Here is a 57,523-nt window from a genome sequence, read left to right as displayed (position 1 = left end):
GTGTGATCGAACGCCTCCAGCGTTTCCACCTCGATCTCCGCCACGATATCCCAGCGGCCGTTGGTGGTGTGCAGCGCGCGGATCTCGGGAAAGCCCTGCAGGCGGCGGATGACTTTTTCCGCGCCCTGCCCGGCCACTTCGATCATGGCAATGGCGCGAACACCATAAACGCCGGCACCCGCCTTCAGCGTCACCGTAAAGCCCTGGATGGTGCCGTCGGTCGTCAGCTTGTCGACGCGGGCCCGCACGGTCGCGCGCGAAATGCCGAGCAGCGTCGCCATCGACGAGACGGGCATGCGGCAGTCATCGCGCAGCAGCGATAACAGGCGGCGGTCGAGATCATCCATATCCGTTCCAATTTGTATAATTGAGATGTGCAAACTGCGCATTAAGCAGCGCATTTCTATCAGGATGCCGTCTATTTGTCACCGTCTCGCGGTGGCAGTATATTGCCTGCGCCGGTGAATCCTCCGGCTTCATTTGATTGACCATTCAAACGCGAAAGTGGCGCTTGTTGATGAACATGCTCAGCAACTTTGAGAACGACCCCAAACAGAAATTGATGATCGTCGGCGCCCCCATCGAGGAAGGTGCCGGTCGTCTCGGCGCCCTGATGGGCCCTGCAGCGCTGCGCACCGCCGGTCTTATCCGCACATTGGAAGAGATGGGCCATCCGGTCGACGATCACGGCGATCTTCGCCTGCCGCAGACGCTGCCGGCCGTTGCGCCGGTTGCGGGCCTTGCCCATCACATCGAAAAGATCGCCGCCTGGTCGCGCATGCTTTGCGTTGAAACCTATGAGGCGATGAAGGACGGCAGTTTCCCGGTCATTCTCGGCGGTGACCACTCGCTGTCCATGGGCTCGGTCGGCGGCATCGCCCGCTACTGCCAGGAAAACAACCGCGAACTCTTCGTGCTCTGGCTTGATGCCCATTCCGATTTCAACACCCCGGCAACCTCGCCGTCCGGCAACATGCACGGCATGTCGGCAGCGCTCCTGTGCAACGAGCCCGGCCTTGAAGGCGTGTTCGGCGACGAGCCACACGGCCTGATCAAGCCGGAAAACCTGCATCTCTTCGGCATCCGTTCCATCGACACGGTGGAGCGCAAGCTCCTGCGCGAACGCGGCATCGATGTCATCGACATGCGCCAGATCGATGAGTTCGGCGTGGCCAAGCTGATGCGCCGCATCATCGAGCGGGTGCAGAAGGCCAATGGCATCCTGCATGTCAGTTTTGACGTGGATTTCATCGATCCGTCGCTCGCCCCCGGCGTGGGCACGACGGTTCCAGGCGGCGCCACCTACCGCGAAGCCCATCTCGTGATGGAAATGCTGCATGATTCCGGCGTTGTCGGCTCGCTCGACATCGTTGAACTCAATCCGTTCCTCGATGATCGCGGCAAGAGCGCCATGCTGCTCGTCGATCTCGTTGCCAGCCTGTTCGGCCGGCAGATCTATGAACGGCCCGCCGTTTCGGACCAGAGCGCCACGGCTCTCAACACATAAGAAAACTGGCAAATAGGAGGATATTTTGCTGCAAACAGCCGCCCAACTGATTTCGACCGAGTCCCGTCTTGGCGCTCATAACTACAAGCCGCTTGATGTGGTTCTGTCGCGCGGCGAAGGCGTGCATGTCTGGGATATCGACGGGAACCGCTATCTCGACTGTCTTTCAGCCTATTCCGCCGTCAACCAGGGCCATTGCCACCCGAAAATCCTGGCAGCCATGACCGAACAGGCGTCAAAACTGACGCTGACCTCGCGCGCCTTCCGCAACGATCAGCTGGCCCTGTTCTACGAAGAACTGGCGACCCTCACCGGTTCGCACAAGATCCTGCCGATGAACAGCGGTGCCGAAGCTGTCGAGACCGCCATCAAGGCCGTGCGCAAATGGGGCTACGAGGTCAAGGGCGTGCCGGAGAATGCCGCCGAGATCATCGTCTGCTCGGATAATTTCCACGGCCGCACCATGGGGATCGTCGGGTTCAGCACGGACCCGTCCGCCCGCGAGAATTTCGGCCCGTTTGCGCCGGGCTTCAAGGTCGTTCCCTTCGGCGATATCGATGCCTTTGCAGCGGCATTGACGCCCAATACCGTGGCGTTCCTTGTCGAGCCCATCCAGGGCGAGGCTGGCGTGAAAATTCCGCCAAAGGGCTATTTCTCCAAGGTGCGCGCGCTCTGCACGCAGAACAACATCACACTGATCCTCGATGAAATCCAGACCGGCCTTGGCCGCACCGGCGCCCTTTTGGCAGAGGAACACGAGGCGATCGAGGCCGATGTGACGCTGATCGGCAAGGCGCTCTCAGGCGGCTTTTATCCCGTCTCGGCCGTGCTGTCGAACAGCGATGTGCTCGGGGTTCTGAAGCCCGGCCAGCATGGCAGCACGTTCGGCGGCAATCCGCTGGCCTGCGCCATTGCCCGTGCGGCGCTGCGTGTGCTGACCGAAGAAAACATGATCGAGAATTCGCGCGTTGAGGGCGAGTATTTCCTGCAGCAGCTCCGGGGCATCCGAAGCAACATCGTGCGCGAAGTACGCGGCCGCGGCCTGATGCTGGCCATCGAGCTGCATCCGGAAGCCGGCGGCGCCAACCGCTTCTGCTACGAGCTGAAGGAACGCGGCATCCTCGCCAAGGACACCCATGGCGATACGATCCGCATCGCGCCGCCACTGGTGATCAAGCGCGATCAGATCGATTGGGCGCTCGAACAGTTCGACGAGGTGCTGACCAGCATGAATTGAGGACGGCGGGGTTCAATACCCCCCTCTGTCCTGCCGGACATCTCCCCCACAAGGGGGGAGATCACATCGGCATTAATGGTTTTACGCAATTTTCAATGTTGAAGATTAACTGAAATAGCTGTGAAAGCTGATCTCCCCCCTTGTGGGGGAGATGGGCGGCAGCCCAGAGGGGGGGGGGGTGAATACTTACATCCTCACCCGCTCCGCCTTCGGATCATACATCGGCGTGAGCGATGCCAGCGCTTTCACCCGTTCTCCGGCGATCTCGATCTCATAGCTTGAGGACAGCACCTGTTCGGCGCTTTCGCCCTTGCAGGCGACATAACCAAGGCCGATCGCCCCGCCCAGATGGTGGCCGTAATTGCCCGAGGTGACCGTTCCGACGATTTCACCATCGCGCACGATGGCTTCATTGTGGAACAACAGCGGCTCGGGATCGGCAAGGCGGAATTGCACCAGCCTGCGGTCCAGTCCGCTTTCCTTCTTCTGCAACACCGCATCGCGCCCGATGAAGTCGCCCTTCGTGGTTTTGACGGCAAAACCGAGCCCTGCCTCCAGCACATGGTCTTCATCGGTGATATCATGGCCGAAATGCCGGAAGGCCTTTTCGATGCGGCAGGAATCCAGTGTGTGCAGGCCGCACAGTTTCAGGCCCAGCTCCTGACCGGCCTCCTCCAATGCCTCGAACACATGGGCGGTCTGATCCGACGAGACATAAAGCTCCCAGCCGAGTTCGCCGACATAGGTGACGCGGTGGGCGCGGGCAAGGCCCATGCCGATTTCGATCTCCCGCGCCGTGCCGAAGGGATGACCCGCATTGGAAAAATCGTTGGGGCTGATCTTTTCGATCACATCCCGGGATTTCGGCCCCATCAGGCACAGCACGGATTCCGCCGCAGTTACATCGGTGACGACGACAAATTCGTCCCTCAGATGCTTGCGCATCCAGGCGAGATCGCGCTGCAGGGTGGCGCCGGGGACAACGGCGAAGAACGCCGTTTCCGACAGCCGGGTGATGGTCAGGTCGCTTTCGATGCCGCCGCGATTGTTGAGCATCTGGGTGTAGACGATGCGGCCGGGTTCGACATCCAGCTGATTGGCGCAAAGTTTCTGCAGGAACGCCAGCGCATCGCGACCCTCGATGCGGATCTTGCCGAAGGAGGTCATATCGAACAGCCCGGCGCCACCCCGCACCGCCAGATGTTCGTCCCGCTGGTTGTCGAACCAGTTCTGCCGCTTCCAGGAATAGCGGTATTCGCGCTCCTGCCCGTCTTTGGCGAACCAGTTTGCCCGTTCCCATCCGGCCACTTCGCCGAAAACGGCACCGCGTGCCTTCAGATGTTCATGGATGGGCGAACGGCGGATATTGCGGGACGTTGCCATCTGCCGGTAGGGAAAATGATCGGCATAGAGCAGGCCAAGCGTCTCGGAGACGCGTTCTTTCAGATATCGCCGGTTTTTTTGGAACGGCTGGGCGCGGCGGATATCGACTTCCCACAGGTCGAACGGCGCTTCGCCATCGTGAATCCACTGGGCCAGCGCCATGCCGGCGCCGCCCGACGATACGATGCCGATGGAATTGTAGCCCGCCGCCACCCAGTATCCGCCCAGTTCCGGTGCTTCGCCGAGATAATAACGGTCGTCGGGCGTGAAACTCTCAGGCCCGTTGAAAAAAGTGTGAATGCCCGCCGTGCCGAGCATCGGCATGCGGTTGACGCCCATTTCGAGGATCGGTTCGAAATGTTCGAAATCCTCCGGCAGCTGGTCGAAGCAGAAATCTTCGGAAATGCCGTTCATGCCCCACGGCTTAGCCACGGGCTCGAAGGCGCCGAGCATCATTTTTCCGGCATCTTCCTTGTAATAGGCGCACTCATCCGGCACGCGCAGCACCGGCAGGCGTCCGAGCCCCTCAATGGCCTCGGTGACAAGATAGAAATGCTCGCAGGCATGCAGAGGCACCGTCACGCCCGACATCGACGCCAGATCGCGCGCCCACATGCCGGCGCAATTGATCACCACGTCAGTCTCGATCGTGCCCTGTTCCTCGCCCTTGGCCCAGGAAACGCCGGATACCCGGCCATTCTTTTTGTGGACGCCGGTGACTTTTACGTTCTCGAAAATCCTTGCGCCGCGCTGCCTCGCGCCCTTGGCCAGTGCCATGGCGATATTGGCTGGATCGCATTGCCCGTCCAGCGGCAGATGCACCGCCCCGACCACATCTGCAATATTAAGATGCGGATACATCTCCTTGACTTCACTCGGTGAAATCTCCCGCACATCAACATCGAAAGCGCGGGCCAGCGAAGCCTGGCGATAGATCTCGTGCTTGCGTTCTTCGGTCAGCGCCACGGTGATGGACCCCACCTGGCGCATGCCTGTGGCGACCTCCGTTTCCGCCTCCAGCTTGACGTAGAGATCGGCGGAGTATTTGGCGAGCCGCGTCATGTTCTGCGAGGCGCGCAGCTGGCCGATCAGCCCGGCCGCATGCCATGTGGTGCCCGAGGTCAGCTGCTTGCGCTCCAGGAGAACGATGTCGGTCCAGCCCAGTTTGGCAAGATGGTAGGCGACGGAACAGCCGGAAACACCGCCCCCGATGATGACGGCTCTGGCCTTGGCCGGAAGAGAACTCATGCGCGGATTCTTTCATTGTTGGGGTCCCAGAGCGGCTGATCCGGATGCACGGTGGCCTTGAAGCGTTCGCCGAAAATCTCGATCTCGATTTGTGTTCCAGGTTCAGTGAGTTCGGACTTGAGCATGCCGAGCGCGATGGATTTGTCGATCCGGTGCCCCCAGCCGCCCGACGTGGTTTCGCCAACAATGCTGCCCTTGTGCCAGAGCGTCGACATATAGGGCGCATCGCAATCCCCGGCGTCGACGGTCAGCGTGACGAAGCGCTTCTTCACGCCGTGCTGCCTTTCGCTTTCCAGTGCGGCTTTGCCAAGAAAATCAGGCTTTTCCCATTTGATGAAACGGTCGAGCCCGCTCTGCAACGGCGTATAGTCGGTGGACAGATCGCCCTTCCAGGCGCGGTAGCCTTTTTCCAGCCGCAGCGAGTCCAGCGCATACATGCCGAACGGTTTTAGCCCGTATGGCTGGCCCGCCTGCCAGACAGCATCGAAAATTGCCTGGGTATCGGCGATCTTGCTGTGGATTTCCCAGCCCAGTTCTCCGGCAAACGACACGCGCACGAGCTGGCAATAGCGTCCGGCGATCTGTGTCGTCTGGTGCGACAGCCAGGATTTGCCAAGGTCCGCATCGCAGATACCGGCAAAGAGATCGCGCGCCTTGGGGCCGGTGACGATCTGGCAGGAAAATTGCTCGGTGACATTGCTGATGCTGATGGCGCTGCCCCTGGGCAGATGTTTTTGCAGCCATTCCAGATCATGCCACTCGGCAACGCCCGCAGTGATGAGGAAAAACACGTCCTCATCAATGGCCATGATCGACATTTCGGTGACGACACGGCCCTTGGCATCGGCGAAATAGCCAAGGCCGATGCGGCCGGGTTTCGGCACCAGACCGGTGATCAGGCCAGCCAGCCAGTCGCGCGCGCCCGGCCCGCTCACCTTGAAGCGGGAAAAACCGGGAAGATCGAGAATGCCGACCGCGTCGCGCACCGCATGGCATTCCTCGCGGATGCGCCGTTGCCACGGCCCTTCCCGCGTGAATGTCTGTGTCGCCTCTTCCGAGGTATCGTCGCCCGGCTGCGCATACCAGTTTGCCCGCTCCCAGCCATTATAGGCACCGAACTGCGCGCCCAAACCGGTCACGCGCGCATGCAGCGGCGACAGCTTCTTGTTGCGTCCGGCAGACCACGTATGGCGCGGGAAATGAATGGCATATTCGTGGCCATAGACCTCCACACCCTTGGCAACGCTGTAGTCGTGGTCGGCAAAGGCGGTGAAGCGGCGCGGATCGCAGGACCACATGTCCCATTCTGTGGCACCTTCCGTGACCCATTCGGCCAGAACTTTTCCTGCCCCGCCTGCCTGCGCGATGCCGAAGGTGAACACACAGGCTTCGAACGCATTGGGTACGCCCGGCATCGGCCCGATCAGCGGATTGCCGTCGGGCGCATAGGGAATGGGGCCATTGATGATTTTCGACAGACCGGCCGTGCCAAGGATCGGCACGCGGGCGATCGCGTCGTTCAGATACCATTCGAGCCGTTCCAGATCGTCGGGAAACAGCTGGAAGGAGAAATCGTCCGGCATCGGATCGTCGGCCGTTGCCCAATGCGCCCGGCAATTGCGCTCATAGGGCCCGAGATTCATGCCGTTCTTTTCCTGCCGGAGATAATAAGACGAATCCACATCGCGCAGCAGCGGCAGCTTGTGGCCCTCTTGGCGGCTCCATGCGGCAATCTCGGGGATCTCGTCGAACAGCAGATATTGATGGCTCATGACCATCATCGGCACGGCGCGGCCGAACAGCCTGCCGATTTCCTGCGCCCGGTAACCGGCGGCATTGACCACATATTCGCAGCGGATCTCGCCCTGCGGCGTCGCGATCACCCATTCGTCGCCGTCGCGCCGGGCACCCGTCACCGGGCAGAAGCGGATGATTTTTGCACCCATGTCGCGCGCGCCCTTGGCCAGCGCCTGCGTCAGCTGGGCGGGATCGATATCGCCATCGTTCGGATCGTACAGGGCACCGGCGAGATCATGCGTCGCAATGAAGGGATAGCGGCCATTGATCTCATCGACGCCGAGCACATCGATATCCATGCCCTGATAGCGGCCCATGCTTTTCACGCGCTGGAACTCGCGCATGCGCTCCTTGCCATGGGCGAGCCGCAGCGAACCGGTGACATGGTAGTTCATGGGATAATCGACTTCCTGCGCCAGCCGCCGGTACAGCTCGGCGGAATAGCGCTGCATGTTCATCACCGACCACGAGGCGGAGAAGGTCGGCACATTGCCCGCCGCATGCCAGGTGGAGCCTGATGTCAGCTCGTTCTTCTCCAGAAGCACGCAATCGGTCCATCCGGCCTTGGCGAGATGATACAGCGATGAGACGCCGACCGCCCCGCCGCCGATGATGACGACCCGCGCCGACGTTGGAAATTCAGACATATACGGTCTCCCATGATCTCATGCTGTTTGGCTTACGCCCGTGCGATTTCATCGAGGTACCACTGGATGTACCGCAACTCGTTGTGTTCCATGGGCGCGATGGGCCCCGGCACGAAATAGTGCGAGCGCACGCCGCGCGCCGTGTGTTCGATGATCGTCTTGTCCTCGGCGGTGGTCACCTTCCAGAGCCATGTCAGCTTGTCCAGATCGTAATCCCGGCCCTCCTCGGCATCGCCGCGCACCAGCCAGATCAGCTCCATCTCGCAGGTATCAGACGTCTTCGGAATGAAACGATAAATCATGCCATGGTCGGGGTAGCAGACCAGAAAACTGGTACCGCCAAGGTGGATGGAGGTCACGCCGCCATCGAATTCGGTGAAACGCCCCATCAGCGGGCCAACCGGCGAGCCATCCTCGCTGCCGCTCGACACGCCGTCATAGAGCGCATAGCGGAACGTATGAATCGTTTCATGGCCCTGCGCGGAACTCTGCCAATGGTCACCCGTGGCGATATCGATGCCGAGCGCGCAGGTGCGCTGCTCCATCCGCGCATTCAGCTCGGTGATTTTTTCCAGCGGCTGCTCAAGCGCATGGGTCTGCGAATATTCCGGATGCGCCGGACCGCAGTGATAGCACTCGACATAATTTTCAACCGCCAGTTTCCAGTTGGCATCCACCGGATAGGTCTCGCGGTGCGCCACCTTGGCATCGGCCCAGCCATATTGGCCGCAGGTGGTGCGCAGCGACTGCTCGATAATGTCGAAATTCAGCGGTTCGTCGGCAAAGCAGATAAAAATCAACCCTTCGGCCACGCGCACATGCAGTTTTTTCAGGCCATGCGCACTGCGGTCGAAATCCCGCGGCATCAGCCGTGCGGCGCGCAGGCTGCCGTCATTCATATAGGTCCAGGCGTGATAGGGACAGACGAAGAAGCGGGCATTGCCCTTCTGCTGGGTGCAGACCTCGGCGCCGCGATGGCGGCAGACATTGAGAAACGCGTGGATCGAACCGTCTTCGGTGCGCGACACGATCACCGCTTCCGAATCGATCTTGAACAGCTCGAAATCGCCCGCATTGGGAATGATGCTGGCATGGCCGATGCAATGCCAATGGCGGCGGAACACACGTTCCATGTCCCGGGCATAGACATCCGGATCCATGTAGAAGGCGCGCGCCAGCCCATGACCGGGCCGGTATTCCGCAATCATGCGGTCGATCTTGTCGCCTGCCGGTGCAACGCCGGCCAATGCCTGTTCCGCGCCCATGTTAGCCTCGCTCGAAAAGAGTGTTCCCCGGACGCGCTCCCTTGTTTCCCGGATGCGTCGCAGATTAGAATGATTCCGCATTGGGCGCCGTTCAAGCGATGGTTGCTCATCAAGACATGAATTATTCTCAACAGTCTGTTTTACAGGATGCCGCCCGATGATGTCGAAGCCCAGAATACCGCCGCTCGGCTCATTGCGCGCGTTTGAAGCCTCGGCACGCCTCTTGAGCTTTCGCCTGGCAGGCGACGAGCTGGGCGTTACCCAATCGGCCATCAGCCACCGCATTTCCGAGCTGGAGGCGATTCTCGGGGTAAAGCTGTTCGAACGCCTGCCGCGCGGCGTGGCGCTGACCGATGCCGGCACGCTGTATTACCCCTATATGCGCGATGCCTTCGAAAAGATCGCTCGCGGCACGGCACTAATCAACCGGCTGGGCACGACGGACGATCTGGCGCTTGAAACCTATGCGACCTTCGCCATCCGCTGGCTCATTCCGCGCCTGACCGATTTCCGCAGGGTCAATCCGAACCTTGCCATCCGCATCGGCACCAGCCAGCTCGACTGGGAACTCAACATCGACAGTTCCGATATCGGCATCATCCATACCACCCGGCCGGAGCGGATGAACCTGCATTACCGGCTGCTTGTCAAAGCCGAGATGTTTCCGGTGTGCAGCGCGGCGGTTGCCGCGCGGATCGCGGGCAACACCGAGGCAAAGGCACTCAGCAAGGTGCCGCGCCTGGCGCTCTATACCGCACCCGAGGATTGGGGCACGTGGCTCGATGCAGCCGGCATTGCCGATAACGGCCAGGCGGTGACGCTGAAGTTCGACACCTATCTCGCCGCGCTGCAATCGGCTCTCGACGGCCAGGGGCTGGCCATCGCGCCGGGCTTTCTCGTCGCGGACGATCTGAAGGCGGGGCGTCTGGTGGCGCCGTTTGCGCTGAGGGTGCCACAGCCCGGTGCGTGGTACATGATCTGCCGCAAGGAGCGGGTCAATGAAACCCGCATCCGCCAGTTCGAGAAGTGGCTGGTGGAGCAGTTCGAGGCTGCATAAGCGTTATGCAAACCTACTTCCGCTTGATCCCGATTGATTTGCCAACCCGCGCCGGAATCCCAAGCTTTGCATGGGCATCCCGGTAAAACGCCAGCTTTGGCAGCACATCTTCCGGGAACGGCACAACCTTCGGGCCGTTCATATCCACGTGCAGTGACAGGACTTCCGAGGTCGCAGCGACCCAGCCATCGACGTGAATGATTTCATTATAGGTATGCAAACGCTTGCCGTCGAAATCGATCAGCTGGCTGGTAACCGTCACCAGATGGTCGAGATGGATCTCCTGCACGTAACAGATATGAACCTCAGCCGTGTAGATCGTCAGCCTGCGTTGCGCCGCATATGTCGGGCCAAACCCCAGTTCGGCGAGGAATTCGTCACCGCCCCGGTCGAACACCACATTGTAATAGGCCATGTTCAGATGGCCGTTATAATCGATCCACTCCTTTTCCATGGCGAGCGGAGCGGAGCGGTACAATTCACCTTCTGGCATGCTGATATTCCCCTCATTGGTAAAACCCGGCGGCATTTGAACCATGGCAGCTGCCCGTCCACTGTGTCAAAAACGACTGATAATGGCGGCACCCTATCGATTGGCGCCGGAGCGCAGGCTGCTCGGCGGCTTGCCCTCGAAGGTGCGGAACGTGCGGGCAAAGGCGGCGGCCGAGGAGAAACCCGTGCGCGCGGCGATATCGGCCAGCGGGGTTTTGGTATCGGTGATCAGCCGCCGCGCGATCTTCAGGCGCAGGCGCAGATAATAGCGGCCCGGTCCCTCGCCCACGGCTTTCGCAAAAATCTTTTCCAGGCTGCGCGCGCTCAGGCCGCAGCGTTTGGCGATCGCGCCGATGGTGAGCGGCGCATCGAGATTGCCCTCCATGAGCCGGATCGCGGTGGCGAGTTTCGGATGGACATCGTCAAGCCGCCCGAGCGAGACAAGCGGCTGCGCATCATTGGATGCATGGGCTTCGTCATAGATGAAGACGCTCGCCACATCGAGCGCCACGGACATGCCGCAGCGCGAGCGGATGAGATGCAGCATCAGGTCGAAGGTGGGCGATGCACCGCCCGTGGTGAACACCGGCCCGTCGATGACATAGCGGTCCGGCCGGATATCCGCCTCGGGAAATTCGGCGGTGAATTCCTCCATGTCCTCCCAGTGCGTCGTGGCACGGCGGCCGCGCAGCAGCCCTGCCCGGCCGAGCAGCCATGACCCCGCTTCGATGCCGCCGATCATCCGGTAGTGATGCATGGCGCGGCGCAGGCTGGCGGTAAAGGTGGTGCGCGAAATATCCGAGGTGCCGAACCCGCCGATCATCAGCAGCATGTCGGCTTTGTCAGCCGGATCGAACGCGCCGGAAACGGCAATCGGCAGGCTGCAGGTGGTGATCGCCGGGTTGCCGTCGAGCGAAACGATCCGCCATTTGAACAGGGTACTGCCGGAGACGCGGTTGGCAGCGCGCATCGGATCGATGGTTGATGCCACGCACATCAGCGACGCGCCGCTGAAGACGAGAACCGTCACCTCAAGCGTTTTGGCATCGGGCAAAAAGAGGGGCGACGTTTCGCTATTCATCAAGTTCAATTCGTATATTGCAAAGCATGCATTTGCAACAGCTGCATGATTTGCCCAACGAAAAAATGGGAGCAAAGCAATGGGACTCACCCCCAATCGCGACGTATTCATCACCTGTGCCGTCACCGGCGCGGGCGACACGACAGGCCGTTCCGACAAGGTTCCGGTCACCCCGCGGCAGATCGCCGACGAGTGCATTTCCGCCGCCAATGCCGGTGCCGCTGTGGCGCATATCCATGTGCGCGATCCGAAGACCGGCAAGGGATCGCGCGATGTCGCGCTCTATGCGGAAGTGGTCGAGCTGATCAAGGCATCCGGCGTCGACATGGTGCTGAACCTCACCGCCGGCATGGGCGGCGACCTGACGCTCGGCAGCACCGAACAGCCAATGCCACCCTCATCAGTTGGAACCGATATGGTCGGCGCCACCGAGCGGCTCGTGCATGTGGCCAAGCTGCGCCCGGAGATTTGCACGCTCGACTGCGGCACGATGAATTTCGGCGAAGGCGATTACGTCATGACCAATACGCCCGCCATGCTGAAAGACATGGCGGCGCAGATCAAGGCGCTGGGCGTGCGCCCGGAAGTCGAGATTTTCGATACCGGCCATCTGCTCCTCGCCAAATGGCTCTATGACCAGAAGCTTCTGGAAGACCCGGTCATGGTGCAGCTATGCATGGGCATTCCGTGGGGTGCGCCCGACGATATCAACACGCTTTTGGCGCTGACCAACAACCTGCCCGCCAACTGGACGTTTTCGGCCTTCTCCATCGGCCGCAACCAACTGCCCTATGCGGCCATGGCCATGCTGGCCGGCGGCAATATCCGCGTCGGCCTCGAAGACAATATCTGGCTCGACAAGGGCGTTCTTGCCACCAACGGCCAGTTGGTCGAACGGGCCGTGAAGGTCGCCGAAGGCATCGGCGCCCGCATTCTGGGACCGGACGAGGTTCGGGCCCGCATGAAACTGACAAAGGGCTGGTGAGATCATGAGCGTCATTCGCAAAGCGGCAGCCGTCGGCGGCGGCGTCATCGGTGCGGGCTGGGTTGCCCGTCTCATCCTCAACGGCATCGACGTATCGATCTTCGATCCGGACCCGGAGGCGGAGCGCAAGGTCAGCGAGGTGATGAAGAATTCACGCCGCGCCTACAAGACCATGGTGCCCGGCGGCCTGCCGCAGGAGGGCAAGCTGACCTTCGCCAAATCGATCGCCGAGGCCGTGGCCGGTGCCAATTTCATCCAGGAAAGCGTGCCGGAACGCCTCGATCTCAAACACAAGGTGCTGGCGGAGATCGACAAGCATGCGGCGGTCGATGCCATCATCGGCTCATCCACGTCAGGCATCCTGCCGTCGGATATGCAGACATCGATGCAGCATCCCGAGCGCCTTGTTGTCGGCCACCCCTACAACCCGGTCTATCTCCTGCCGCTGGTTGAAATCGTCGGCGGCAGGCTGACCTCGCCGGAAGCCATCGAAACCGCGCGGGAACTCTATGCTTCCATCGGCATGAAACCCGTCGTCATCCGCAAGGAAATCGAAGCCTTTGTCGGCGACCGCCTGCTCGAAGCCGTCTGGCGCGAAGCGCTGTGGCTGATCAAGGACGACATCACCACCGTCGAGGAACTCGACGATATCATGCGCTATTCCTTCGGCATCCGCTGGGCGCAGATGGGCATGTTCCAGGTTTACCGCGTGGCGGGCGGCGAAGCCGGCATGCGCCACTTCATGGCCCAGTTCGGACCCTGCCTGTCCTGGCCATGGACAAAGCTGATGGACGTGCCGGAACTCACCGATGAACTCGTCGACAAGATCGCCGCCCAGTCCGATGAACAGGCGCATGGCCTCTCCATCCGCGAACTGGAACGCATCCGCGACGATAACCTCGTGGCCATCATGGATGCCCTCTCCCGCCAGAACAAGGGCAAGGGCTGGGGTGCCGGTGCGCTCTACAAGGATTACACCAAGCAACTGTCCAAGCTGGCCAAGAAGCCTGCGGTCTCCAAGGCGGCTGAAAAGGCAAAATCCACCAAACCCAGGAAGAAGGCTTAAATCATGGATTTCGGTCTTTCGGAGGAGCAAAGGCTGATTGTCGAAACGACACGCGCCTTTGTCGAAAACGAGCTTTACCCGCATGAGGCGGAAGTGGAGCGCACTGGTGTCCTGCGCAAGGAGCTTGCGGACGAGCTGAAACAGAAGGCGATAGCAGCCGGTCTTTATGCGGCGAACATGCCGGAATCCGTCGGCGGCGCCGGTCTCGATACCGTGACATGGCTGCTCTACGAAAAGGAGCTTGGCCGCGCCAATTATGCGCTGCACTGGTCCTGCGTCGGCCGTCCCTCGAACATCCTGCTCGCCGGTACCGACGCGCAGAAGGAAAAATACCTCTATCCCTGCATTCGCGGCGAAAAGTCCGATTGCCTTGCCATGACGGAACCGGGCGCCGGTTCCGATCTGCGCGGCATGAAGGCGACGGCGGTGGAAAAGGGCGGTGACTGGGTCGTCAACGGCACCAAGCATTTCATCAGCCACGCGCTGGAAGCGGATTTCGTCATCCTCTTCGTGGCCTCCGGCGAGGAAGACACGCCGCGCGGCAAGAAAAAGAAAATCACCGCCTTCTTCGTCGACAAGGGCCATCCAGGGATGACCATCCGCGAGGGATACCGCAACGTCTCGCACCGCGGCTATACCAATGCCATCGTCGAGTTCGACGATTGCCGCCTGCCCGCAGACGCCATCCTTGGCGAGGTGCACAAGGGTTTCGAGGTCGCCAATACATGGCTTGGCGCGACGCGTCTGCAGGTTGCGGCCACCTGTCTCGGCCGGGCCGAACGGGCGCTTGGCCATGCGATTGAATATGCGGCGCAGCGGGAACAGTTCGGCCAGCAGATCGGCAAGTTTCAGGGCGTCTCGTTCAAGCTTGCCGACATGGCAACCGAACTGAAGGCCGCCGATCTCCTGACCTTCGAGGCGGGCTGGAAGTTCGATCAGGGCACGGTCACCGACCAGGACATGGCCATGGCCAAGCTGAAGGCCACGGAAATGCTCGCCTTTGTCGCCGACGAGGCGATCCAGATTCACGGCGGCATGGGGCTGATGGACGACCTGCCGCTTGAGCGCATCTGGCGCGATGCACGGGTCGAGCGCATCTGGGAAGGCACATCGGAAATCCAGCGGCACATCATTTCGCGCGCCCTGCTTCGCCCGCATGGAGCGTAAGTGGTTATGCGGTCAGGTTTCACCCCCCTCTGTCCTGCCGGACATCTCCCCCACAAGGGGGGAGATCAGCCTGCATTGCCGTTTCTGCGAAATTTGAAACGTTTCCTGTTGTGCGAAAACATTCATGCCAATGTGATCTCCCCCCTTGTGGGGGAGATGTCCGGCAGGACAGAGGGGGGTGCCTGATACATGCACGCACTCGACCGTCTGCTCCGTCCCAAAACCATTGCTGTCTTCGGCGGCCTTCAGGCTGCCGAAGTCATCAAGCAATCGCAGAAAATGGGGTTCTCCGGCGAGATATGGCCGGTGCATCCCAAGCATGACGAAGTCCTCGGCCTCAAGGCCTACCGGTCCGTTGCCGATTTGCCCGGCAGCCCCGATGCGGCCTTTGTCGGCGTCAACCGCTTCCTGACCCTCGATATCGTCCGCCAATTGCGTGAACGCGGCGCGGGTGTTGCCGTCTGCTACGCCTCGGGGTTTCTTGAAGCGGGTGCCGATGACGCGGACGGCGCACGCCTGCAGGACGAACTGATCGCGGCGGCAGGCGATATGCCCATCATCGGGCCGAACTGCTATGGCCTGATCAATTACTGCGATGGCGCCCTGCTCTGGCCCGACCAGCATGGCGGGCGCAGGCTTGCCGCCGGTGAGCGCGGTGTTGCCATCATCACCCAATCTTCCAACATCGCCATCAACATGACCATGCAGACGCGCGGATTGCCGATTGCCCACGTCATGACGGCGGGCAACCAGGCGCAGACCGGCCTGCCCGACATGGCCATCGCCCTGCTTGAGGATGAACGGGTGACAGCGCTGGGCCTGCACATCGAGGCGTTTCAATCCGCAGCAAAGTTCGAAGCCTTGGCAAAACGGGCGCGCGAACTCAACAAGCCTATCGTCGCCATGAAGGTCGGGCGCTCCGCTCAGGCGCGCGCCGCCACGGTATCGCACACGGCCTCGCTGGCCGGATCGGATGCGGCCTCGGATGCATTTTTGCAACGGCTCGGCATTGCCCGCGTCAATTCCATCGCCTCTTTCCTTGAAACGCTGAAACTGCTGCATGTGCACGGGCCGCTTGACGGCGACACGCTGTGCTCCATGAGTTGTTCCGGCGGCGAAGCCTCCGTCATGGCCGACAGCGCCGAGGGGCGGAGCATCCACTTTCCACCGCTCACGCCGGAGCATCGCGCCAAGGTCAAATCGACGCTGGGGCCGCTGGTCGCCGTCGCCAATCCGCTGGATTACCACACGTTCATCTGGAACAACGAACCGGCGCTGACCGAGACTTTCACGGCCATGGTATCCGGCGGCTTTGCCTTGAGCTGTCTCGTCCTCGATTTTCCGCGCAAGGATCGCTGTTCCGATGTCGACTGGTGGTCGACGGTACGTGGCCTTGAATCGGCCCTCAAAACCAACAGGGCCAAGGGTGCCATCGTCGCCTCACTGCCGGAAAACATCCCGGAAGAGTACATGGCCGGGCTGATGGCGCAGGGCATTGCGCCGCTCTGCGGCATCACCGAAGCATTCGATGCGGCGGAAGCGGCCGCCTTTATCGGCAAGGCATGGAAGACACCGCTTGCCCAGCCGGTCGTCTCCCCGGAAATTCGTGACGCAGACGAAAGGGCGCCCGATGAAGCGCAAGCTAAAGCTATCCTTGCCAATCACGGCCTGCCCGTACCACCGGGCAGAGGCTGCCGGACGGTCGATGCTGCGGTTGCGGCTGCGCAGGACCTGACGTTCCCGGTTGCGCTCAAGGCGCTCGGCGTCGCGCACAAATCCGAGTTGAATGCCGTGCGGCTCAACCTGCGCGATGCAGATGCCGTGCGCGCGGCAGCAACCGACCTGATTGCCATCGGCAGCGGCCTCTATGTCGAGCGCATGGTGACCGATGCGGTTGCGGAACTGATCGTCGGCATTGTCGATGATCCGCAGTTCGGACCGCTGATGACCCTTGGAACCGGCGGCGTGCTGGTGGAACTGCTGCAGGACAGTGTCACGCTGCTGCTGCCATCGAGCCGCGCGGAGATCGAAGCGGCTCTTCGGAGCCTGCGCATGTTTCCGCTGCTCGATGGCTATCGCGGCAAGCCGAAAGCCGATCTGGATGCCGCAATCGATGCCATTCTTGGCATTGCCGGTTTTGCCGTGAAGAATGCAGGGCGGATCGTTGAACTCGATATCAATCCGCTGCTTGTATGCCGCAGCGGCCAAGGCGCTTGGATCGCCGATGCGCTGTTAATCACCAGGGGAGAGCTGCATGAATGATGTTGTCAGGACGCGCCGCGAAGGCGGCATTCTCGAAGTCACGCTGGATCGGCCAAAAGCCAATGCCATTGACCTGAAGACCAGCCGCCTGCTCGGTGAAACGTTTCAAAAGTTCCGCGATGATCCCGAGCTTCGCGTCGCCATTGTCCAGACCGAGGGCGACAAGTTCTTTTGCGCCGGCTGGGACCTCAAGGCCGCTGCAGGCGGCGATGCGGTTGATGGTAACTACGGCGTCGGCGGTTTTGGCGGCCTGCAGGAACTGCGCGACTTCAACAAGCCAGTGATCGCCGCGGTCAATGGCATGGCGGTCGGCGGCGGGTTCGAACTCGCCCTCTCCTGCGATCTCATCTATGCGTCAGACCATTCCAGCTTTGCCCTGCCGGAAATCCGCGCGGGTACGCTGGCCGACGCCGCCACTGTGAAACTGCCCAAGCGCATTCCCTACCACGTCGCCATGGACCTGCTTCTGACCGGCCGCTGGATGGATGTCGCCGAGGCGCACCGCTGGGGCCTCGTCAACGAGGTCCTGCCCAAGGACAAGCTGATGCAACGGGTGTGGGAGATCGCCCGGCTTCTGGAAAGCGGCCCGCCGCTGGTGTTCGCTGCCATCAAGGAAGTGGCACGCGAGGCGGAAGACATGAGCTTCCAGGACGCGATGAACTGGATCACCAAGCGCAAATTCCGCACGGTTGACATGCTCTACGCTTCGGAAGACGGTCAGGAAGGGTTTAAAGCCTTTGCCGAAAAACGCGATCCCGTATGGAAGGGCAGATGAGCGCGGATTATTCAGTCCTGATTGACGCGGAAACCTGGGCCTTCATCGAGCGGACGAACAGCTTTTATCCGCCCGATGCCGTCAACTATACCGTCGCGCAGCAGCGCGACGTCTATAACACCATGTGCAAGGCCTTTTTTGCCGGTTATCCGGAATCGGTGTCGTCGGCTGATCGCTTCATCGATGCGCGAGACCACAAGATACCCATCCGCATCTACGAAAAACGCGACAGCGATCCTGAAGCGGTCTGCCTCTATTTCCATGGCGGCGGCTTTGTCGTCGGCGGCCTCGACAGCCATGACGACGTCTGTGCTGAGATTTGCGACGCAACCGGTTTCCGGGTCATTTCGGTTGACTACCGCCTCGCCCCCGAAAATCTGCATCCCGCCTCATTCCGGGATTGCCTTGCAGCCTTTGAGCACGTGGCGTCCATCTCGGAACTGCCTGTCGTCCTATGTGGAGACAGTGCAGGAGGCAATCTCGCAGCAGCTGTCTCGCACACTGTACGCGGTGATGACCGGCAGCCGATTGGGCAAGTGCTCATTTATCCGGGACTCGGCGGCGCGACGGATCGAGGCTCCTATCTGACCCATGCGCAAGCACCGATGCTGACGACGCGCGATACCCTCTATTATGCGGAAATCAGGGGTGGCGGGTTCAACTGGTCGACGGACCCGCGCTTTGCCCCGCTGGCCGATCCGGATTTTTCCGGCCTGCCCGATACTGTCGTGATCTCGGCCGAGTGCGATCCGCTTTCCGACGATGGCAGGCACTATTGCCAGCGCGTCTCAGCGGCGGGCGGCAAGGCAATCTGGAACAATGAGCCCGGCCTCGTGCACGGCTATCTGCGTGCCCGCCACACTGTTACACGCGCGCGCTCCAGTTTCCGCCGCATCTGCACCGCCGTGCATCTGCTGGGACAGGGGCGCTGGCCGGGCCAGCTTTAAACCCGATTTTGCAGTTTTGCAGATCAATTCCCTGCGCTTGCCATGCGCCGGTTCTTGACCGCCCCCTCCAGCCAGCCCAGCTCCATTTCCGGAACCGATGACAGCAGCAGGTCGGTATAGGCGTCGAAGGGCGGCTGCAGCACCTGCGATTTCGGACCGTAGCGCACCACCTCGCCGCGATACATCACGGCGATGGCGTCGGCGATGGATTTCACCGTCGCAAGATCGTGGGTGATGAAGAGATAGGCCACATGTTCGTCCGCCTGCAGGTCGAGCAGCAGTTTCAGGATGCCGTCGGCCACAAGCGGATCGAGCGCGCTGGTCACCTCGTCGCAGATGATCAGTTTCGGTTTGGCGGCGAGCGCCCGGGCGATGCAGACGCGCTGTTTTTGCCCGCCGGACAATTCAGCGGGGTAGCGGTCGGCAAAGCCCTTGCCCATCTCGATCTTGTCGAGCAGTTCGGCAATGCGTGCGTCGCGCTCCTTGCCGCGCATGCCGAAATAGAATTCAAGCGGGCGGCCGATGATGGTGCCGATGGTCTGGCGCGGATTCATCGCCACGTCGGCCATCTGGTAGATCATCTGCAATTCGCGCAGATCGTTGCGCGTGCGGTTGGCAAGGCGCGGCGAAAGCGTGCGCCCGTCAAAGGTGATCGTCCCTTCCATCGGCGGCAGCAGGCCGGTGATGGCCCGCGCCAGTGTGGATTTGCCGGAGCCGGATTCGCCGACAACCGCCAGCGTCTGGCCAAGATGCAGATCCACGGAGACGTTCTTCAATACCTTGACCAGCCCGCCGCCATAGGCCGCGGTGATGTTCTTCACCGACAGGATGGGCGTGCCCGTGCTCGTCTTTTCCTGATGCGGGATGTGATGCACCGACACCAGCTGGCGCGTATAATCCTGGCGCGGTTCCTTGATGATCTGGCGCGTGTCGCCATATTCCACCATCTTGCCATGGCGCAGCACCATGATGTCGTCGGCCACCTGCGCCACCACGGCAAGGTCGTGCGTGATGTAGAGCGCAGCAACATTGGTATCGCGGATGGCATCCTTGATCGAGGCAAGCACATCGATCTGCGTCGTCACGTCGAGCGCTGTTGTCGGCTCGTCGAACACGATCAGATCCGGCTCGGAACACAGCGCCATGGCGGTCATGGCCCGTTGCAGCTGGCCGCCGGAGACCTGGTGCGGAAAACGCTGGCCAAAAGTTTCGGGATTGGGCAGACCCAGTTTTTTGAACAGGCCGATGGCGCGTTTTTCCGCCTCGGCGCGGGTGGCGATCCGGTGCTGCAGCGCCGCTTCAACCACCTGATCCATCAGTTTGCGCGCCGGATTGAAAGCTGCGGCGGCAGACTGGGCGACATAGCAGACTTCCCGCCCGCGAATATCGCGCAGGGTCTTTGCACCGCCTTTGAGAATATCACGGCCGTTGAGCAGCACCTCCCCGCCGGTGATGCGCACGCCGCCACGCCCGTAGCCCATGCCGGACAGGCCGATGGTGGATTTGCCCGCACCGGATTCGCCGATGAGGCCGAGCACCTTGCCGCGTTCCACCGTCACCGAGATATCATCGACGATCACCACATTGCGCGGCGCTTCGCCCGGCGGATAGCTGGTCGCCTCGATCCGCAGATTGCGGATGTCGAGAAGCAGGCCGGTCTTGTCCTTCGCAGGTGCCTTAGCCATTGCCGCGTCCTCCCTTCAGGCTGGTGGTCCGGTTGAGAATCCAGTCGGCGACGAGATTGACGGAGATGGCGAGGACCGCGATGGCAGCCGCCGGAATAAGTGCTGCCGGAATGCCGAAGACGATGCCTTCCTTGTTTTCCTTGACCATGCCGCCCCAGTCCGCATCCGGCGGCTGGACGCCGAGGCCGAGGAAGGACAGCGCTGACAGGAACAGCACGGCAAAGATGAAACGCAGGCCGAGTTCGGCAACCAGCGGTGTCAGGGCGTTGGGCAGTATCTCGCGGAAAATGATCCAGATACGCCCCTCGCCGCGCAGCTTTGCCGCCTCGACGAAATCCATCACGTTGATATCAACAGCCACGGCGCGCGCCAGCCGGTAGACGCGCGTGGCATCGAGCAGCCCCATGACGAGGATCAGCGTGGTGACATTGCCCGGCAGCACCGACAGCACCACAAGCGCGAAGATCAGCGTCGGGATCGCCATGATCAGATCGACGAAACGCGACATGAGCTGGTCGAACCAGCCGCCGATGACGGCGGCGGCAAAGCCGAGGACCGAGCCGAGAATGAAGGACAGCGCCGTTGCCATGGCGGCGATGAAGATGGTGATGCGCGCGCCGTAGATCATGCGGGACAACAGGTCGCGGCCAAGATTGTCCGTGCCGAGCCAGTACTTTGCCGACATGGGCTCCCAGACATCGCCGACGGTTTCGCCGACGGAATAAGGCGCAACCCATGGCGCGAAAATGGCCGCGAACAGGAAGACCGCCGTGATGATCAGGCCGATCCAGGCGCTGATGGGGATGTTCTTAACATTCAGCATGGCGCGGCCTCACTTGGGATGTCTGAGGCGGGGATTGGAAACAATCGCCACGATGTCAGCAATGATGTTGAGGGTGATGTAAACGGCGGCGAACACCAGCCCGCAGGCCTGAACGACCGGCACGTCGCGCTTGGCCACGTGGTCGACCAGATATTGCCCCATGCCGGGATAGACAAAAATCACCTCGACCACGACGACGCCGACAACGAGGAAGGCAAGATTGAGCATGACCACATTGACGATCGGCGCGATGGCGTTGGGGAAAGCATGGCGGGCGATGATCTGGAACGGCGTCAGGCCCTTCAGCTCCGCCGTTTCGATATAGGCCGATTGCATGACATTGAGAATGGCCGCCCGGGTCATGCGCATCATGTGCGCGAGGACGACGAGCGTCAGCACCGTCACCGGCAGGGCAATGGCGCTCAGCCTTTCGCCGAGCGGCATGCCGTCATAGACGGTCGAAACGCTCGGAAACCATTGCAGGCGCACGGCGACGAAATAGATCAGGAGATAACCGGTAAAGAACTCCGGCAGCGACGTCGATGCGAGGCCGAGGCCGGAGATGATCTTGTCCACCCAGCCATTGCGGTAGCGCACGGCCAAGAGGCCGAGGGCGATGGCGAGCGGAATGGAAACCACTGCCGCCCAGAAGGCGAGGAACAGGGTGTTCCACAACCGCCCCTTGAGCGAGGATGCGATGTCCTGTCCACTGGAAAGCGCCGTGCCGAGATCGCCGGTCAATATGCCGCCGAGCCAATGCAGGTAGCGGATATAGGCCGGATCGTTCAGCCCCATGTCACGCCGCAGGTTTTCCAATGCCTCCGGTGTGGCCGACTGGCCGAGAATGGATTGCGCCACGTCTCCCGGCAATATCTGGGTGCCTGCGAAAATCAGCACCGAGACGGCCAGGAGAAGGAGAAGGCCCATCGCAATGCGCTGGGCCACCAGTTTGAGGACAGGACCGCTCATCCGCCCCGGCCTTAGGCGTTCAGCCAGCAGCGGGACAAGGCATAGCCGCCACTCATTTCCTGATTGCCGTCCTTCACCCAGCCGCCAACCTTGGCGCTGGTGGCGTCGATGAAGTCGTTGAACATCGGCACGATGACGCCGCCCTCGTCGCGCACCGTCACCGACATGTCGCGATACATCTGCTTGCGCTTGGCAGGATCGAGTTCGGCGCGCGCGGCGATCAATGTCTTGTCGAACTTTTCATTGAAGAAGCGCGTGTCGTTCCAGTCGGCGGTGGACAGATAGGCGGTCGAATACATCTGGTCCTGGGTCGGACGCCCGCCCCAATAGGATGTCGAGAACGGCTGCTTGTTCCAGACTTCCGACCAGTAGCCGTCGCCCGGCTCACGCTTGACCTCGATCTTGATGCCGGCCTTGGCCGCACTCTGCTGGTACAGCTGCGCCGCATCGATGGCGCCGGGGAAGGCAACGTCCGACGTGCGCAGCAGCACCGCGCCATCATGGCCGGATTTCTTGAAGTGGAAGGCCGCCTTGTCGGGATCGTAGGCGCGCTGTTCGATATCGTCGGAGAACAGCGGATAGGCCTTGTTGATCGGGAAATCATTGCCGACAGAGCCATAGCCGCGCAGGATTTTCTGCACCATGTCTTCGCGGTTCATGGCGTATTTCAGCGCCAGGCGCAGGTCGTTATTGTTGAACGGTGCGGTGTTGCAATGGGCGATGAAGACATAGTGCCCCTTGCCCGCGACGTTCTGGATGGTCACTCCCGGCACGCGCTTGACCAGATCGACGATTTTCGGCTCGACGCGGTTGATCATGTGCACCTGGCCGGACTGCAACGCAGCCGTGCGGGCGGTGGCATCGTTGATGACGATGATTTCGATCTGCGCCGCATGGCCGCGCTTGTCGCCATCCCAGTAATTGGCAAATTTCTCGCCGATGTGCCGCACGCCCGGCTCGTCCTTGACCACCTTGTAGGGTCCGGTGCCGATACCGGCGGTGGGCTTGTCCTTGCCGCCGTTCGGCTGGATCATCAGATGATAGTCATCCATCAGGAACGGCAGGTCGGCATTGGCCTCTTTCAGTGTGAAAACAACGGTATCGCCGTCTTTCTTCACATTATCGATGCCCTTCATGACCCCAAGGGCGCCGGATTTTGAATTGGCGTCGGAGTGGCGCTCCATCGTGGCCACGACGTCATCGGCAGTCATCTCCTTGCCATTGTGAAACTGCACGCCCTTGCGGATCTTGAAGGTCCAGACCTTGGCATCGGGGGTTGAACCCCACTCCGTAGCCAATTTGGGGTTGAGTGTGCCATCGGCCTGAATTTCAACGAGCTGTTCGCCCCACTGGCGGCCGAATTTGTACGGCACCTGGCTCTGCCATGTCGCGGGGTCCATGCTGTCGGTCGAAGCACCGCCCTGCATGCCGGCTTTCAGCGTGCCGCCCTTGACCGGGCCTTCGGCCAGAGCCGCGCTCGACAGCAAAGAATTGGCAAAAACCGTGGTGACGCCGAGGGCGGCGGCACGGCCGAGAAAATCACGCCGCGACAGATGTCCGCGGGCGACCTTGCGGCTCAGATAATCGAGTTCTTTTGACATACCCATTCCCCTTTTGTTGCTTGGAACGCCTGGCGTCCAAATTCGGTTTTTGTGAATTATGCGACTTGATACCCGTGAATTTCAACCGTCAGCGTAGCTTTTTAATCCGCTCCTCCAGCAATCAGATGAATTGACGCGCGATCGTCTCGGCAAAATTCCGCTCGAAAACCAGCTCGTCATTTTCGTGGGCTTCGATCCGGCCGGTCAGATGAAAGTTCGTCTTGTCCGACCGCATCGTCGTGAAGGTTTCAGTGCGCACACGCCATTCATCGCGGCCGGACAGTTCCGTCCAATGCGTCTCGCCATAGGCGGACAGCGGATCATCCGCGTGGATTTCCCAGCGTTCGCGCGCCACGCTGCCATGGATGAGACCATGCTCCTTGTCGCGCGCCTCGCCGAAATCGTCCATGATCGACAGAATGATCTTGCCCGTGACCTGATCATGCTCGATCAGGCGGCTGTTCGTGCCCTTGCGCAGGATATCGAGCTGCCAGGGCGATGCGGCTTCGGGCTGCGGAAAGGTCCATTCATCGCCGGTGGCGAGATCGCGTGACGGCACATCGAGCGTGCCGGCATGCAGCGTCAGGCTGACCGCTTCCGGTGACGGCCAGACCATCGGCCAGTAGCTAGAGGAAACGGCAATGCGCAGCCGGTGCCCGGCGGGAACGCGGTAGGCGATGTCATCGAGCTTGAAGCGGATTTTGACCGGTTCGCCCGGCGAAAGCGCTTGGGGTTTTTCATGGCTGTCGCGATGGCACAGGTTGAACACGCCATAGGTGATGCGTGTCGATGCGCCATCGGGGTGCACATCGCACAGACGCACGGCAACCATGGCAACGGGCTTGTCACTGGACAGCGTCAGGCTGATTTCCGGGGCGCCGACAATATCGACCGCTTTTTCCAGGATATCGCCGTCATAGCAGACCGACAGCGCGTCATCGCGGCGCTGGTCGCCGGGAAGCTCCGGACCAAGCCAGATGGCGCAATATTCGCCGCCCATCATGCCGCAATCCTGCGGCGAGGCCACGAGATGGGAAAACGCCCCGCCCCCCTTTGCGCTCAGGGATTTGTCAGCGCCAAGGTGAAGCACTTCGCTGCGGATGGTTTTTGACGGCCATTGCGGCTCGGCAATCCAGCAGCCGGGACGCTCCGTATACCAGCTTTTCGGGCGGACCGAATCCATGAGATAGCCGCGATAGGCCGGATCGTCCTCGACGCCGGTATCGATGTCCTTCAGCCAGCGGTCCCACCAGCGCAATGCCTCCTGCAGGAAGCCGATGCGCGGTTCCGGCACGGCAAAATGCGGGTATTTGTGCACCCATGGCCCGACAATGCCTTTGACCGGGGCCTTGATCCCCTCCATCAGGCGCGGCACCGCGTTCTTGTAGGCATCGCCCCAGCCGCCTACGGCCAGCGTGGCGGCCTTGATGGCGGAAAAATCCTCGCAGACCGAGCCCCGCTTCCAATAGGCGTCGCGCGTCTGGTGCGCCAGCCAGACGGCCGGCAGGAACGGTTCTTGATCAAGCCGGTCCAGCCACATGCTGCGCCATTTGTCGCCAACCAGCATCGGATCGGGCGAGCGCGAGGAATAGGCGAGCATGGTCGCGCCCCATCCCAGATTCTCGTTGAGCAGAAGCCCGCCCTTGTAATGGATGTCGTCGGCATAGCGGTCGTCGGTGGAGCACAGCGTGATGATGGCCTTCAGTGCTTGCGGTTGCAGCGCCGCCACCTGCAACGAATTGAACCCGCCCCAGGAAATGCCCATCATGCCGACCTTGCCCGATGACCAGGGCTGCGCCGCGATCCATTCGATCACCGCGCAGGCATCGTTCAGCTCCTGAACCGAATATTCATCCTCCATCAGCCCTTCGGAATCACCATTGCCGCGCATGTCGACGCGCAGGCAGGCATAGCCATGTCCGGCGAAATAGGGATGGGTGAGATTGTCACGCGCCGTCGTGCCGTCGCGCTTGCGATAGGGCAGAAATTCGAGAATGGCGGGAACCGGATTGTCGAGAGCGTCTTCGGGCATCCAGACCCGGGCCGACAGGCGGCAGCCATCGGGCAGGACAATACCCAGATCGGCGGTTTCTTTCACTTGGTGCTGAAATGTTTCGACTGTCCGCATTACCATCTTTCGTCCTCACAGCGGAGCTGAAAACAGATAACGCACACCGGGCAGAACACCCGGTGAAAACATCAATCCCATTTTCTCGTCTTTTGCGAGGTGTTCCTTTTGTGTCCTACTATGCGCATCTGCCCGGCCAGGCGGACCAAACACTTGCGACATATGTGGGGTCATTTGCGTCACGATGAAAAAGTCTCATCCGAGCCTCGACGGTATGAGCTTTTCCAGCCGCCGGAACAGGAAAACGATGATGCCGGTGATGACGAGATAACCGGCTGCCAGCAGCAGAAGCGGCTCATAGGTGATGTAGGTATCCTGCCTGACGCGCGAGGCCACGGAATAGAGATCGACGACCGTAATCGTCGCCACCAGGGGCGTCGATTTCAGCTGCAGGACCGCCTCGCCCGCCAGTGTCGGCAAGGCGCGGTGAATGGCCTGGGGCAGCCAGATGCGGCGGAAAATCGTAAACCGGGGCATGCCGAAGGCACGGGCGGATTCCAGCTGCCCCTTGGGCACGCCGGCAAAGGCGCCGCGCATGACCTCGCCCTCATAGCCCGCATAGGACAGGGAAAGCGCGAGAACGGCATAGGGCCATGCCTGCCGCAGATAGGGCCAGAGGTCAGAGCCGCGTATCCACGGATATTGCGGAAACAGCGAGCCCAGGCCGTAATAGAGCAGCCAGAGCTGCAGGAGCAGCGGCGTGCCGCGGATGACCGTGCAGAACACGCGCGCGGGAACGGCGAGCACCGCGGGCCCGGCGGCCTGTGCTAGCCCAAGCGGAACCGCCAGCAGAAAACCGATGATCACCGTGACGACCAGTATCCAGATCGTCCGCCACAGGCCCTGCAGAATCAGATCGCCGTAATTGGGCAGCCAGTCCCAGCGCATGAAAAAGATGGCTGACGCGACAAGCGCAAGGCCGATGAGGATGAGGACGATCCGGTGCGGCGGCAGTTTTCGCGCCTGACCGCTGGTGTCGCGGTCCTTGTGGATCGGGAATGTCTCGACCGGCGTTTCCAGCGGCGTCTCGGTCATCACCGCGCCTCCTTGACCGAAGGCATGCCGCGCCGTGCCCATTGCTCGACCTTGCCAAGGATGAGGTTGGAAAACAGGGTGATGGCGAGATAGAGGATACCGGCGGCGATGAAGAACAGGAAATAGGCTTTCGTCGTGCCCGCCGCCTGCCGTGTGACGAGCGTCAGCTCACTGAAACCGACAACCGCAAGCAGCGCCGTATCCTTGGTCGAGATCAGCCACAGATTGGCAAGCCCCGGCAGCGCATGCGGCAGCATGGCCGGCAGGGTGATGCGGCGCATCATCAGCGCCGGCGGCATGCCATAGGCGCGCGCCGCCTCGATCTCGCCCTGCGGAATGGATTTGATGGCGCCGCGCAGCACCTCGGTTGCATAGGCTCCCTGCACGAAACCGAGAACCACGATCCCGGCGACAAGTCCGCTGATATCGACGCGCTGATAGCCAAGACCTTCCAGCATGCGGTTGATCATGTCGGTCCCGGCATAATAGAGCAAAAGGATCAGCACCAGCTCCGGCACGGCACGGACAATGGTGGTGTAGATGGCCGCGATATCGCGCACCAGCGGGCCGCCATAAAGCTTGCCATAGGCGCCGACCGTGCCGATGAGCAATCCCATGCCAAAGGCGCCGACGGCGATCTGCAGCGAATTCGCCAGACCGCGCAGGAGGTTGCCGCCCCATCCCGGCGGATTGGGTGACAAAAGGTCGAACATGCCGGCTATTGCGGCGGGAGCAATCGATGCGTCGGCCAAGCCGTCCTCGATTCAGAACAATGAAATGCGTTGCGTTAAACGGAAGGAACGGAGCAGGCCAAAACCTGCTCCGAACAGCGGCCTAGCCGCCGTAAATATCGAAGTTGAAATATTTCTTCGAAATCTCGTCATACTTGCCGTTGGTGCGAATGTCCTTGATGGCCGCATTGATCTTGGTCTTCAGCTCCGTGTCGCCCTTGCGCAGGCCGACACCAACGCCAGGTCCGAGCACTTCCAGATCGGGGGCAACCTTGCCCTTGATCTCGCAGCAGGCCTTGCCCGCATCGGTCTGGGCGAAGGTCTCAAGCGCCAGCGAATCTGCCTGCGTGGCGTCGATGCGTCCGGCGGCCAGATCCTGATTGGCTTCGTCCTGTGTCTGGTATTCCTTGATCTCGGCGGCGGTCGCGGCAAAATGCTTCTTCGCATAGGCCTGATGGATGGTCGACACCTGAACACCGAGCACCTTGCCCTTCAAACCTTCCGGTGAGGCGTCCATCTTGACGTCCTTCGAACCGAGAATGACCGTGGGCGTATTGTAATATTTGTCGGAGAAATCGATCGTCTTCTCGCGCTCCGGTGTGATCGACATGGAGGCGGTGATCATATCGATCTTCTTGGTGGTCAGCGCCGGAATAATGCCATCCCACGACACGGGCGTGATGACACAATCGAGCTTGGCCTGCGCGCAGATGGCAAGGGCGATATCGACTTCCCAGCCTTCCCACTTGCCCGAGGCATCCGGCGAAGCGAAGGGCGGATAGGGTTCGGCGGCGATGCCGACCTTGACCTGTTCAGCGCTGGCGACTCCCATTCCGGCAACCAGAACAGCGGCGGCAACCGCTGATTTCAAGAAAGCTTTCATTCCTATCTCCATTTCTCTTTATTGTTCCCCAGGATTATTCCCTGTATTTTTTCATGCGACTTATGAAACAGTGCGGATAAACTGCTTCAAACGTTCAGATTTTGGTGATCCGAACAATTCTTCCGGCGGCCCCTCTTCTTCGACAATGCCGTTGTGCAGATACATGACATGGCTCGCCACTTCCCGGGCGAATTTCATCTCATGGGTGACGAGAAGCATGGTCCGCCCCTCCTTGGCGAGGTCGCCGATGACCTTCAGCACCTCCCCGACCAGTTCCGGATCGAGCGCGGAGGTCGGCTCGTCGAACAGCATGACGCGCGGCTGGATGGCCAGCGCACGGGCAATGGCGCCGCGCTGCTGCTGGCCGCCGGAGAGAAAGGCGGGATAGACATCGCGCTTGGCCGACAGCCCGACCCGCTCCAGCAATTGCTCGCCAATGGCCATGGCTTCGTCGCGCTTCATGCCCAGCACATGAACCGGCACTTCGATGACATTCTGGATCAGGGTCATGTGCTGCCAGAGATTGAAATTCTGGAACACCATGCCAAGGCGGCTGCGGATGCGCTCGATCTGGCGCCGGTTGGCGGGATACTGGCCGCCCTCGCCGTCGCTGACCATCTGCACGTCCTCGCCATTGATGCGGATGACGCCGCTCGTCGGATTTTCGAGGAAATTGATGCAGCGCAGGAAGGTGGATTTGCCCGAGCCGCTGCCGCCGATCATGGCAACCACGTCGCCGTCCCTGGCTGTCAGCGAAACGCCCTTGAGAACCTCAAGGGCGCCGAATTTCTTGTGCAGGTTCCAGACGTGGATGGCTTCGGCCTTTTCAGCCGCACCGGGTTGGAGCGGGTCTGTGGCAACGGATGCGCGCAACGCCTCCGTCATCGCTGGGTTCCCATGGGTTGTCTTGCACCTGCTGTCATGACACCGTTCGTTTCTGCCTGTTTTGTCAGCATGAGGCCAAACTGCCTAATTTAGGGCATCACACCACTTGCGCTCTAATTATGCAAGCGTATAAATACTCCCATAAGCAATTTTTACGAGAGAGCAGTCGCATGAGCGCATTCGGTTCCCAGTCCATGGCCCTTCCCCTGAAACGCGTCATCATGCGCATGCCTGACCGCGTCATGGCGGGCGCCGAACGCGACGTCTGGCATTACGGTCCGCAGTTCGATCCGCGCCGCGCATCCGAACAGCACCGGGTCTTTGCCGGTCTCGTGGCCCAGTCGGGCGCCGATATCACCTGGATCAGGGACGGCAACGACGGATTGTCGGATTCCGTGTTCACCCACGATCCCTCTCTCGTCACCGACAAGGGCGCGATTCTCCTGCGCATGGGCAAATCCCTGCGCCTCGACGAGACGGACCTGCACCACGAAACCTACAGCCAGATGGATGTGCCGGTTCTCGGCCGTATCATCGCGCCGGGCACCGTCGAGGGCGGCGACTGCGTCTGGGTCGACAGCAAGACGCTGGCCATCGGCCGCGGCGTGCGCACCAATCAGGCCGGTATCGAGCAGATGTCCGCCATCCTCGAGCCGCTTGGCGTCACCGTTCTCGGGTTCGACCTGCCGCTGTGGCAGGGCGAAGAGGCCTGTCTGCACCTGATGTCGATCATCTCGCCGCTCGCCGAAGACCTTGCGCTGGTGCATCTGCCGCTTTTGCCCGCTGCCTTCTACCAGCTTTTGAAGGAGCGCGGCATCCGCCTGATCGCCGCGCCGGAGGACGAATTTGCTGCCAGCAACGGCCTCAATCTCAACGTTTTGCCGACAGCCCCCTACGAAGTGATCGCCGTGGCGGGCTTCGAGAAGACCAAAGCGGCCATGGAAGCCGCAGGCTGCACCGTGACAACCTTCGAAGCCGATGCGCTGTGCATTGCCTGCGAGGGCGGCCCGACCTGCCTCACCCGCCCGGTTTTCCGGCAATGAACGCACAATCGGCCACACGCAAAACCTTTCGCCGCGAAGGCGAGGACAAGCGCCGCGAGGATCTGATCGCCGCGACGCTGGAATGTGTGGCCGAGCGCGGCCTCGCCGGGGCGACCGTGCGCGAAATCGCCCAGCGGGCCGACGTCACGCCGGGACTGATCCGCTATTACTTCCCGACCAAGGATGACCTGATCGGCGCCGCCTACCGCGCCGTGATAAACCGCATGACCGTACAGGCCAGCGATGCCTTGCAGAATGCCGCCGACGATCCGCGTTCGCGCCTGCAGGCTTTCGTTACCGCCAATCTCGGCGAACCGATCATGGACCCGCACAACCTCTCGCTGTGGGCGGGTTTCATCGCGCTGGTGCATGCCGACCCCGCCATGGCCTCTGCCCACCGTGACGGCTATCTCGGCTTTCGCGACGAGCTGGAAATCCTCATCCGCGAGGCGCTGCGCGCCGCCGGAAAACCGGCGGAACACAACCATACCCGCCGCCATGCCATTGCCATCAATGCGATCATCGACGGATTGTGGCTGGAAGGCTGCCTTGCCGGCGATATTTTCGACGATGGGGAATTGGCGGAAACCGGGGTTGCCGCTATTGAAGCCGTACTGGGAATTTCATTACAAGCTGAAGGAGGCGCCCAATGATGCGCTATGCGTCTGTGACTGATCGTCTGGCCGGTCTGGGATCGGATAAATGGGCCGTGCATATCCGGGCGCGCGAAATGAAGCGCGCCGGTCATGAGATCATTGAGCTGACCATCGGCGAACCCGATATTCCGACCCCGACCGACATGCTTGACGTGGCCGAACGCGCCATGCGCACTGGCCGCACCGGTTATTCGAATGGCCGGGGCGAACCCGGCGTTCTCGCGGCGCTTTCGGCAAAATACACCGCACGCACCGGCCGGGCCATCGGGCCGGAACACATCCTGTGCTTTCCCGGCACGCAGACGGCGCTGTCGCTCGTCATGCTTGGCCTTGCCGAGGAAGGCGACGAGATCATCACCGGCGATCCGCTCTATGCCACCTATGACGGCGTCGTCCGCGCCACCGGTGCAACCCGCGTGTCCGTGCCGCTGCGGCCGGAAAACGGCTTCCGCATGCAGGCCGCCGATCTGGAAAAGGCGGTCACACCGAAATCCCGTGTTCTCCTCCTCAACACCCCGCACAACCCGACCGGGGCGGTGCTGAGCGCAAAGGAAGTGGCCGAGATCGGCGAAGTCTGCCGCAGACACAATCTGTGGATCGTTTCCGACGAGGTCTACGAACTGCTGATCTTCGATGGCAGTTTTGCCTCGCCGCTCGACCAGCCGGAACTCGCCGACCGGACGATTGCCGTTGCCTCCATTTCCAAATCCCATGCCGCACCGGGTTTCCGCAGCGGCTGGTGCGTCGGCCCGGCGGAGTTCACGCAGAAATTGCTGCCGCTGTCCGAATCCATGCTGTTCGGCGTCCAGCCCTTCATCGCCGACATGACTGCCTATGCCCTCGGCCAGCCATCGGCAGCGGCGGCCACGATGCGCGAGAGCTATTTCCGCCGCGCCCAGCTGATTTCAAAACGGCTCGACGGCATTGCCGGCATCGGCGCCGACGTGCCGCAGGCAGGCATGTTCATTCTCGCCGACATCCGCGCCACGGGATTGAGCGGCAATGATTTCGCCATGCGCCTTCTTGAGGAAGAGCACGTGGCCGTCATGCCCGGCGAATCCTTCGGCGACAATCTCGCCGGCTATCTGCGGCTCAGCCTCAGCGTCGCCGATGACAAGATCGATGCCGCCTGCGCCGGGATCGTCCGCCTCGCAACCCGCCTCCAGCAACGGAAATCCGCATGACCACGGTTGGTGAAGCCCTCGTCCATCTGCTCGAATCCTACGATGTCGATACCGTTTTCGGCATTCCCGGTGTCCACACCATCGAACTCTATCGCGGTCTTGCCGCGTCGAAAATCCGGCACATCACGCCGCGCCATGAACAGGGCGCGGGCTTCATGGCCGATGGCTATGCGCGGGCGACCGGCAAGCCCGGCGTCGCCTTTGTCATCACCGGCCCCGGCATCACCAACACGATCACCGCGATGGGTCAGGCGCGCGCCGATTCCATTCCCATGCTGGTGATCTCGGGCGTCAACCAGCGGGACTCGCTCGGCAAGGGCATGGGCTTCCTGCATGAATTGCCCAATCAGCGCGCCATGCTGCAGACGGTTGCGATGTTCTCGCATCGCATTGAAAAAGCGGACGAATTGCCCATCGTGCTCGCCCGGGCCTTTGCGCTGTTCGCCTCGCGGCGTCCCGGCCCCGTGCATATCGAGATACCGCTCGACGTGATGGCACAGCCGCTCGATGGCGCGAGCCGCCAGCTGTCGGACGCGCCTATCCCACAGGCATCGGCCGAAACCATGGCGGAACTCACCCGCCAGTGCCTTGCGGCGGAACGGCCGGTCATCCTTATTGGCGGCGGCGCCAAGGGCGCGGCGGCGGAACTCAAGGATCTGGCGGAGAAGCTGGATGCACCCGTGGTCGCCACCACCAATGCGCGCGGCATCCTGCACAATCACCCGCTGCTGATTCCGGCCAGCGCCAGCCTCACCGCCGTGCGCGATCTTCTTGCGGAAAGTGACCTTGTCCTTGCCATCGGCACGGAAATGGGGCCGACCGACTATGACATGTATGGCGATGGCGGTTTTCCCGAGCTGAAACGTCTGGTGCGTATCGACATCGATGCGGGACAGCTCGACCGCCGCCCCGCCTTCATGCCCATCGAGGCTTCGGCCAGGGAGACGGTCAGCGCGCTTGCCGCCACCTTGCCCGCGCGGCGCAACACGAAGTCCGGCGAAGACCGCGCCCGCGCCACCCGCGATGCGGCATGGGCCGAGATCGGTCCGCGCACTCAAAGCCATGTGCGCTTTCTGAATATCCTGCGCGACACGCTGCCGGGCTCACTCATCGTCGGGGATTCCACCCAGGCCATCTATTCCGGCAATCTCTATTACGATCATGACCGCACCGGCGGCTGGTTCAATGCGGCGACCGGCTTCGGCGCGCTCGGCTTCGGCCCGCCCGCTGCCATCGGTGCGGCCCTTGGGAAGCCCGAGACATCGACGATCTGCATTGTCGGCGACGGCGGATTTCAGTTCGTGCTGGGGGAACTCGGTGCAGCCGTCGACGAGAAGGTCCCGGTCATTTTCGTCGTCTGGAACAATCAGGGCTATCAGGAAATCGAGCGCGCCATGCGCGATGTCCACATCAATCCGGTGGGCGTGCGCCCCTCGGCACCCGATTACCTGAAAATCGCCGAAGCCTATGGCGTGGCTTCGCAGAAGCTGACAACGTTGGAAGAACTGCCCGCCGCCCTGCTGAAAGCCAAGGCGAGCGGACAGCCCTATCTGATTGAAATCGATGAAACATTGATTGGTTGATGGCGTCACGCCATCAACCATTTCTACCCGTTACGGCCGGTGGATCGTCTTGACCTCGAGAAAGTCTTCCAGCCCGAATTTGCCGCCCTCGCGGCCATTGCCCGACTGCTTGTAGCCGCCGAACGGGCTGCCATAGCGATGCGGTCCGCCATTGATGTGCACCATGCCGGCCTTCAGCCTTGACGCCACGCGCTCGGCACGCTTGGCGTCCCCCGTCTGCACATAGGCGGCAAGGCCGTAGGGCGTGTCATTGGCGATGGCGATGGCTTCTTCCTCCGTATCGAACGGAATGAGCGAGAGCACCGGCCCGAACACTTCTTCCCGCGCAATGCGCATATCGTTGCGCACATCGGCAAAGATGGTGGGACGGACGAAATAGCCGGTTTCAAATCCCTCCGGCTTGCCCGCACCGCCGACCAGCACGCGCGCGCCTTCGGAAATGCCCGCTTCGATCAGGTTCTGCACCCGGCCATACTGGATATGGCTGACGAGCGGACCGATATGATCGCCCTCCTCCTGCGGATCGCCGACCTGTGCCTGTTTGCCCGTGGCTTCGGCGATTTTCACCGCCTTGTCATAGACCGAGCGCTGCACCAGCATGCGCGTCGGCGCATCGCAGGACTGGCCGCTATTGTTGAAGCATTCGAGCACGCTGCCCGCGACGCGATCCTCCAGATCGGCATCCTCGAACACGATGTTGGGTGACTTGCCGCCCAGTTCCAGCGTGACGCGCTTGACCGTTTCCGCCGCATCCTTGCTGACGGCGATGCCGGCGCGGGTGGAACCGGTGAACGACATCATGTCGACGTCTTTGTGCTTGGACAAGGCGGCGCCGACGGTCGCGCCGTCGCCATTGACGAGATTGAAGACACCAGCCGGAAAGCCTGCCTCATCCACCATTTCAGCATAGAGCAGTGCATTGAGCGGCGTGAACTCGCTCGGCTTCAGCACGCAGGTGCTGCCGGTGGCGAGAACCGGGACGACCTTCAGCGCGATCTGGTTGATCGGCCAGTTCCACGGCGTGATCAGCCCGCACACGCCGATGGGCTCGCGCACCAAAAGATCGCCGTTCGGCAGTTCCTCGCGCATGTGCAGGGCTTTCAACGCATCGATAAAGCCCTGGAGGTGGCCGACGCCGACATCCGCCTGCTGCTGGGTGCTCATGGTGATCGGCGCGCCGAGTTCCAGCGTGATGGTTTTTGCCATCTCGTCATAGCGGCGCTTGTAGATGGCGAGCAGTTTTTCCAGAAGCGCCAGCCGCTCCTCCACCGATGTGCGGCTATAGGTCTGAAAGGCGGTTTTCGCCGCAGCCACGGCGCGGTCGATATCGGCTGCCGTGCCCATGGAAATGACCGCGACCGGTTTTTCCGTCGCCGGGTTGATCACTTCGAGATCATTGGCCTTGAGAGGCGGCACCCACGCGCCATTGATGTAGAAATCCCGCTTGATGAGCATCGTCGCCTCCTCGTGAATGCTGTTCGTCCCGCAAATGGTATGGGGCTTTTCGCCCGGTTGCTAGAAGGAAAAACGACGGAAAGTTTATGTGGTGACCGACTATCGCTATCACCCCCCTCTGGGCTGCCGCCCATCTCCCCCACAAGGGGGGAGATCAGCTTTCACAATTGTTTCAGCCAATCTTCAAGGGTGAAAGCTAAGCGGGATGATCGATGTCAATGTGATCTCCCCCCTTGTGGGGGAGATGTCCGGCAGGACAGAGGGGGGTAAAACCACTCTCACCCCGCCGAGCGCACCAGCGCCTGCGCCATGCAGTGAATGCCGCCGCCGGTTTTGGAAATCTCGCTCATATCCACCGCTGCCACCTCGAATCCGCGCGCGCGCAGCTTGTCGATCAGCGTCCTGCTCGACGACGGCGCGATGATCCGGTCCTTGCCCAGCGCCATGAAATTGCAGCCGAGATTCATCGTGTCCTCAAACGGCACGTCGATGATCTCGTGGCCCTTGGCTTTCAGCCAGTCGACAATATCAGGCTCCGTGCAGGCAAGGCACACGGCGGTCAGTTTCGGCGCGACCGGCACCACCATCAGGTCGATATGCACGTAGTACTCGTCGATGAAGGCAAGGCGCGTCTCCCAGCCTTCCCGCCGGAACCATTCCTCCACCTGCCGGGCGCCCTCTTCCTGCGTGCGGGCACCGCCGCAGCCGATAAGGACGCAGCCCTCCTCGATCACGTTGAAATCACCACCCTCGAAGGTGCCTGCGGTCACCATGTCGTAGATCGGAATGCCAAGCTTTTCATAGGTGCGGATCGCGGCATAGTTTTCGCCGCGCCGCCACCAGTTGGCCATGGCGGTGATGATGGCGCCATAGGGCGTCATCACGCTGGAATCGCGGGAATAGACCTGCATCGGCAGTTCCGGTTCCGGCTCGTGCCAGTGGATTTTCACGCCGAAATGCTCATAGGCGGCAACCAGTTCCTTGTGCTGGGCCTGCGCGGTCTGAATATTGCACGGCGCCTCGCGCAGATGCTTGCGCGACAGCGAGCTTGTCGCCATGTGGCGCAGGAAGGCGGGCGAGCCCAAAAGGACATCGGTCAGCGGGTCGGTTTCGTTGCGAAAGCCCCAGCCTTTCAGCGGTTGTGTACCGCCGTTCGGATTGCGGCGTTTGAGCGTGAAAGCGTCGCTGTCAAAACCCTGTTCATGGCGTGTCATTGGTTCGTCTCCTCGTCAGGGGCGCGTGGGTATCCACCAGTCCCGCCCGCGTGCAGTGGTCACATATTCCGGCCAGCGGAAATGAATCGGCGGCTCGTAGTCGCACAGGGGTGCGATCCAGTTTGAGCCGCCAATGCCGCCGCCGGTGCGTTGGATGAATTCGTCCTTTGCCTTGTCCCTCGCCTCGCCATCCTCAAGCAGGCGCAGCGCGGTCAGCGCCACCGTCTTGGCGGCGGTCAGCACCATCGGATCGATCGTCGCGGAAATACCGCCGAGCGCATTCATCACCCAGCCGGGATAGGCAAACCCTTTCGGCGCCTTCAGGGCGGGCCGCGCCACGTAGAACCGTACGGTGGGTGCATGCCATGTCATGTCGGTATAATCGTCGGAGGTGGAATTGATCTGCGACGGTGGCAGGTCGCGCCGCAGGATCGTTTCGGCTTCCTGGGGCGCGATCAATGCCTCGCATTCATCGAGAAACGGGTTCTGCATCGGATCGATTCCGGCATTCACCTGAATCTCCCGCGCAACCGCCTTTGCCGCCTCGTTCCAGCGCGGCGCGCCGACGGTCTGCAGGGCATCCCATGTCACTTCGGCCATGGCATGGTTGGCAAGACCGGGCCGCGACTTGCACACCCAGTGCCGCTCCACCCGGCAGCCGGTCATGGCGGCAGCGTGCTCCGCATTGCGGTCGAGCACGGCGGTGACACGCTCGGCCATGGCAATGTCAGGCACGCGCATCATGTACTGGATTTCGGCAAGCCCGGCGGGAAGATTGTCGGCGGTCGCCTGCCCCGCCGTCAGGATCGCCTCGCTGATCGACCAGCCGCCCTGATGCGGCAGCATGGAATCGCGCAGCGCCTTCGAGGCCATGTACATCATCATCAGCGCATCGTTGGCGCCGGGTGCACGCACCGCCGAATGGGATTGCGGGATCGGCGCGCCGTCGCTGAGCCCCCAACCCTCCGGCTGGTCGCAGACAAAGCGGTAGATCATGGAATAGGCGGCGCCGCAGTGGGTCTCCCAGCGTACCGTGTTGCACAGCGGCAGCATGTAGAACGGATGGAACGAGATCATCCCGTCCAGCCCGTCATAATAGCCCCTGGCGGCATGGATGGGTTTCGAGCCCCGCACCTTTTCGGCGGGTTCGCCGGTGAAGCGCAGCGTGCCTGCAATGCCGTGCTTCTGCATGGCGGCTTTTGTTGCCAGCAGCCCGCCGAGACTGGAAATGCCGAGCCCGGAATGCGGGTCCGTGTGGCCACCCGCATGCTCGTTCAGGCCGGGTCTTGGCCGTTTGACCGTGGCCGCGTCCTGGCAGTTGCCGGGGACCGCATCATATTCCGCATACATGCCGATGACAGGGGATTTGCCTGTCATTCCCGCCCTGTTGGTCCAGTGCGCACAGAATGCCGTGGGCATGCCGCCGGATCCAACCTCGACGTCGAAACCTTCGCGGCGCAGCAGCGCCACATACCAGTCCGCCGATTGATATTCGCGCCAGGCGGTTTCGCCGAAGCCGAAAATGGTGCGCGTCCACGCCGACAGGTCGGCCTGATGCGCGTCGACAAAATCCAGCGCTGTGCTTCCTGCTGCCGTGATCACCATGCATCTCCCCGTTGCGGCGAGATAATCATCTGGAAGGCGGGACAAAAAGTGATATGTTTTTTCAAAACGTGCAAATTCCATTCACCTCATCAGCCGGAAACCTATCCATGCGCATTCCGTCCACGCAGGCCCTGCGATCACTTGAAAGTTTTGCAAGGCACGGCAGCGTCTGGCGTGCGGCGGAAGAGCTGCATCTGACCCGCAGTGCCGTCAGCCATCAGCTGCGCCTCCTCGAGCGCGATCTTGGCTTTGAACTGTTGCAGCGCGACGGCAAGGGCGTGGCGCTCACGCCGCGCGGCCGCAAATATGCCAATGACGTGCGCAAGGCGCTGATTGTCATCGACGATGCGGGCGGCAGGCAGAGCCCGGCGGGTGTCGGCGGATCGCTGTGCGTGAGTTCGACGGCGGGTTTTGCGTCGCTGTGGCTGTGCACCCATATCGCCGAGTTTCAGGAGAAATATCCCGATGTCGCGCTGCGCATCGTCACGCCGCGCAAGCTCGACGACGTCACTGATTCCACTGTCGATATTTTTATAGCCTTCGGCGACGGCAACTGGCCGAACCGCGCGGTGGAACTGCTGTGCGAGGTGGAATTCACGCCGCTGTGCAGCCCGGTGCTGCTCAACAAGATCGGCGGTATTGCCGAGCCAAGAGACCTGTTGCGCGCGCCGCTGCTGCATCTGGGCGATTTCGAGGACTGGACCCGCTGGATGGCGCTGGCCAATGTCGAGAACCCGGATTCGGAGCGCGGCATCATCTTTTCCGACATGAACCTTGTCTATTCCGCCGCCATCACGGCGCAGGGCGTTGCCATGGGCGATGAACTCACCTGCCGCAAAGCCATGAAGGCAGGTCAACTCATCCGTCCGTTCGACCTCGGCATCAAGTCGCCAAAGTCGTATTTTCTCGTCACGGATTTCGCCAAGATCGAGCATCCGGCCCAGCTGGCGTTCACGGAATGGTTGAAATCGCGCCTGTCGCAAACGCGCAACGCATGAAGCCAGGAATAACATCTGCTCATGCTGGCGTGAATTTCATTCACGTATCGCGGCAATATATTTCAATTGTCGTCACCGGAGATTGTGCCTAGGCTTTCCCGAAAAGCAGGGGAAAGAGGTCAATCAATGCCTCAACGCATGCAACTGGGCGACGCGAAAGCCGCCGAGATCAAGGCTGTTTCCATTGGCAAGACATTCGGTGCATTCCGTGCGCTGAAGGATTTGTCGCTCGACATCGGACGCGGCGAGTTTCTCACCCTTCTCGGTCCGTCCGGGTCGGGCAAGACCACCTTCCTGATGATCCTTGCCGGCTTCACCGCGCCGAGCGAAGGCCGCCTGATGATGGACGGCCGGGATATTACCGACGTGCCGGCCGAAGACCGCTCCTACGGCATGGTGTTCCAGGGCTACGCCCTGTTCCCGCACCTGACGGTTGAACAGAATATTGCCTTCCCGCTCAAGGTACGCGGTCGCTCCGCCGCCGACATCAAGCGCCGCGTCGGCGAGATGGTGGAGCGGGTCGGCCTCATCGGGCACGAGAAAAAACTGCCGGCAAAACTCTCCGGCGGCCAGCAGCAGCGCGTGGCGCTCGCCCGGGCACTGGCCTTCGAACCCTCGGTGCTGCTGCTGGACGAGCCGTTCTCGGCCCTCGACAAGAATCTGCGCGAAATGATGCAGGAGGAAGTCAAACGGCTGCATCAGGAAACCGGCACGACCTTCGTCTTCGTCACGCATGACCAGTCGGAGGCGCTCGCTTTGTCCTCGCGCGTGGCCATTTTCAACCATGGCGAGCTTTTGCAGGTCGGACGCCCGCAGGATGTCTATGAGCGGCCGGAAAACCGCTTCGTTGCGGAGTTTCTTGGCGAGATCAACCTTTTGCCGCTCGACGCCCTGCGGCTCGACGGCGACAGCGCCGCCGGACAATTCGAGGACAGAACCATCGTGCTGGCCCGGACAAATCCACAGATAGGGCCGAAAGCCGTTGCCGCCGTGCGCCCTGAGCATATGACCATCGCGGCAGCGCCACAGAATGCCGGGCACAACGCCATTGCCTGCCGGGTCGAGGATGCGACCTATCTCGGCGCAGTCACCCGCTATCACCTGAAGACCCGCACTGGCGCGTCCATTGCCGTGTCGATGCCGACGGTGGCAACGCCGCCTTTTGCGCACCGCGCCGATGTCTGGGTGTCCTGGCCCGTAGAACAGGGATTTTTGCTGCCGCACCAGACCTAGAACCATGCATACGGAATGTGACAATAACAATCCCAGGGGAACACAATGGATCACGCATTTCAAAAAGACTGCCTTGAAATACTGGCTGAAAAGGTGGAACGCGGCGAGATCAGCCGCCGCCGGTTCACCCAGATGGCCGCGATGCTGCTGGCGGGTGCGCCTGCCTTCATGCGCTCGAACCGGGCAATGGCTCAGGCGAAAGACCTGGTGCTGGTCAACTGGGGCGGCGATGCCATGACCGCCTATGACAAGGCCTATGGCCAGCCCTTCGCCAAGGAGAGCGGCATTGCCGTCAAGATGGACGGTTCCGGGCCGACGGAAGGCGCCATCACCGCCCAGTTCAAGAGCGGCAAGCCCAGCTGGGACCTCATGGACATCGATCCCTTCTCCGGCATTACCTTGGGCAAACAGGGTATGCTCGAACCCATCGACTATGCCATTGTCGACAGGAGCAAGATGCGCCCCGGCTTCGGCTGGGACCATGCGGCATCGACCTATTTCTTCTCCTACATCATCGCCTACGACTCCTCGAAATTCGGCGATCAGGTGCCAACCGGCATGGCTGACTTTTTCGACGTGAAAAAATTCCCCGGCAAGCGCTCGCTCTACAAATGGGGTTCGGCCATGTGGGAAGCGGCGCTGATGGCCGATGGCGTGGCCCCGGAAAAGCTTTATCCGCTCGACCTGAAGCGCGCCCATGACAAGATCGCCGCTTTCAAGGAAAACGTCGTTGCCTATTGGGGCGGCGGTGCGGAAAGCCAGTCCGTGCTCATGGACGGCGAAGCCTCGATGGCGCTGATCTGGTCGACCCGTGCGCAACTGCTCGAACAGGATTCCGGCGGCAACATCAAATTCGTCTGGGATCAGGGCCTGATTTCACCCGGTGCCCTCGCCGTGATGAAAAACAATCCTGGCGGCAAGGACAGTGCGATGAAGTTCATCGCCAGCGCGCAGACGCCGGAACGCCAGCTGCAGATGTTCGAGCTGCTGGGTCAGGGCCCTGCCAATCCGGCCACCGATGCGCTCATTCCCGCCGACAAGAAGCGCGTCAACTGCGTCGATCCGGCCAATATGGCCAAGCAGATTCCGCTGAACATGGAATGGTATGCGGAACACTATGCCTCAGCTTTCGACGAATACACGAAAGTCATCTCTGCTTGAGCACAGGTTCATCTCCCCCCTTGCGGGGGAGATCACCAGCCGCATTCTGACGTGCAACGGGAAATTTGAATGGGAAAATCGGCGACATCACGAACAATCCTGCTGCTTGCGCCGCTGCTGCTGTTTCTCGGGCTTGCCTATGTGGTGCCGTTTCTGGGTGTCATCAGATGGAGTGTCACCCTGCCTGAACCGGGGCTTGGACAATATCACGCCGTGCTCACCGATCCGCTCGTGCAGTCCGTGTTCATCCGCACGCTCCGCATCTGTCTCATCGTCACCGCTGCCGTGCTTGTCATGGCCTATGCCATTGCCTATGTCTGGGTGCGCGGAACACCGGCGCAGCGCATGCTGGCGGAATTCTGCATTCTCGTGCCCTTCTGGATTTCCGTGCTGACCCGTGCCTTCGGCTGGCTGGCGCTTCTCTCCAATCGCGGTCTGATCAACACCTGGCTGCAGGCGGCTGGCATCATCAGCGAACCGCTGGCCCTTGCCCGCAACGAGTTCGGCGTCATCATCGGCATGACGCATTTCCTCATTCCCTTCGCCGTCTTTCCCATTGCCTCGGCCATGCGCGCCATTGACGAGCGCGTGCTTCTGGCGGCGCGCGGCATGGGCGCCTCGCGCAGCCGCATCTTCTGGAGCGTGTTCGTGCCGCTGACCTATGGCGGCCTGATCGGCGCGGCGCTGATCGTCTTCGTCTTCGCCCTCGGCTTCTTCGTCACCCCGGCCATTCTCGGCGGCGGCCGCAGCGTCATGGTGGCAGAGCTGGTGTATCTGCGGATCTTCCAGAGCCCCGACTGGGGGCTCGGTGCGGCGATCAGCGTGGTGCTGGTGCTGTTCATCGGCATCCTGCTCGCGCTGATGCGGCGCTTCATCAAACCCGCGCATCTGGTGGGCTGACCCATGCAATCATCCCGTCCCGGTCCCGTCCTCCTGATCATTGCCACCGCTGTCGCGCTGTTCCTGCTGATGCCGCTTCTGGCCGTCGTGCCCGTCTCCTTCACGCCGCAGCGGTTTCTGTCGATGCCGGCGGGCACGCTGTCGCTGCGGCATTATCAGGCGCTCATCGACAATCCCGCATGGGGGCAAAGCGTGCTGCTCAGCCTGCGCATCGGCCTTCTTTCCAGCGCCATCGCAACGGTGCTGGCCACGCTGTTCGGCCTCGGCATCTGGATGTTCCAGCCACGCTTTTCCGCGCTGCTCATCGGCTTCGTGCTGCTGCCGCTGATCGTCCCGCCTGTCGTGTCGGCCATGACGCTGTATTTCCTCATGACCACGCTTTCCGCCTTCAACAGCTTTATCGGCTACGACACGTGGATCGGCGTGGCGCTGGCCCATGCGGTGATGATCACACCATTTGCCGTGGTGCTTATCCTCGTGGCGCTGTTTCAGGTGGACCGGCGCATCGATCTCGCCGCCCGCGGCCTCGGTGCTGATCTCACCACCCGCGCCTTCCGCATCATCATTCCCAACATCAAGTTCGGCATCGCCACGGCGGCGCTTCTGTCCTTCGTGCTGTCATGGGAGGAGATCGGCGTCACCCTGTTCATCACCAGCGTCAACGCCATCACGCTGCCACGCCTGATGTGGATGGGCCTGCGCGACAATATTGATCCTGCCATCGCCGCCATTTCCGTGCTTCTGATCATCGTCACCGCAGTCATCCTCGCCCTGAGGATTTTTATCGAACGGCGCGGGACATCGGAGACAAAATGATTGCAGATGACATTGTAGCGGCGCTTGCAGCCATCACCGGCCCGGCGGGAATCAAGACCGGCGATGCCTTGCGGGCCATTCATCCGGGCTCCGATCCGCACAATCTCGACGCGGGGCTGATGGTCATCCCGCAGACTGTCGAACAGGTCAGCGCCATCGTCAAATTCTGCAGCGGCAACCGGATCGCCATTGTCCCGCATGGCGGGCGCACCGGCCTTGCCGGGGGCGCCGTCTCGCACAAGGATGAAATCATCCTGTCGCTGGCCGCGCTCAACCGGATTGAATCCGTGCAAGCGGCGGCGGGAACTGCCATCGTCGAATGCGGCGTCACCCTGCAGGCGCTGCAGGAGGAAGCCGCCAAGGCCGGGCTTACCACCGGCATCGATATCCCCTCGCGCGGCAGTGCCACCATCGGCGGCATGATTTCCACCAATGCGGGCGGCATGGAGGCGTTCCGGCTCGGCGTCATGCGCCAGCGCGTGCTGGGGCTCGACGTGGTCCTGCCCGACGGCTCCGTCATGAGCGATCTTGCCGAGGTGACCAAAAGCAATGAGGGATATGACCTGAAGCAGCTTTTCATCGGCGCGGAAGGCACGCTCGGCATTGTCACCCGGGCCGTCATCGCGCTGACGGCGGTCGACCGGTTTACCGCCACCGCGCTCGTCGCCTGCCCGTCTGCCGCCGCGGCGGTGTCGCTGTTCCAGACACTCCGGCAGAACCGCGCGCTGCGTCTGCTGCGCACGGAATTCATGGCACAGACCTATTTTAGCCTTGCCGTCGAAGCCCTCGGTCCCGCGTCGCTCGCCGCATTCACCGCAGCGCCTGTCTATCTCATTGTCGAAACCGAAGGCCTTACCCAGCAAGCCGCGCAATCGGCGCTGGAAGAGGCGCTTGGCGCTGCCATCGAAACGGGACTGGTGCTCGATGCCATCATTGCCCAGAGCGGCAAGGAACGGAACGACATCTGGAACATCCGCGAAGACAGCAATGTCATCACGCGCGCCTATCCGCATGGCTACTGGTTCGACATTTCGGTGCCGCTGCAGCATCTGGATGCCTATCTCAGGCAGTTCGACAGCGGCGTCGCGGCGCTCGGCGCCGATGTCAGAGGTTTTGCCTTCGGCCATCTCGGCGACGGCAATCTGCATATCTGCGTGGCAGGCGAAGACGAGAATCCGCACAAGGATGCGGTGAAGGACATCGTCTATGCCAATATCAGGCAGATGGGCGGCTCCTTCTCCGCCGAGCATGGCATCGGCCTGGAAAAGATGCCGGAACTGCAGGCGCTGGCCGATCCGGTAAAACTTGCCCTGATGCGGACGATCAAGCAAACGATCGATCCGAACGGCATCATGAACCCCGGCAAGGTTGTTGGCTGACCATGTCGCGGAGAACAAAGCATGTGGCGCGTTCGGGCTTCTCGGGCACCCCGTGCAAGGTTATCGTTTCAGCCATGGTCCAGCCTTTTTTCCATCGGCTTTGTGCAGGCCGGGTGCAGTTCCTGCGTCCGGTGCATCTGCGGATGACCATCTCCACCACCATAAAACCAACAAAAGGGGTTCTCACATGAAGACATTATTGATGAGCAGCGTCATGGCCTTCGCGCTGATGGGTGCCGCCGGTGCGGCGTCGGCGGCCGAGTGCGGCGACGTGACCATCGCCAGCATGAACTGGCAATCGGCCGAGGTTCTCGCCAATCTCGACAAGATCATTCTCAACAAGGGTTATGGCTGCAATGCCGATATCGTGCAGGGCGACACCATTCCGACCCTGACATCGATGACCGAAAAGGGCCAGCCGGACATCGCTCCCGAAGGCTGGGTCGATTTCATGCGCGATATTCTCGACAAGGCTGTTGCCGACGGCAAGCTCGTCTATACCGGGAAATCCCTGTCGGATGGCGGCGTGCAGGGCTGGTGGATCCCGAAATACCTCGCCGACGCCCATCCCGACATCAAGACCATCGACGATGCGCTGAAACATCCCGAACTGTTCCCGGCACCGGAAGATGCCTCCAAGGGCGCTGTCTTCAACGGCCCTCCCGGCTGGGGCGGCACGCTGGCCACCACCCAGTTCTTCAAGGCCTATGATGCGGAGAAGAAGGGTTTTACGCTGGTTGACACCGGATCGGCCGCAGGCCTCGACGGGTCATTGGCCAAGGCCTATGAACGCAAGCAGGGCTGGGTCGGCTATTACTGGGAACCCACCGCCCTCCTCGGCAAGTACCAGATGGTCAGGCTTGATCACGGCGTGCCTTTCGACGCGGCGGAATGGAAGCGCTGCAACACCGTCGCCGATTGCGCCGACCCGAAGAAGAATGCCTGGGAACTGGCCGAAGTGGACACGGTCGTCACCAAAAAGTTCAGCGAAAAGTCCGGCCCGGTCATGGACTATCTGAAGGCGCGGTCCTGGTCGAACAAAACTGTCAATGAGCTGCTCGCCTGGATGACCGACAATCAGGCAACCGGCGAAGACGGCGCAAAATACTTCCTCAAGAACCACGAGGACATCTGGACCAAATGGGTCAGCGCCGACGTGGCCGCCAAGGTCAAGGCTTCGCTGAAGTAACACTAGCTGACGTCATTTATCTCCCCCCTTGTGGGGGAGAAAGCGATTTCAGCATCTTAGCCTCTTGGCTAAGTGCTAGAAATCGCAAGAGAGGGGATTTTGGAAGAACACGAGTTCCCCTCTCTTGGATTTTCTAAGGATTTAGCAAAGGGGCTAAATCCAAGAAAATCCCTTCTCTCCCTCAAGGGGAGAGATACCCAATCCCGCCCGGCGGCGACTTCACATGACAATCATTAAAACCGGATGGCGTAACGCAGCCCGTCATAGATGGCGGCATGGATGTTGCGGGCGTGCACCGCATCGCCGATCCGCAACAGATCGAACTGTCCTTCGGCATGGCGCTGCGGGAAAATGGCGCCACCATTGACCAGATTGCCGTAATCCACCGCACCGCCATTGCGCGACAGCGGCTTTAATTCCCGGTAGAGATCGTCGATCGGCAAGGTACCGTGCTCGACAACCACCTGATCCACCAGCCGTTCCTCGCGATAATCCGGATCGAAATCCGAGCCCAGTGTCGCGACAAGCTGGTTGCCGTTGCGGGCGACGCTGATCAGCCGCGTGTTGATGGTCACCCGCACGCCGTGCTCGTGGAACGCGCGCATATAGGGCACATGGTTCATGCCGCCCATTTCAGGCGCGAAGAACCGCTCCGGGCTGACGAGTTCAAGCCTTGCGCCGGCGCGTGCGATCATTTCCGCCGCGCTCATACCCTGATGGCCGCCATTGTCGTCATAGAGCAGCACCGTTTCGCCCGGCTTCACCGCGCCCGCCAGGATATCCCAGCTTGAGGTGACCAGCTCGCCGCCCGCCGCCAGGGGCGGATTTTGCGGCAGCCCGCCGGTGGCGATCACCACCACGTCGGGGGAAAGCCCAAGCACATCGCCTGATTCCGCCCAGACATTGTAGCGCAGGGAAACACCCAGCCGCTGCAGCTCCTCCAGCCGCCAGTCGACAATGCCGATCATCTCCTTGCGCCGCGGGTTCTGCGCGGCAAGGCGCACCTGCCCGCCCGCGTGGTCCGATGCTTCCAGCACGGTAACGCTATGGCCGCCTTCGGCCGCAACACGCGCCGCTTCCAGCCCGGCTGGCCCCGCCCCGACAACAACGACAGTCCGGCCCTTTGCCGCTTTGGCGATGATGTGCGGCATGGTGCCTTCGCGGCCGGTCGCCGCATTGTGGATGCACAGCGCCTCGCCGCCCTCATAGATGCGGTCGAGGCAATAGGTTGCGCCGACGCAGGGGCGGATGCGATGTTCCTCGCCCGCCGCGATTTTCCGCACGATATGCGGATCGGCGATATGGGCGCGGGTCATGCCGACCATGTCGAGCTTGCCCTCGGCGACGGCATGGCGGGCCGTGGCCACATCGGCGATGCGCGCGGCGTGAAAGACCGGAAACTTTGTTTCCTGCCGGATGTCCCCGGCAAAATCCAGATGCGGTGACGAGCGCATGCCCTGCACTGGAATGACCTCGTTGAGCGCCGCATCCGTATCGATGTGACCGCGAATGATGTTGAGAAAATCGAACTTGCCCGATGCCGCGATGCGCCGGGCAATCTCCACGCCCTCCTGCCGCGACAGGCCCTGGTCCCAGTCCTCGTCGGCGACCATACGGATGCCGACGATGAAATCGGGACCGACGGAGCGGCGCACCGCGTCGATCACCGCCCAGGTGAAGCGCAGGCGGTTGTCGAGCGAACCGCTATATTCATCCTCGCGCCGGTTGGTGGCGGGCGACCAAAACCCGTCCATGAGATGGCCGTAGGCTTCGAACTCGATGCCGTCGAGCCCAGCCGCCTGCATGCGCTGCGCCGCTGACGCATAATCGGCAATGATCCGTTCGAGATCCCAGTCTTCGGCCTCTTTCGGAAAAGCCCGGTGAGCAGGCTCGCGCACCGGCGAGGCGGAAACCACGGGCAGCCAGTCCGCCTTGTTCCAGCTGGTGCGGCGGCCAAGATGCGTCAGCTGGATCATCACGGCAGCGCCGTGTTCATGACAGTCATCGGCCAGCTCGCGCAGCCAGGGCACGATCTCGTCCTTATAGGCATGCAGATTGCCGAAGGCCGGCGGCGACTCACGCGAGACAACAGCCGACCCCGCCGTCATCGTCAGGGCGATGCCGCCCTTGGCCTTCTCCGCATGATAGAGCCGGTAGCGGGTCTTCGGCATTCCATCTTCCGAATAGGCGGGCTCGTGGCTGGTCGACATCAGACGGTTTTTCAGGCGCAGATGTTTCAGCTGATAGGGTTGCAGAAGCGGATCGGCATGTAAGGACAATGGTCTGGGTTCCCGTTGTTTTGCGCGATCGTACAACGGGTTTTTCCCGGTGGGTTTCTCCCACGCGACTTAAAGTGGTGCGGATTCGTCAGATGCGTGCCGCGGCTTGTCCACCTTGTGGTTGCAACGCAAAATGCACCGGCATTCACAACGGCTTGATCGCAAAGAAATTCCCTAAATCCGCTCCGCCGCGCCGCGTCTACATCCTGGATGAAAATTTTTCATACCCGTTTCACATGGATGCAACCAACAGCGGAGAGATAATCCCGATGATCAGTGAAATCACCTGCCCGGACGACAAGAGCGCCCTGTGCGCCGATATCATGAGCGGCCTGCCGGAATGGTTCGAGGAGCCGGACGGCATTGCTGCCTGCGCCGGTCTGGTAACGGGCCTGCCCGTCCTTGCCCATACGGACAGCGGAACCCGCACGGGTTTCATTGCGCTCAAATACCATCCGCCGGCGGCGGCGGAAATTTTTGTGATCGCCACACGCCGGGAATTTCATGGCCGGGGAATCGGCCATTCCCTCCTGAAAGCCGCCGAAGCCCATGCGCGGCGGTCCGGCTGTTCCCTGCTGACGGTCAAGACGCTGGCGCCGCGCGGCCGGCATGAACCGCATCTCGACAGCACGCGCGCCTTCTACGGGCGCAACGGTTTTCTCAAGGCGGAAATCTTCCCCACATTGTGGGCGGAAGGCCATCCATGCCTCTTTTTGGTCAAACCGCTGCATTAGGCGATCACCGCAAATCTCCTGTCCGGAGCCGGTTTTGATCGAGCCATCGGCGTGCTATTGCGCTTCTACGGTGTTGATGAAATGCGATGCGGCTTGGAATTGTTCCGGCAACGGGTGTATAGGCAGGTCCGGCAGGGCCTTGCCGGCATAGCAAAGCCGCATTTGAGAGAAAGACGCGCGTCGACATGACCATAGCGAATTCGCGGAAAATCACCGCCTGGGAAGACATCACGGCTGCCGTGGGCAATTTTCATCTGGCGGCGCTGCTCGGCTGGCAGGACGTGGCGCAGCGCTACCGGCGCTCCAGCGTGGGCGCCTTCTGGCTGACCATCAACATGGGCGTGCTCATCGGCGCCATGGGCCTGATATTCGGCACCATTTTCCGCTCGCCCATGTCCGAGTTCCTCCCCTTTATCTGCGTCGGCCTCATCCTGTGGGGCTATTTTTCGCAGCTGATCAACGAGGGCTGCCTCAGCTTCATCTCCAACACCGAGACGATGCTGCAATTGCCGCTGCCGTTCTTCACCTATGTCCTGCGCACCTGGTGGCGCAACTCGATCATCCTGTTCCACAACATCATCATTTTCCCCATCGTGCTCCTGCTGTTCGGCAAGTTCATGGGATGGACGGCGCTGCTGGTCTTCCCGGCCTTCTTTCTCGTCTCGCTCAACCTTCTGTGGATGATGGTGGTGCTGGCAGTGGTGTGTACGCGCTATCGCGATCTGACGCAGATCATCCAGAACGTCATGCAGGTCGGCATGTATGTGACACCCATCATGTGGCAGCCGCACCAGCTGCCGGCGGACAAATCCATGCTGATGCTGGATCTCAACCCCTTCTACCACCTTGTCAGCGTGATCCGCGAGCCGCTGCTCGGACAGATGGGCACCCCGCTCAACTGGGGCGTGGTTGCCGGCATGGCTGTCATCGGATGGGGCATCGCCCTGCTTTTCCTCAACCGCTACCGCTCGCGCATCACCTATTGGCTCTAGGCCCTTTCGGCACGCCCCACCCCTTTTCCTGCGAAGGCCAACATGACTTCAATGATTCTCGACAATGTCACCGTGGATTTTCCGATCTACAACGCGAAAAGCCGGTCGCTCAAGAACCAGGTCATGAGTCTGGCCACCGGCGGCACCATCGGCTCGAACGCCGAAGGCCATGTGGTCATCCGCGGGCTGGAGGCCATCAGCCTCACCCTGAACGAGGGCGAGCGGCTCGGCCTGATCGGGCACAATGGCTCGGGAAAGACCACGCTCCTGCGGGTGATGAGCGGCGTGTATTATCCCTCGGGCGGGCGCATCGCCATCAACGGCAAATGCACCTCGCTGATCAACATCTCGCTGGGCATCGACCCGGAAGCCACGGGCCGCGAAAACATCCGCATCCGCGGTGCTCTCCTCGGCTTTTCCAAGCGCGAGATGGCGGCCAAGCAGGCGGAGATCGAGGCATTCTCCGAGCTCGGCAATTTTCTCGACATGCCGGTCAGGACCTATTCGACCGGCATGCAGCTGCGCCTGGCCTTTTCGATCTCGACCGTCATCCAGCCGGAAATCCTGATCATGGACGAATGGCTGGCGGCGGGCGATGAAAGCTTTCAGAACAAGGCCAATGAGCGCCTGCACGACCTCGTCAACAAGACCAGGATCCTGATCATCGCCAGCCACTCCAGACAGTTGCTCCTGGCCAATTGCAGCCGTATCGTCTGGCTCGAACATGGCAAGGTCAAGATGGATGGAGATGCCGAAACCGTCGCCAATGCCTATTTCGGCCACCAATAGCGCACGTCGCGGCCGCGGCCAGTAGGGCGCGCTTGCCATGCGGCGGAAGGATAGCGCCTCCTGACACTATGCTGTCAGGACCCCTGTTGTATGCGGGACCATCACAATGAAGGGACCATTCCATGCATAAGGCCGACATGAACCGTCTTTTCGAAAGATTATGGCACGGCGAAGCGGCCATGGAAGAATGGAGCGCGGCCGTTGCCGGCGGTTCAGCGCACGCGGTCCACGACGATATGATCGTTGTCTCGACGCATTACGTGGTTGGCAATGTCACGGCAATCCGCACCGGCGCCGGGCTGGTGCTCGTCGATACTGGCGGCAGGGAAACTGCACGGGAAACGCTCGGCGTGATCCGCCGCTGGGATAGCAGCCCCATCCACACGGTCATCTACACCCATGGTCATATCGACCACACATGGGGAGCCCGCCTTCTGGATGAGGAAGCGGACGTCAACGGCGTTGCCCGCCCGCGCATCGTTGCACACCGCAACATATTGCAGCGCTTCGCGCGTTATGATCAGTCACAGGATCTGAACAGTCTCATCATGGGACGTCAGTTCAACAAAGCCGGCTATGTCTTCCCCGGCGAGCACCGGCGTCCGGATGAAGTCTATGACGATCAGCTTTGCCTCGATGTCGGCGGCCTGCGCATCGAACTGACACACGGGCGCGGCGAAACGGATGATGCGACCTTTGTCTGGCTGCCGCAGAAGAAAATCCTGGTCAGCGGTGATTTTGTCATTTGGGTGTTCCCGAACGCCGGCAATCCGCGCAAAGTCCAGCGATATCCGCAGGATTGGGCGGCGACGCTTCGGAAAATGCATGCGCTTGAGCCCAACATCCTGGTTCCCGGCCATGGACCGGTCGTTTCAGGCGCCGCCCGCGTGGCTGAGATGCTGGATGACGCGGCCAGCGCCCTGGAGAGCCTTGTCAATCAGACACTTGAGCGAATGAACAGGGGAGAGACACTGAATTCAATCCTGCACAGTGTCCGCGCGCCTTCGGAGCTTCTCGGCAAACCCTATCTCCTGCCGAAATATGATGATCCCGCCTTTGTCGTGCGCAGCGTCTGGCACCTCTATGCCGGATGGTTTGACGGAAACCCCGCGCACCTCAAGCCGGCGGCTGACCAGGACCTCGGCCGGGAAATCGCACACCTTGCGGGCGGTGTGGGAAACCTGGCGAAACAAGCCGAAGCGCTGCGGGCCGCGGGCCAGATGCGCGTGGCCGCACACCTGATCGAATTTGCCGTGGCCGCCGCCCCGCAGGACAAGGCGGTTCACCGTGTCCGGGCAGCCATCTATGCCGACTGCATCGACGCGGAGACGTCCTTGATCGGCAAGGCGATCCTGGCCTATTCACAGCGCGAGTCCGAAGAACACCTGCAATAGCAGGCTCAGGCGGCAAATGGCCGGGCTGCGTTCAAGGCAGGGATATTCCGTAAATCCCCGCATCGTTGATGTGGACCGGTCCGGCCCTTTTGCCGGAATAGGCGTTATTCTCCGCACCGAACTTTTTTTCGAGGGCTTCGGTTACCTTGCGATCGTCCTCGCCATCCGGATTACCCATTGCATTGATGACGGTTTCCAGGGAAAGACCGAGATCCTTCAGGCCGAGACCTTCCTCGAGCCCGTCGATAATCTTTTCACCGCCCTGATGCAGTTTCAGCGCCAGAAACGCGATCTTGACGGCCTTGAAGTAGTCCGTCTTGGTTGCATATTTGGACTCATCGACATTCAACGCCTCTCCGGTGCGCTCGAACAGCTCGATCTTGATCTGATTGATGCTTGGACGGCTGTTCGCACCGAACATCGATTCAAAGACCTTTGAACGCGCCTGGCCTGTCAGAGGATTGGCGCTGGAGGCTTCGTCCCCCGCAACACCGTTGGCAATGGCCACGAGATTGTCCGCCCTGCTCCGTCTGCTTTCCTGCGAAGACAACAGATCAGCCGACTGCTGAAGAATGAGCGAAGCGACATTCGTTGCGGAAGAAATCGATGTCATGTGTAATCCCCGGTTTGCGCAGACTTGGCTTGCACGCAGTCATGGTGGATGAGTCGATGGATATTGTCACGTGGCGGCGCAGTTTTCTTTAATTCTATAGATATTGATTAAGGTTTTGATAATTTTCAAAGTAATAAACGGCGCTTGCCCGACCACTGTTCCTTCGACTTGCTTCCCCGGCTTACAATTTGACACCCGGCAGCCTGCTGGCCTGCGCGATCCAATCGGCGATGAGGGCTTCATCCAGCACATCGTTCTCGCGGATATGGACATAGCGCGTCCCTTCCATCTTGGAGCTGACGGGCGGAACAGGCGTCAGTGACGTCCCGCGCAGGAAGGTCAACTGCACGTAGTTCCTGTAGCAATACATGGCGAAGAACCGGCCATCTTCCTTGCCGTAAAGCGGCGTGTTCCATTTGACCGCTTTCTGCACATCCGGGCAGACCCGCGTGACAATGGCATCGATGCGCCGTCCGATCTGCCTTTTCCAGCCGGGCATGGCGGCGATATAGGCCTGACCCTAGCACACCGCGCGCCGTGCCGGAATGGCCGTCAGACGGTAACGAGAACGGCGCAAGTAGGGACATCGTTGTCACCTTGATTTCCTGGCGTAGCAGTTGTTGGATACTGTTTGTATTCTGGAGGCCAAACAAATGACAAAGCACAAGTCATCATTGCCACCATCAACGGGTGAAACAGGAACCGGTCAATACTTTGATCGGAACGAATCCGTGAAAGTCAGGTGGCCTTTTGGTATCGAAGTAATCAGGATACATATTCCGCGTGACTGTCATTACAAAGTAAAATTGGCCCCCACCGACGAGAACGAATACAATGTCGACGTCATTACAAGCCGCGCACTGACGCGCGCCGAGAAGGATTGTATTGCGACGGCGTATTATGAAACGACGCCCTTTGTCCTGGAGTCCGATATCACATTCGTGGCTGCGCAGCGCGGTTTTACCAACGGCGTGCCCGACGAGGAGTGGACGACCAACAGCGGCCCGAGTTTTTGACCTGATCAGCGGTCACACCGCAAGCTCGACCCGGTTTTTGCCATTGGATTTAGCGATGTAAAGGGCTTCATCGGCGCGCCGCAGCACGTCGGCAAAGCTCGCATCCTTGGACCGGTTGACGGCAGCGCCGATGGAAACCGTGACGGGAATGGTCATGGTGTTGACGGTGAACGGATCGGATTCAACCAACCGGCGGATGCGTTCCGCTGCTGCTTTCGCCTCCAGTTCGCTCAGTCCGCCGAAAAGCACGACGAATTCTTCGCCGCCGGAACGGGAAACCAGGTCCGATTTACCGACGCCGCTTTGCAGCCTGGAGGCCACGTGTATCAGCGCCTTGTCGCCGATCTCGTGCCCATAGGTATCGTTGATCGCCTTGAATGCATCGATGTCAAGGACGGCAAGCGCCAGCCCGTCCGTGCGCTTCGACGCCTCAAGAAAGCGCTCATTGCCGATTTCCGTCAGCGTCCGCCTGTTGGGCAGGCCCGTGAGGTAATCGGTCGACGCGGTAAACTCCCATTGCCGCCGGATATGTTCCGTACACATCAGCACGAACGTCGTCGTGCCGATGATGGGCAATACGGTCATGAACAGCGGCGTGATGGGATTGAGCGAACTGGCATTGCCCGCCACGTTGAAATCCGGCGGCAGCTGCATCTGGAAGTAATAGATCGCCCGCAAGACCGTAAAAGCCGTGACGACGGAGAAAATGAAGGCCAGCATTTTCCGGCTGAGGGCAGCATCCCGGTGGGCGTTTTGCGTCAGCGTCCGGACACTGGACATCATCAGCCAGACCCAGACAATCGAAACAATGATGAGTCTTGCCTCGAAGACCGGATGAACCGCCGAGTACCACAAGACCCCGAGGATTCCGCATGCCGCCGGCGCCAGGATCAAGGCATTCACCGGCGCGCCATAGAATGTCCTGAGCGACCACTGATAGGCCGTCAGGCCGAGCAGAAAGGCGCAATTGGCGGTCATGATGGAAACCAGGGCGGGGACAAGCGTTCCGAAAGCGAACACGGTACAACCAATCGCGATGAGCAGCGTTCCGGCCAGCCAGCGCATGGCTGCCGGTTGCAGCATCTTCGGAACATCGCGGTAGATGACCGCCAGCACGGCGCTGTTGGCCAGTATCAACAGCGAGACGGTGCTGAATATGGTCCTTGAATCCATGGAACGGGAACGCCTCGATCGCTTTGCAGGAGAGGTATCCGGGACATGGCGGCGGTCAATGCTTGCCCGGCCGGGCTCCCACCCTCTTTCCGCCTAGAGATAACCGATATTGCTTTAGAATTGGTAGCGGCGTCCATGCGGATGATGACGGGCCTGCTCCCCGTCGCCTCATTCTGCCATGGCTGCGTTCAGCAATCCCTGAATCAGCCTGGAATTCACACCATCAGGATTGTGCAAACCGTAATTGTCATACCATTGCTGGGGCGCTTCGGGGTGCGGCCCGACCAAAGTCGCGCTGCCTTTGCCAAATGCGTAACGAGCAGCCGCCAGATCGCCATTCTGATAATGGGCAAGTTCCCGGAAACCTGAATGCGCATGATTTTTGGGCAGATGCGGACCATCCTGAAAATATGTCCACAACGACGCCCCTTCCCATTGGATCGGCACCACGTGATCGCCGATATCGGACACGGAAAACCCCGGCCGCCCGACCTCCGAATCCGTTTCTCCTTTGACGATGTCAAAGCCCAAATCCGTACCGAGATACGCGCCCATGCAAATTCCAAAATACCGGCCGCCTTTGGATACGAAATCCCTGACGGCCTGAATGCCCGCCTTGCCCAGGCTTCTCCTTGCCCCGTCAATGTCCTGTCCGCCGCCGGGTTGCACATATAAGGACGCTCCAATGAAGCTGGATGGCACCAGCTTCAGCTGTTCATTGGGGCCGATGAATTTAACATCAAAGTGGAAGCTGCTGTTCCTCAGGGCATCGGCGGCCGCCGATGAACAATCATCACAACCGGCAGGCCCGCGATATACGAGCGCAACGGCCGATGGCGATGCATTGGCGGAGGCATTCAACACGAGAAAACATGCGAGAAGTGCGTATTTTGCGGCGCTGAACATCAGAACAATTCCTTTGGAGTGATGCGGTGTGCTCTACCCTAAATCGAATTGCGGTTTAATTTTGAGAAGGAACCAGCCAGCGGAAGCTGCACGGTATGACGACGTCTAGAATCAGAATCGCAGCCCTGCCTTTGCATTGAAGCCATGACGAATGGCGCCGCCTTCTCCAAGGGTGGTGTTGTAGGCAAAGCCGAGATTCAGCCCCTGGTCGAGCACCACGTCAAAACCAACGCCCAATCGAACCGCGTTGCGAACGCTGCCATCCCCCTTGAGGCTGAATAACGGGCCGCCGGACCAATCAATGTAACTCAGGTCAATGTCGCTCGCATTCGCCATGTCGTAGCGCCATTCGGCCTTGAGGCTCGGCGTGAATGTGTAGCCGGTGAAACGATAGGTATAATCCGTCTCGAAACCCACGATGGCAACGAGTGAATTCACGCTCTGATTACCGAAGCGCAGGCTGCTTGATCCGCCATCCCTTTCGTTGAAGGCATCGAGCTTGGTCCAGGACGCATCGATCCCGGCATAGGGGGTGAAGTAGAGGGCGTCCCGGCTTATTTCATAACCGGCCTTCACGCTGCCGAACACCTGCTGGCCATCGCGGGAACCATAGGCAAAACCGCCACCGTCGGTCAGGTAACGTCTGCTGTCGAAGGAAAGAGCGCCATAGCCGAGCACGGCTTCCAGATAGGTATTCTTGACCGGCCGCCAGCTCGCATAGGTGCCGATGCTCCAGCTTTCACCTTGGCTGCGCGTGCCGTTGCGGCCAATATCCGTTCTGTCCCTGCCGTAACCAAGACCGATACCGGCGGTCAACCGTTCGTTGAAACGGTAATCCAGCCCGGCACTGACACCGGAAGTTGTAAAATCCCGGCCCGATCCGGCGGATTTGCCGGATGTGTCGCCAATGTCGACCTGACCGGCTGTCCAGACGCCGAAGCGGGATGGAACGGGCTTTTCCGCGACCACTTTGTTGAACGGCTCGGCTGGCCGGGTTCGTCTCGGCTCGGTGAAGAACCCGAGCGGCGTTGCATCGGCCGGATCGCGCCGGTCCTTTGCCTGTTCGTCGCTTCGAGGCGTGTTCAGGCTGATACCCTGGCTGGACTCATTGCCGCCGCCCCGGCGCAGTTGGCGCAACCGGTCGCTATAATTCGACAGCTGGGCATCGGCAAACCGCCGCGCCCCTTCGGCCTGGGCATTGACGATACCGATGACTTCCGCGTCCCTTGATGGATCGGCTCTTGCTGTCACGGTAATCGTGACATTGGCCGGAGCCGATGTGGTGAAAGCATTGCCAAGCGTGTAGCTGATCGTCGCGACACCACTGAACGTGGCGGCGGGTGCAAAATCCAGCTGGAAAGCCCGGTTGCCACCATCGCCGCTGTCGCGAATGTTTGCGGTGCCTGACCCCGATGGACTGAGCGACACCATTGTCGCAGCGGTAAACGGGCCGCCGGTGGCGCCTTCCGTCAGGTTTACCGTCACCGGTGTTCCCGCCCGTGTGGTGACGGAATGGGCGGCGGCCACCGGCAGCGGATTGACCGTCAGCGTAATC

Annotated in this window: 49 protein-coding genes (1 of these 49 only partly in view); 25 read left to right on the top strand and 24 right to left on the bottom strand. The window is 61.1% G+C overall.

Features of this window, described 5'->3' with window-relative positions:
- A protein-coding gene (locus ACTJJ7_RS00305; protein WP_105732917.1) for an Lrp/AsnC family transcriptional regulator crosses the window boundary here: on the bottom strand, positions 1-347 show its 5' portion. It extends 79 nt beyond the left edge of the window; 347 of the gene's 426 nt are visible here — the first part of the coding sequence; the start codon lies at positions 345-347; the stop codon falls past the left edge of the window.
- A 176-nt stretch (positions 348-523) separates the two neighbouring features.
- Here ACTJJ7_RS00305 and rocF point away from each other — a divergent pair, with 176 nt between their 5' ends.
- Together rocF and rocD are read left to right on the top strand one after the other, a co-directional pair.
- Complete coding sequence (gene rocF, locus ACTJJ7_RS00300; RefSeq protein ID WP_425350427.1) at positions 524-1,507, top strand: arginase; 984 nt, start codon at positions 524-526, stop codon at positions 1,505-1,507.
- A gap of 28 nt (positions 1,508-1,535) precedes the next feature.
- A complete protein-coding gene (gene rocD, locus ACTJJ7_RS00295; protein ID WP_440965092.1) occupies positions 1,536-2,744 on the top strand; it encodes an ornithine--oxo-acid transaminase in 1,209 nt (402 codons plus the stop codon).
- Positions 2,745-2,930: 186 nt separating this feature from the next.
- On the opposite strand, the gene ACTJJ7_RS00290 is transcribed toward rocD, so the two are convergent.
- The 3 genes from ACTJJ7_RS00290 to ACTJJ7_RS00280 are packed head-to-tail and all read right to left on the bottom strand — an operon-like array spanning position 2,931 to position 9,084.
- Positions 2,931-5,375: a GcvT family protein gene (locus ACTJJ7_RS00290; RefSeq protein ID WP_440964731.1), complete on the bottom strand. Its 2,445-nt coding sequence runs from the start codon at positions 5,373-5,375 to the stop codon at positions 2,931-2,933.
- Complete coding sequence (locus ACTJJ7_RS00285; RefSeq protein ID WP_440964729.1) at positions 5,372-7,819, bottom strand: GcvT family protein; 2,448 nt, start codon at positions 7,817-7,819, stop codon at positions 5,372-5,374. The genes ACTJJ7_RS00290 and ACTJJ7_RS00285 overlap by 4 nt, the downstream gene beginning before the upstream one ends.
- A 32-nt stretch (positions 7,820-7,851) precedes the next feature.
- Entirely contained in the window at positions 7,852-9,084 is a 1,233-nt protein-coding gene (locus tag ACTJJ7_RS00280; protein ID WP_440964728.1) for an aromatic ring-hydroxylating oxygenase subunit alpha, read from the bottom strand.
- A gap of 157 nt (positions 9,085-9,241) precedes the next feature.
- Between ACTJJ7_RS00280 and ACTJJ7_RS00275 the strand changes: the two genes are divergently transcribed.
- On the top strand, positions 9,242-10,141 hold the full coding sequence (locus tag ACTJJ7_RS00275; RefSeq protein WP_440964726.1) for a LysR substrate-binding domain-containing protein: 900 nt from the start codon (positions 9,242-9,244) through the stop codon (positions 10,139-10,141).
- Between the two features lie 13 nt (positions 10,142-10,154).
- Here ACTJJ7_RS00275 and ACTJJ7_RS00270 read toward each other — a convergent pair whose 3' ends face one another.
- The gene (locus ACTJJ7_RS00270; RefSeq protein ID WP_440964725.1) at positions 10,155-10,634 is read right to left on the bottom strand and encodes a thioesterase family protein; all 480 of its coding nucleotides are present in this window, start codon (positions 10,632-10,634) and stop codon (positions 10,155-10,157) included.
- A 93-nt stretch (positions 10,635-10,727) separates the two neighbouring features.
- Complete coding sequence (locus tag ACTJJ7_RS00265; protein WP_425350414.1) at positions 10,728-11,717, bottom strand: GlxA family transcriptional regulator; 990 nt, start codon at positions 11,715-11,717, stop codon at positions 10,728-10,730.
- Between the two features lie 76 nt (positions 11,718-11,793).
- Here ACTJJ7_RS00265 and ACTJJ7_RS00260 point away from each other — a divergent pair, with 76 nt between their 5' ends.
- From ACTJJ7_RS00260 to ACTJJ7_RS00235, 6 genes are all read left to right on the top strand, one after another.
- A complete protein-coding gene (locus ACTJJ7_RS00260; protein WP_130269265.1) occupies positions 11,794-12,699 on the top strand; it encodes a 3-keto-5-aminohexanoate cleavage protein in 906 nt (301 codons plus the stop codon).
- Between the two features lie 4 nt (positions 12,700-12,703).
- Positions 12,704-13,765, top strand: a complete 1,062-nt coding sequence (locus tag ACTJJ7_RS00255) for a carnitine 3-dehydrogenase (protein WP_440964722.1) — start codon at positions 12,704-12,706, stop codon at positions 13,763-13,765.
- Between the two features lie 3 nt (positions 13,766-13,768).
- Positions 13,769-14,932, top strand: coding sequence for an acyl-CoA dehydrogenase family protein (locus tag ACTJJ7_RS00250; RefSeq protein ID WP_130269263.1), 1,164 nt, complete (start codon positions 13,769-13,771; stop codon positions 14,930-14,932).
- A 189-nt stretch (positions 14,933-15,121) separates the two neighbouring features.
- Positions 15,122-17,194 carry an acetate--CoA ligase family protein gene (locus ACTJJ7_RS00245; protein ID WP_440964720.1) on the top strand — a complete coding sequence of 691 codons (2,073 nt, stop codon included), beginning with the start codon at positions 15,122-15,124 and terminating at the stop codon, positions 17,192-17,194.
- Positions 17,187-17,969, top strand: a complete 783-nt coding sequence (locus ACTJJ7_RS00240; protein WP_440964718.1) for a carnitinyl-CoA dehydratase — start codon at positions 17,187-17,189, stop codon at positions 17,967-17,969. Before ACTJJ7_RS00245 ends, ACTJJ7_RS00240 begins: the two co-directional genes overlap by 8 nt.
- Complete coding sequence (locus tag ACTJJ7_RS00235; RefSeq protein WP_440964716.1) at positions 17,966-18,916, top strand: alpha/beta hydrolase; 951 nt, start codon at positions 17,966-17,968, stop codon at positions 18,914-18,916. Before ACTJJ7_RS00240 ends, ACTJJ7_RS00235 begins: the two co-directional genes overlap by 4 nt.
- A gap of 23 nt (positions 18,917-18,939) precedes the next feature.
- Here ACTJJ7_RS00235 and ACTJJ7_RS00230 read toward each other — a convergent pair whose 3' ends face one another.
- The 9 genes from ACTJJ7_RS00230 to ACTJJ7_RS00190 form a co-directional block, all read right to left on the bottom strand.
- The gene (locus ACTJJ7_RS00230) at positions 18,940-20,601 is read right to left on the bottom strand and encodes an ABC transporter ATP-binding protein (protein WP_130269259.1); all 1,662 of its coding nucleotides are present in this window, start codon (positions 20,599-20,601) and stop codon (positions 18,940-18,942) included.
- Positions 20,594-21,424: an ABC transporter permease gene (locus ACTJJ7_RS00225; RefSeq protein WP_105732933.1), complete on the bottom strand. Its 831-nt coding sequence runs from the start codon at positions 21,422-21,424 to the stop codon at positions 20,594-20,596. The genes ACTJJ7_RS00230 and ACTJJ7_RS00225 overlap by 8 nt, the downstream gene beginning before the upstream one ends.
- Positions 21,425-21,433: 9 nt before the next feature.
- Positions 21,434-22,393, bottom strand: coding sequence for an ABC transporter permease (locus ACTJJ7_RS00220; protein WP_105732934.1), 960 nt, complete (start codon positions 22,391-22,393; stop codon positions 21,434-21,436).
- An 11-nt stretch (positions 22,394-22,404) separates the two neighbouring features.
- Positions 22,405-23,994, bottom strand: a complete 1,590-nt coding sequence (locus ACTJJ7_RS00215) for an ABC transporter substrate-binding protein (protein ID WP_105732935.1) — start codon at positions 23,992-23,994, stop codon at positions 22,405-22,407.
- A gap of 121 nt (positions 23,995-24,115) precedes the next feature.
- Positions 24,116-26,122 (bottom strand): CocE/NonD family hydrolase, encoded by a 2,007-nt coding sequence (locus ACTJJ7_RS00210; protein WP_440965090.1) that lies wholly within the window; start codon positions 26,120-26,122, stop codon positions 24,116-24,118.
- A gap of 195 nt (positions 26,123-26,317) precedes the next feature.
- Positions 26,318-27,157, bottom strand: a complete 840-nt coding sequence (locus ACTJJ7_RS00205) for an ABC transporter permease (protein ID WP_440964713.1) — start codon at positions 27,155-27,157, stop codon at positions 26,318-26,320.
- A complete protein-coding gene (locus ACTJJ7_RS00200) occupies positions 27,157-27,870 on the bottom strand; it encodes an ABC transporter permease (RefSeq protein ID WP_105732937.1) in 714 nt (237 codons plus the stop codon). The genes ACTJJ7_RS00205 and ACTJJ7_RS00200 overlap by 1 nt, the downstream gene beginning before the upstream one ends.
- Positions 27,871-27,991: 121 nt before the next feature.
- On the bottom strand, positions 27,992-28,771 hold the full coding sequence (locus ACTJJ7_RS00195) for a transporter substrate-binding domain-containing protein (RefSeq protein ID WP_440964711.1): 780 nt from the start codon (positions 28,769-28,771) through the stop codon (positions 27,992-27,994).
- A gap of 60 nt (positions 28,772-28,831) precedes the next feature.
- Positions 28,832-29,656, bottom strand: a complete 825-nt coding sequence (locus ACTJJ7_RS00190; protein WP_440964709.1) for an ABC transporter ATP-binding protein — start codon at positions 29,654-29,656, stop codon at positions 28,832-28,834.
- Positions 29,657-29,826: 170 nt separating this feature from the next.
- Between ACTJJ7_RS00190 and ACTJJ7_RS00185 the strand changes: the two genes are divergently transcribed.
- From ACTJJ7_RS00185 to ACTJJ7_RS00170, 4 genes are read left to right on the top strand one after another with little or no spacing between them, the layout of a single operon-like run.
- On the top strand, positions 29,827-30,699 hold the full coding sequence (locus tag ACTJJ7_RS00185) for a dimethylarginine dimethylaminohydrolase family protein (protein ID WP_440964707.1): 873 nt from the start codon (positions 29,827-29,829) through the stop codon (positions 30,697-30,699).
- Positions 30,696-31,352 (top strand): TetR/AcrR family transcriptional regulator, encoded by a 657-nt coding sequence (locus tag ACTJJ7_RS00180; protein ID WP_440964705.1) that lies wholly within the window; start codon positions 30,696-30,698, stop codon positions 31,350-31,352. Before ACTJJ7_RS00185 ends, ACTJJ7_RS00180 begins: the two co-directional genes overlap by 4 nt.
- Positions 31,352-32,539, top strand: a complete 1,188-nt coding sequence (locus tag ACTJJ7_RS00175; RefSeq protein ID WP_440965088.1) for a pyridoxal phosphate-dependent aminotransferase — start codon at positions 31,352-31,354, stop codon at positions 32,537-32,539. Before ACTJJ7_RS00180 ends, ACTJJ7_RS00175 begins: the two co-directional genes overlap by 1 nt.
- Complete coding sequence (locus tag ACTJJ7_RS00170; RefSeq protein WP_440964703.1) at positions 32,536-34,122, top strand: 5-guanidino-2-oxopentanoate decarboxylase; 1,587 nt, start codon at positions 32,536-32,538, stop codon at positions 34,120-34,122. The genes ACTJJ7_RS00175 and ACTJJ7_RS00170 overlap by 4 nt, the downstream gene beginning before the upstream one ends.
- A gap of 30 nt (positions 34,123-34,152) precedes the next feature.
- Here the strand turns inward: ACTJJ7_RS00170 and ACTJJ7_RS00165 are convergent, their stop codons facing one another.
- The 3 genes from ACTJJ7_RS00165 to ACTJJ7_RS00155 all read right to left on the bottom strand — a co-directional run bounded on the left by ACTJJ7_RS00165 (position 34,153) and on the right by ACTJJ7_RS00155 (position 38,396).
- Positions 34,153-35,577: an aldehyde dehydrogenase family protein gene (locus ACTJJ7_RS00165; protein WP_440964702.1), complete on the bottom strand. Its 1,425-nt coding sequence runs from the start codon at positions 35,575-35,577 to the stop codon at positions 34,153-34,155.
- Positions 35,578-35,855: 278 nt separating this feature from the next.
- The gene (locus tag ACTJJ7_RS00160) at positions 35,856-36,791 is read right to left on the bottom strand and encodes a dimethylarginine dimethylaminohydrolase family protein (protein WP_440964700.1); all 936 of its coding nucleotides are present in this window, start codon (positions 36,789-36,791) and stop codon (positions 35,856-35,858) included.
- A gap of 15 nt (positions 36,792-36,806) precedes the next feature.
- Positions 36,807-38,396, bottom strand: coding sequence for an amidohydrolase (locus ACTJJ7_RS00155; RefSeq protein ID WP_440964698.1), 1,590 nt, complete (start codon positions 38,394-38,396; stop codon positions 36,807-36,809).
- Positions 38,397-38,503: 107 nt separating this feature from the next.
- On the opposite strand from ACTJJ7_RS00155, the gene ACTJJ7_RS00150 reads away from it, so the two are divergent.
- The 7 genes from ACTJJ7_RS00150 (at position 38,504) to ACTJJ7_RS00120 (ending at position 46,072) form a co-directional block, all read left to right on the top strand.
- Positions 38,504-39,394 (top strand): LysR substrate-binding domain-containing protein, encoded by an 891-nt coding sequence (locus tag ACTJJ7_RS00150; RefSeq protein ID WP_105732945.1) that lies wholly within the window; start codon positions 38,504-38,506, stop codon positions 39,392-39,394.
- A 126-nt stretch (positions 39,395-39,520) separates the two neighbouring features.
- Complete coding sequence (locus ACTJJ7_RS00145) at positions 39,521-40,627, top strand: ABC transporter ATP-binding protein (protein WP_105732946.1); 1,107 nt, start codon at positions 39,521-39,523, stop codon at positions 40,625-40,627.
- 45 nt (positions 40,628-40,672) lie between these two features.
- Positions 40,673-41,788 (top strand): ABC transporter substrate-binding protein, encoded by a 1,116-nt coding sequence (locus tag ACTJJ7_RS00140; RefSeq protein WP_440964695.1) that lies wholly within the window; start codon positions 40,673-40,675, stop codon positions 41,786-41,788.
- Between the two features lie 69 nt (positions 41,789-41,857).
- On the top strand, positions 41,858-42,688 hold the full coding sequence (locus ACTJJ7_RS00135) for an ABC transporter permease (protein WP_440964693.1): 831 nt from the start codon (positions 41,858-41,860) through the stop codon (positions 42,686-42,688).
- A gap of 3 nt (positions 42,689-42,691) precedes the next feature.
- Positions 42,692-43,504, top strand: coding sequence for an ABC transporter permease (locus ACTJJ7_RS00130; protein ID WP_105732949.1), 813 nt, complete (start codon positions 42,692-42,694; stop codon positions 43,502-43,504).
- Entirely contained in the window at positions 43,501-44,883 is a 1,383-nt protein-coding gene (locus ACTJJ7_RS00125) for an FAD-binding oxidoreductase (protein ID WP_440964691.1), read from the top strand. Before ACTJJ7_RS00130 ends, ACTJJ7_RS00125 begins: the two co-directional genes overlap by 4 nt.
- A 187-nt stretch (positions 44,884-45,070) precedes the next feature.
- Positions 45,071-46,072 (top strand): ABC transporter substrate-binding protein, encoded by a 1,002-nt coding sequence (locus tag ACTJJ7_RS00120; protein WP_105732951.1) that lies wholly within the window; start codon positions 45,071-45,073, stop codon positions 46,070-46,072.
- 233 nt (positions 46,073-46,305) lie between these two features.
- Here the strand turns inward: ACTJJ7_RS00120 and ACTJJ7_RS00115 are convergent, their stop codons facing one another.
- Positions 46,306-48,351, bottom strand: a complete 2,046-nt coding sequence (locus tag ACTJJ7_RS00115; RefSeq protein WP_440964689.1) for an oxidoreductase — start codon at positions 48,349-48,351, stop codon at positions 46,306-46,308.
- 269 nt (positions 48,352-48,620) lie between these two features.
- Between ACTJJ7_RS00115 and ACTJJ7_RS00110 the strand changes: the two genes are divergently transcribed.
- The 4 genes from ACTJJ7_RS00110 to ACTJJ7_RS00095 all read left to right on the top strand — a co-directional run bounded on the left by ACTJJ7_RS00110 (position 48,621) and on the right by ACTJJ7_RS00095 (position 52,260).
- Positions 48,621-49,085, top strand: a complete 465-nt coding sequence (locus tag ACTJJ7_RS00110) for a GNAT family N-acetyltransferase (RefSeq protein WP_105733154.1) — start codon at positions 48,621-48,623, stop codon at positions 49,083-49,085.
- Positions 49,086-49,270: 185 nt separating this feature from the next.
- A complete protein-coding gene (locus tag ACTJJ7_RS00105) occupies positions 49,271-50,077 on the top strand; it encodes an ABC transporter permease (protein ID WP_105732953.1) in 807 nt (268 codons plus the stop codon).
- Between the two features lie 42 nt (positions 50,078-50,119).
- Entirely contained in the window at positions 50,120-50,866 is a 747-nt protein-coding gene (locus ACTJJ7_RS00100; RefSeq protein WP_105732954.1) for an ABC transporter ATP-binding protein, read from the top strand.
- Positions 50,867-50,988: 122 nt separating this feature from the next.
- The gene (locus ACTJJ7_RS00095) at positions 50,989-52,260 is read left to right on the top strand and encodes an alkyl sulfatase dimerization domain-containing protein (protein ID WP_440964686.1); all 1,272 of its coding nucleotides are present in this window, start codon (positions 50,989-50,991) and stop codon (positions 52,258-52,260) included.
- 31 nt (positions 52,261-52,291) lie between these two features.
- Here the strand turns inward: ACTJJ7_RS00095 and ACTJJ7_RS00090 are convergent, their stop codons facing one another.
- Together ACTJJ7_RS00090 and ACTJJ7_RS00085 are read right to left on the bottom strand one after the other, a co-directional pair.
- Entirely contained in the window at positions 52,292-52,873 is a 582-nt protein-coding gene (locus ACTJJ7_RS00090; RefSeq protein WP_440964684.1) for a hypothetical protein, read from the bottom strand.
- Positions 52,874-53,054: 181 nt separating this feature from the next.
- The gene (locus tag ACTJJ7_RS00085; RefSeq protein WP_440964682.1) at positions 53,055-53,372 is read right to left on the bottom strand and encodes a DUF1801 domain-containing protein; all 318 of its coding nucleotides are present in this window, start codon (positions 53,370-53,372) and stop codon (positions 53,055-53,057) included.
- A 154-nt stretch (positions 53,373-53,526) separates the two neighbouring features.
- Here ACTJJ7_RS00085 and ACTJJ7_RS00080 point away from each other — a divergent pair, with 154 nt between their 5' ends.
- Entirely contained in the window at positions 53,527-53,889 is a 363-nt protein-coding gene (locus tag ACTJJ7_RS00080) for a hypothetical protein (RefSeq protein ID WP_130269241.1), read from the top strand.
- Between the two features lie 12 nt (positions 53,890-53,901).
- Here ACTJJ7_RS00080 and ACTJJ7_RS00075 read toward each other — a convergent pair whose 3' ends face one another.
- The 3 genes from ACTJJ7_RS00075 to ACTJJ7_RS00065 all read right to left on the bottom strand — a co-directional run.
- Complete coding sequence (locus ACTJJ7_RS00075; protein WP_440964681.1) at positions 53,902-55,062, bottom strand: diguanylate cyclase; 1,161 nt, start codon at positions 55,060-55,062, stop codon at positions 53,902-53,904.
- Positions 55,063-55,230: 168 nt separating this feature from the next.
- On the bottom strand, positions 55,231-55,968 hold the full coding sequence (locus ACTJJ7_RS00070) for a BPL-N domain-containing protein (RefSeq protein WP_440964679.1): 738 nt from the start codon (positions 55,966-55,968) through the stop codon (positions 55,231-55,233).
- A 111-nt stretch (positions 55,969-56,079) separates the two neighbouring features.
- The coding region (locus ACTJJ7_RS00065) for an autotransporter domain-containing protein (RefSeq protein WP_440964677.1) at positions 56,080-57,523 on the bottom strand (1,444 nt) is incomplete at its 5' end.

This window comes from Phyllobacterium sp. 22229 (assembly GCF_052056495.1).
GTDB lineage: Bacteria > Pseudomonadota > Alphaproteobacteria > Rhizobiales > Rhizobiaceae > Phyllobacterium > Phyllobacterium myrsinacearum.
This window is presented reverse-complemented; position numbering and strand designations above follow the sequence as displayed.

Excerpts from the sequence above, each read along its gene's own strand:
- rocF (WP_425350427.1), top strand. The coding sequence starts at position 524 with ATGCTCAGCAACTTTGAGAACGACCCCAAACAGAAATTGATGATCGTC.
- ACTJJ7_RS00290 (WP_440964731.1), bottom strand. The coding sequence starts at position 5,375 with ATGAGTTCTCTTCCGGCCAAGGCCAGAGCCGTCATCATCGGGGGCGGT.
- ACTJJ7_RS00285 (WP_440964729.1), bottom strand. The coding sequence starts at position 7,819 with ATGTCTGAATTTCCAACGTCGGCGCGGGTCGTCATCATCGGCGGCGGG.
- ACTJJ7_RS00280 (WP_440964728.1), bottom strand. The coding sequence starts at position 9,084 with ATGGGCGCGGAACAGGCATTGGCCGGCGTTGCACCGGCAGGCGACAAG.
- ACTJJ7_RS00275 (WP_440964726.1), top strand. The coding sequence starts at position 9,242 with ATGATGTCGAAGCCCAGAATACCGCCGCTCGGCTCATTGCGCGCGTTT.
- ACTJJ7_RS00270 (WP_440964725.1), bottom strand. The coding sequence starts at position 10,634 with ATGCCAGAAGGTGAATTGTACCGCTCCGCTCCGCTCGCCATGGAAAAG.
- ACTJJ7_RS00260 (WP_130269265.1), top strand. The coding sequence starts at position 11,794 with ATGGGACTCACCCCCAATCGCGACGTATTCATCACCTGTGCCGTCACC.
- ACTJJ7_RS00255 (WP_440964722.1), top strand. The coding sequence starts at position 12,704 with ATGAGCGTCATTCGCAAAGCGGCAGCCGTCGGCGGCGGCGTCATCGGT.
- ACTJJ7_RS00250 (WP_130269263.1), top strand. The coding sequence starts at position 13,769 with ATGGATTTCGGTCTTTCGGAGGAGCAAAGGCTGATTGTCGAAACGACA.
- ACTJJ7_RS00245 (WP_440964720.1), top strand. The coding sequence starts at position 15,122 with ATGCACGCACTCGACCGTCTGCTCCGTCCCAAAACCATTGCTGTCTTC.
- ACTJJ7_RS00240 (WP_440964718.1), top strand. The coding sequence starts at position 17,187 with ATGAATGATGTTGTCAGGACGCGCCGCGAAGGCGGCATTCTCGAAGTC.
- ACTJJ7_RS00235 (WP_440964716.1), top strand. The coding sequence starts at position 17,966 with ATGAGCGCGGATTATTCAGTCCTGATTGACGCGGAAACCTGGGCCTTC.
- ACTJJ7_RS00230 (WP_130269259.1), bottom strand. The coding sequence starts at position 20,601 with ATGGCTAAGGCACCTGCGAAGGACAAGACCGGCCTGCTTCTCGACATC.
- ACTJJ7_RS00225 (WP_105732933.1), bottom strand. The coding sequence starts at position 21,424 with ATGCTGAATGTTAAGAACATCCCCATCAGCGCCTGGATCGGCCTGATC.
- ACTJJ7_RS00220 (WP_105732934.1), bottom strand. The coding sequence starts at position 22,393 with ATGAGCGGTCCTGTCCTCAAACTGGTGGCCCAGCGCATTGCGATGGGC.
- ACTJJ7_RS00215 (WP_105732935.1), bottom strand. The coding sequence starts at position 23,994 with ATGTCAAAAGAACTCGATTATCTGAGCCGCAAGGTCGCCCGCGGACAT.
- ACTJJ7_RS00210 (WP_440965090.1), bottom strand. The coding sequence starts at position 26,122 with ATGCGGACAGTCGAAACATTTCAGCACCAAGTGAAAGAAACCGCCGAT.
- ACTJJ7_RS00205 (WP_440964713.1), bottom strand. The coding sequence starts at position 27,157 with ATGACCGAGACGCCGCTGGAAACGCCGGTCGAGACATTCCCGATCCAC.
- ACTJJ7_RS00200 (WP_105732937.1), bottom strand. The coding sequence starts at position 27,870 with ATGTTCGACCTTTTGTCACCCAATCCGCCGGGATGGGGCGGCAACCTC.
- ACTJJ7_RS00195 (WP_440964711.1), bottom strand. The coding sequence starts at position 28,771 with ATGAAAGCTTTCTTGAAATCAGCGGTTGCCGCCGCTGTTCTGGTTGCC.
- ACTJJ7_RS00190 (WP_440964709.1), bottom strand. The coding sequence starts at position 29,656 with ATGACGGAGGCGTTGCGCGCATCCGTTGCCACAGACCCGCTCCAACCC.
- ACTJJ7_RS00185 (WP_440964707.1), top strand. The coding sequence starts at position 29,827 with ATGAGCGCATTCGGTTCCCAGTCCATGGCCCTTCCCCTGAAACGCGTC.
- ACTJJ7_RS00180 (WP_440964705.1), top strand. The coding sequence starts at position 30,696 with ATGAACGCACAATCGGCCACACGCAAAACCTTTCGCCGCGAAGGCGAG.
- ACTJJ7_RS00175 (WP_440965088.1), top strand. The coding sequence starts at position 31,352 with ATGCGCTATGCGTCTGTGACTGATCGTCTGGCCGGTCTGGGATCGGAT.
- ACTJJ7_RS00170 (WP_440964703.1), top strand. The coding sequence starts at position 32,536 with ATGACCACGGTTGGTGAAGCCCTCGTCCATCTGCTCGAATCCTACGAT.
- ACTJJ7_RS00165 (WP_440964702.1), bottom strand. The coding sequence starts at position 35,577 with ATGCTCATCAAGCGGGATTTCTACATCAATGGCGCGTGGGTGCCGCCT.
- ACTJJ7_RS00160 (WP_440964700.1), bottom strand. The coding sequence starts at position 36,791 with ATGACACGCCATGAACAGGGTTTTGACAGCGACGCTTTCACGCTCAAA.
- ACTJJ7_RS00155 (WP_440964698.1), bottom strand. The coding sequence starts at position 38,396 with ATGGTGATCACGGCAGCAGGAAGCACAGCGCTGGATTTTGTCGACGCG.
- ACTJJ7_RS00150 (WP_105732945.1), top strand. The coding sequence starts at position 38,504 with ATGCGCATTCCGTCCACGCAGGCCCTGCGATCACTTGAAAGTTTTGCA.
- ACTJJ7_RS00145 (WP_105732946.1), top strand. The coding sequence starts at position 39,521 with ATGCCTCAACGCATGCAACTGGGCGACGCGAAAGCCGCCGAGATCAAG.
- ACTJJ7_RS00140 (WP_440964695.1), top strand. The coding sequence starts at position 40,673 with ATGGATCACGCATTTCAAAAAGACTGCCTTGAAATACTGGCTGAAAAG.
- ACTJJ7_RS00135 (WP_440964693.1), top strand. The coding sequence starts at position 41,858 with ATGGGAAAATCGGCGACATCACGAACAATCCTGCTGCTTGCGCCGCTG.
- ACTJJ7_RS00130 (WP_105732949.1), top strand. The coding sequence starts at position 42,692 with ATGCAATCATCCCGTCCCGGTCCCGTCCTCCTGATCATTGCCACCGCT.
- ACTJJ7_RS00125 (WP_440964691.1), top strand. The coding sequence starts at position 43,501 with ATGATTGCAGATGACATTGTAGCGGCGCTTGCAGCCATCACCGGCCCG.
- ACTJJ7_RS00120 (WP_105732951.1), top strand. The coding sequence starts at position 45,071 with ATGAAGACATTATTGATGAGCAGCGTCATGGCCTTCGCGCTGATGGGT.
- ACTJJ7_RS00110 (WP_105733154.1), top strand. The coding sequence starts at position 48,621 with ATGATCAGTGAAATCACCTGCCCGGACGACAAGAGCGCCCTGTGCGCC.
- ACTJJ7_RS00105 (WP_105732953.1), top strand. The coding sequence starts at position 49,271 with ATGACCATAGCGAATTCGCGGAAAATCACCGCCTGGGAAGACATCACG.
- ACTJJ7_RS00100 (WP_105732954.1), top strand. The coding sequence starts at position 50,120 with ATGACTTCAATGATTCTCGACAATGTCACCGTGGATTTTCCGATCTAC.
- ACTJJ7_RS00095 (WP_440964686.1), top strand. The coding sequence starts at position 50,989 with ATGCATAAGGCCGACATGAACCGTCTTTTCGAAAGATTATGGCACGGC.
- ACTJJ7_RS00090 (WP_440964684.1), bottom strand. The coding sequence starts at position 52,873 with ATGACATCGATTTCTTCCGCAACGAATGTCGCTTCGCTCATTCTTCAG.
- ACTJJ7_RS00085 (WP_440964682.1), bottom strand. The coding sequence starts at position 53,372 with ATGCCCGGCTGGAAAAGGCAGATCGGACGGCGCATCGATGCCATTGTC.
- ACTJJ7_RS00080 (WP_130269241.1), top strand. The coding sequence starts at position 53,527 with ATGACAAAGCACAAGTCATCATTGCCACCATCAACGGGTGAAACAGGA.
- ACTJJ7_RS00075 (WP_440964681.1), bottom strand. The coding sequence starts at position 55,062 with ATGGATTCAAGGACCATATTCAGCACCGTCTCGCTGTTGATACTGGCC.
- ACTJJ7_RS00070 (WP_440964679.1), bottom strand. The coding sequence starts at position 55,968 with ATGTTCAGCGCCGCAAAATACGCACTTCTCGCATGTTTTCTCGTGTTG.